Raw genomic sequence first — 57671 nt, 5'->3', positions numbered from 1 at the left:
GCGCCGGCCGCTGAACGGAGGCGCGCGGCGTGACGCCGTGCGCCTGCGGGGTCATTCGTCGCGCAACGCCTCCACCTGGATGCGCAACGCGACCTTCATGTCGAACCCGTAGTCCTTGCCCGCGTCGAGGCCGAACGCGGCGCGATCGAACGAGCCGCTCGCGTCGGCGCCGCACAACTCGCGCTTGTTGATCGGGTGCGGGATGCACTTGAAGCGGCCGATCGCGAGCGTGAGCGGCTTCTGCACGCCGTGCAGGTCGAGCGTGCCGACGACCTCGGTCGGCTTGCCGTCGACGAAATGACCCAGTTGCCCCTTGTAGGTCGCCTTCGGGTACTTCGCGACGTCGAAGAGGTCCTTGCCGCGCGCCCATTCATCGAGCTTGTCCATGCCGAAGTCGATGCTCGCCAGATCGATCGTGACGTCGACGCTGCCGCGCTTCGCTTCGCGGTCGAGCACGACCTTGCCCGAGCTCGCGTCGAGCTTGCCGCGCCAGTACGAGATGCCCATGTGGTCCGCTTCGAAGCTCGGGAAGGTGTGCATGGGGTCGAGCGTGTAGGTCGCCGGCGCCGCGGCAGCGGTGCTCGTCGCGCCGAGCGCAGCCAGCAGCAGGACGGTGCGGATCGTGGTGCGGTACATGGGGGCTCCTCGGTTCGTGGTCGGGCGGCGACGGCGGGGATTTCACCGTCGATGCAGGTACGACGAACAGGGAACGCGGGATTCGACACGTGAACGCCGCGGCTCACGTCGGAAGACGCGGGAGATCACGCGGCGCGCCGCTCAAGCGCTCCAGCGCAACGCGCGGCGCGCGAACAACACGCAGATCGTGCCGAACACCATGTGCGCGACGACGCTCAATGCGATCCAGTCCAGATGAGTGAACGACGGCGATCGTCCCACCCGCGAAAGCGGCATGACGACGAAGTTCATGCCGATGTAGAGCACGATGCCGTACAACGGCCCCTTGATCGCGATGCCGCGCAACAGGCCCGGCACCCGCCGCGCGACCAGCGTGTAGATGAGCACGAACACCGTCGCCATGAACAGGTGCAACGCGGCACCGAGCAGCGCAGTGGGCACGCCACCGTCGTAGCTCGCCCGGCCGAGCACGCCGACCGCGATCGACTGGAACACCTTGGTCAAGCCGCCTGCGTCCCAGCTGAACCAGACGGTGGTGGCGAATGCGGCGTCGCCGAGGGCGACCAGGAGGCCACCGAAGAAGACCTGCAGCCAGTCGACCGGGCGTTGCAGCGTGGCGGGGATCGCGGACATGGCGGGTTTCCTCGACGGTATCGAAATGCTCATGCGTCCGCAGTCTGCACGAATCGGCGTTACATCGGTTGCGCGATTGGGTGGCCACACGCGACGCGGCGCGAGGGCGCGCGCGGCCGCGGTCACGCATGGTGCCCGAGGAACGCATCGACGAGCGTGGCGATGCGCGGCGCTTCCTCCTCGAGGGCGAAATGGCCGGTGTCGAGCAGGTGCAGGCGTGCATCGGGGACATCGCGCAGGTACGCGCGTGCGCCGATAGTCGCGCGCGAGGTCGATCTGGATGCGCGCGCGCCCGGGCTGGTCGAGGAAATGCTGGTCGAGCAGCCAGCCGTCGGGCGCGACGTGTTCGACGTCGGCGGTCCGCCTTCGTACTGCGCACGCGTCATCGCGAGGGTGAGGAGGCCGGTAACCCTGTCCTCGGCGCCTTCGAGGCCCGCGCGCATCGCGACGACGTGTTCGACCTCGTCGCCGAACGCATCGACCTCGCCGTGCGCTTCGGCTGGCTGCGTGGTTCGTCGATGCGTGCGGCAAGGCTCGGCGAGTTCGCGCAATGGGTGGTCGGTTCACCCGCGTACTTCGCCGAGGCAGGGATACGAGCGGCCCGCCCCGGCGCCGCGCCCCGCCTGCCCGCGAATGCACGGGCGGAACCCGCTATACTTCGCGCGTCCACGGTTCGCGGTGGGAGAAGCGGCGCACGACGCCGCTGCCGAAGGCGCAACGCCCGTAATCGCTCAGGCCCTGCACCACCGCGAACGGACACTCTGGAGAGATCGGCCACCCGGCGACGGGCGAAGCGCCGGCGCCGAAGGGGCACGAAGCCGCCGCCCGCAAGGGCCGGCTTCCAAACTCTCAGGCAAAAGGACAGAGGGGCGCCCGGCGTGCGGCCTCGCACGTCACTGCGGACCCCTTTTGCCATGACCCAGACATCCAAGCCTTCCCTGCGCGAGCTGGAGCACCACGCCGCGTTCATCGAGCGCCACATCGGCCCGAACGACGCCGAGATCGCCCACATGCTGCGGACGATCGGCCACGCCTCGCTCGATGCGATGACCGACGCGATCGTCCCCGCCTCGATCAAGTCACCCGCCCCGCTCGCGCTGCCCGCGCCGCTCACCGAGGTCGAGGCGCTGGCGAAGATCCGCGCGATCGCCGACAGGAACCAGGTGTTCAAGTCGTGGATCGGCCAGGGTTATTACGGCACGCACACGCCGAACGTCATCCTGCGCAACATCCTCGAGAATCCGGCCTGGTACACGGCATATACGCCGTACCAGGCCGAGATCTCGCAGGGCCGCATGGAAGCCCTGATCAATTTCCAGACGATGTGCGCCGACCTCACCGGCATGGAGATCGCGAACGCGTCGCTGCTCGACGAGGCGACCGCGTGCGCCGAGGCGATGACGCTCGCCCGCCGCTCGTGCAAGTCGAAGTCGAACCGCTTCTTCGTCTCGGCCGGCGTGCACCCGCAGTCGATCGAGGTGGTGCGTACGCGCGCCGAGCCGCTCGGCATCGAAGTCGTCGTCGGCAAGGACGAGGACGCAGCCGGCACGGACGCGTTCGGCGTACTGCTGCAGTACCCGGACACGTTCGGCCACGTCGGCGACTACCAGGCGATCGCCGACGCGGTACACGCGCGCGGCGGCCTCGTCGCGGTCGCGACCGACCTGCTCGCGCTGACCCTGCTCGCCGCGCCGGGCGAATGGGGCGCCGACATCGTCGTCGGCAACTCGCAGCGCTTCGGCGTGCCGTTCGGCTACGGTGGTCCGCACGCGGCCTTCATGGCCTGCCGCGATGCCTACAAGCGCTCGATGCCGGGCCGCCTCATCGGCGTGTCGGTCGACGCCGAAGGCAAGCCCGCCTATCGGCTCACCCTGCAGACGCGCGAGCAGCACATCCGCCGCGAGAAGGCCACCTCGAACATCTGCACCGCGCAGGTACTGCTCGCGGTGATGGCGAGCATGTACGCGGTCTACCACGGCCCCGAGGGCCTCGTGCGCATCGCGCGCCGCGTGCATCGCTTCGCGGCGATCCTCGCCGCGGCGCTGCGCAAGGCCGGTGCGACGGTCGGCGGCGACCATTTCGACACGCTGCACGTGAGCGGCATCGACGCCGCCGCGGTGCACGCCAAGGCTGCAGCGGCGCGCATCAACCTGCGCCCGCTCGACGCCGCGAGCCTCACCCTCAGCCTCGACGAAACCACCACGCGCGAGGATGTCGTGCAGATCGCTTCACTGTTCGGCGCTCGCATCGACGACATCGACGCGCTCGACGCGGCGACGCCCGACGCGCTGCCGGCGGCACGGCAGCGCCGTTCGGCCTTCCTCACGCACCCGGTGTTCAACACGCACCACAGCGAGCACGAACTGCTGCGCTACATGCGCGCGCTCGCCGACAAGGACCTCGCGATGGATCGCACGATGATCCCGCTCGGCTCCTGCACGATGAAGCTGAACGCGACCGCCGAGATGATCCCGGTGACGTGGCCCGAGTTCTCGGCGATCCATCCGCTCGCACCGGCCGGGCAGGCCGAAGGCTACAAGGACCTCATCGAAGGCCTCGAGGCGATGCTGGTCGAATGCACCGGCTACGACGCGGTGAGCCTGCAGCCGAACTCCGGCGCGCAGGGCGAATACGCCGGCCTGCTCGCGATCCGCGCCTACCATCGTTCGCGCGGAGACCACCAGCGCGACATCTGCCTCATCCCGGAATCCGCGCACGGCACCAACCCCGCGTCGGCGCAGATGTGCGGCATGCAGGTGGTCGTGACGAAATGCGATGCGAACGGCAACGTCGACGTCGCCGACATCCGCCGAGCGGCCGAGAAATACAGCGACCGCCTGGCCGCGATCATGATGACCTACCCGTCCACGCACGGCGTGTTCGAGGAGGACGTGGTCGAGATCTGCCGCATCGTCCACGAGCACGGCGGCCAGGTTTATACGGACGGCGCCAACATGAACGCGCTCGTCGGCCTCGCCAAGCCGGGCAAGTGGGGCTCGGACGTGTCGCACCTCAACCTGCACAAGACGTTCTGCATCCCGCACGGCGGCGGCGGCCCCGGCGTCGGCCCCTGCGCCGTGAAGTCGCACCTCGCCCCGTTCCTGCCGAAGGCGTTCGGCGCCGGCGGCCTGCACACGGGTGGCACCGGCACGGGACCGATGGTCAGCGCGGCGAGCTACGGTTCGGCTTCGATCCTGCCGATCAGCTGGATGTACATCGCGATGATGGGCGCGCAGGGCCTGCGCAAGGCGACCCAGGTCGCGCTGCTCAACGCCAACTACATCGCCACGCGCCTCGCGCCGCACTACGAGACGCTCTACACCGGGCGCAACGGCCTGGTCGCGCACGAGTGCATCCTCGACCTGCGCCCGATCAAGGACGCGACCGGCATCAGTGCGGAGGACGTCGCCAAGCGCCTCATCGATTTCGGCTTCCATGCGCCGACCCTGAGCTTCCCCGTGGCCGGCACCTTGATGGTGGAGCCGACCGAAAGCGAATCCCTGCACGAACTCGACCGCTTCGTCGACGCGATGATCCAGATCCGCGAGGAGATCCGTGCGATCGAGGACCGCCGCCTCGACCGCGAGGACAATCCGCTCAAGCACGCGCCCCATACCGCGACCCAGGTATCGGCGTCGGAATGGACACACGCCTACCCGCGCGAACTCGCCGCATTCCCGCTGGCGGTGCTCAGGCAGCAGAAGTATTGGCCGCCCGTGGCGCGCGTCGACAACGTCTACGGCGACAAGAACGTGATGTGTGCATGCATCCCCGTCGAAGCGTTCAAGGGCGAGATCGAGGCGTTCAGCGAACCGAACGTCGCCTGAACCGCGCAGGCCGGCAGGCCCCGGAAGGCGGGGCCTGCCGCGCCAGGCGGCCGGCATCGGCCACGCCAGGGTGCGCTTGCCAGCACGGGGACCCTCGCCTAGGCTCTCCGCTCCGCCGTGCAACGGCCAATTGCCGCAAAGTGCACCATGCCCAACTCTCCCCAAGCTGCAACCATCTGGAAGGAACAGGAGGCCACGGCTTCCGACGGCACGCCCCTCGCCTGGCTCGGATCGTGGGTTGCGATCTCCGGAAAGACCGCTTTCGTGAGCGCGAAGAACGCGACCGTCGCCGGGCAGCCGTCGCAAGGCGCGGTGTACGTGTTCGACAAGTCCGGCAGCGGCTGGCAACAGCGGCAGAAGCTCGTCGGCAAGGGCAGCACGGCGGGTGACCAGTTTGGTGCCGCCGTCGCGCTGCACGGAAACATCGCGTTCGTCGCCGCGCCGAACGCGGCGGTCGGCAACAACATCTGGCAGGGCGTCGTGCACGTCTTCATGCGCGGCGGCACGACGGAACGGTCGGGCTGGTCCGAGACGCAAGTACTGGCCGCGAGTGACGGCACGCGCTTCGCCACCTTCGGTACGGCTGTCGCCTTCGACGGCGACTACGCCTTCGTCGGCGCCGGCGGGGCCAGCATCCATGGCGAGTACCAGCCGCGCAAGGTGTACGTATTCCGTCGCCCCAGCCACGCCGGCGACTGGGTGCAGACGCAGATCCTCGAGAACCCGGCGCCCGACGACGTGACCAATTCCTTCGGCGCGGCGCTCGCGGTCTCCGGCAACACCTTGCTGGTCGGCGCGCGCACGGCCACGCTGGGCGGGAACATCGGCCAAGGGATCGTGTACCCGTATCGCCTGGACGACGGCGTGTGGGTGCAGGATGGCAAGATTTCCGATGCGCAAGGCGCGGCGCGCGACAATTTCGGCGTTTCGATCGCGCTGCAGGGCCACACCGCCCTGATCGGCGCGCAAGGTGCGGTCGTCGACGGCAACCAGGGCACCGTGTACCGCTACGAGCGCGATCGCAGCGGATGGCGGCTCGTGCAGAAGATCGTGCCGACCGCCTCGGACAGCGCCAGGCCCGCGTTGTTCGGCGCCCTGGTGAGCATGTCGGGTGACACCGCGCTCGTCGGCGCGTACGCGGAGAAGGACTACCGCGGCGCCGCCTACCTGTTCAAGCTGAAGTCCGGGATGTACGCCCAGCACCAGCGACTTTCGGCCAGCGACGGCGTCCCCGGCGACGTCTTCGGCTATTACGGCGCGCTCGACGGCGCGTCGGCGGCGGTCGGCGCGTACACCAAGAAGGTCGGCAGCAATGCACAGGAGGGCGTGGTCTACTTCTACGACGCCCATTCGTTCGGTGCCTCACCGGCGGCGCACGAAGCCTGATCAGGGCGTGCCGGCGCAGCGGTCCTCGACCCACTCCGCGAACACGCCGAGCAGTTCGCCCAGCACGTCCGCGTCCGTGCGCCCGCTGCGCACGGGCACGTGGAAGGAATGGTCCGCGTGCTCGATCTCGTGCAGCGTCGCGGCGACGAGGCCGGCGACCACGGGGCGCAGCAGCGCCGGCACCGCCAGTTCGTCGCGCGTGCCCTGCAGGAACAGCATCGGCACGCCGACGTCGGACAGGTGCGACGCGCGATCGATCGACGGCTTGCCGGCCATGTGCAGCGGAAAGCCGAGGAACACGAGGCCGCGCACGCCAGCGAGCGGTTCGAGTGCCTGCGCCTGCGAGGTCATGCGGCCACCGAACGACTTGCCGCCGGCGAACAACGGCAGGTCCGGCCAGCGGCGCGCCGCCTCGGCCACGGCCGCGCGCACGGTCGCCTGCGCGATCTTCGGCGAGTCGGGCCGCTTCGAGCCGCGTTCCATGTACGGGAACAGGTAGCGCAGGCTCGCGATGCCGCGCGCGGCGAGACCGTCGGCAACCGCAGCCATGAACGGATGCGTCATGCCCGCGCCAGCGCCATGGGCGAACACGAACGCTGCATGCGCATGCGCCGGTGCCACGGCCAGCATGGAAACGGATTTACCGCCCGCCTCCGGCGGCAGCGCCATCGCGCCGATGTCCGCGCGCCGGTCAGCCACCGTGCCCCTCCTCCACGCCGTGCAGCAGCGTCGTCGCGTATGCGGGTGCCGTCGGTTCGTGCATGAAATACACGTACGCGTCGGTCCATGAGGTCGCGCGCAGGCGTTGCGCCCAGCGCCCGAGTTCGTCGTCCGGGTAGTCCTCGAGGCGCAGCCGCACGTAGCCCCAGGGCGCGGTCTCGACCAGCGGCGGCGGTGCATCGTCTTCGCGTTCGGACAGGCACAGCGCGGCGCCGACGCCCTGCAGCAACGCGTACACGCCATCGTCGAACCAGCTGGCGTGGCGGAATTCGAACGCGGCGCGATGATCGCCCGGCAGCACGGCGAGGAAATCGCGGAGCCGTGCGAGGTCCTTGCGGATGAACGGCGGCAGCTGGAACAGCACCGGTCCGCGCTTGGCGCCGAGCGATTCGAGCGTGCGGTACAGGTAGATGACCGAATCGGCCGCGGCGTCCGCCTCGAGGCGCGCATCGTGCGTGATGCGCCGCGGCGCCTTGATCGCGAAGCGGAATCCCTGCGGCGTCGTCGCGGCCCAGGTCTCCAGCACCGATGCCTTCGGCATCTGGTAGAAGGTATTGTTGATCTCGACCGTGGGCAGGCGCGCGGCGTACCAGGCAAGCATGCCGTCGGGCTTCATCGTCGTGGGGTAGAAGCTTCCCTTCCACTCCTTGAACGAGTAGCCGCTCGCTCCCGCCCACAGTCGTGCTGTCATGGCCCGGCCCTCGTCCGACGCGATACAGACATGGCGAAACTCGGCGAATATTCCGCGAAGCGCCGCTTCGAAACCACCCCCGAGCCCAAGCCCGGGGTGCGCGCGGACGCCGCCGGCCCGCTGCTGTTCGTCGTGCAGCAGCATTCGGCCCGCCACCTGCACTACGACTTCCGCCTCGAGTGCGACGGCGTCCTGCTGTCGTGGGCGGTGCCGCGCGGCCCTTCGCTCGACCCGAACGACAAGCGGCTCGCGGTGTTCGTCGAGGACCATCCGTACGACTACGCCTCGTTCGAAGGCGTGATCCCGCCGGGCCAGTACGGCGCGGGCGAAGTGATCGTGTGGGATTGCGGCGTGTACAGCCCCGACGAAGGCGGCACCGCCTTCGACGATCGCGCGCTGGCGCAGCGCCGCGTGCGCGAGGAACTCGCCGCGGGCAAGCTGAGCATCCAGTTGCGCGGCGAGAAGCTCAAGGGCTCGTTCGCACTCGTGCGCACGAAGGATGCGAAGACCTGGCTGCTGATCAAGCACAAGGACCGCTTCGCCGGCCCGCACGACCTCCACGCGCAGCCGCGCTCGGTGCTCTCCGGCGTCGAGGTGAAGGACCTCGAGGTCGTGCCCGTGCAGCGCATGCCCGCGTCCCGCCTCGTTCCGACCGGTAAGCACGCGGCGATGCCGGCGCCATTCGCACCGATGCAGGCCGAGACCGGCGCGAAGGTTTTCCGCGACCCGGCGTGGCTGTGGGAACCCAAGCTCGATGGCTACCGCATGCTCGTGTACGTCGACGAACCTGGCGTGCGCATGCGTTCGCGCCGCGGGCTGGAACTTGCACCGACGTTCCCGCGCCTCGCCGCGGAACTAAAGCAGCAGGGGCCGCATGGCGTGATCCTCGACGGCGAAATCGTCGCCTTCGACGCGAGCGGCAAGCCCTCGTTCAACGCGCTGCAGAACCGCTTCCAGCTCAAGAACGCGCGCGAGATCGCCGCGGCCGACAGGGCCTCGCCGACGCTGTTCTTCGCCTTCGACCTGCTGTATTTCGCCGGCATCGACCTGCGCCGCCTGCCGTACGCGGACCGCCGTCGCCATCTCGCCCAATGCCTGCTGCCCTCGCCACTCGTGCAGTGCGTGCACGCGGACGAGGACGGGCCTGCGCTCGAGCAGGCAGCACTCGCGAGCGGTTTCGAAGGCGTGATCGGCAAGCGCAAGGACAGCCGCTACGAGCCGGCCAAGCGGTCGCCGTCCTGGCTCAAGGTGAAGCCGGTGCAGAGCGCGGAGTTCGTCATCGGCGGTTACACACGCGGCAAGGGCTCGCGCGCAGCGCTCGGCTCGCTGCTGATCGGCTATCACGAGGGTGGCGAACTGCGCTTCGCCTCGCACGTCGGCTCCGGCCTCGACGGTCGCTCGCTCGGCGAACTCGAGGAGCGCCTGCAGGCCCTGCGCACGCGCAGCTGCCCGTTCGCGAGTCGGCCCCTCGTCAATGGCCCTGCCACCTGGGTGAAACCGGAACTCGTCGCCGAGGTGGAATACCAGAGCTGGACCGATGACGGATCCCTGCGCGCGCCGGTGTTCCTGCGCCTGCGCGACGACATCGATCCGAAATCCGTGCGGCGCAGCCGGGCGCGGGCGCCGGACCTTGCGAGCGACGCCGCGGGCGAAGTGAAGGCCGCGCCCTCCGCGCGCGGCCGCAGCCATGCCGAACCGGCCGAACCGCGCACGCGCGCGCGCAAGGGCGCTGGAGCAGCGGCGCCGGTGGATGCGCGCATCGGCGAAGTCCTCGCCCAGCTCGAACAGCCGAAGAACACGCTCGACCTCGCCGTCGGCGCCGAGCGCATCCGCCTCACCCATCTCGACCGCGTCTACTGGCCGGCCGATGCCGCGCTGAAACAACCCGCGCTGACCAAGCGCGACCTGCTGCGCTACTTCGCACAGGTGTCGCCGCTGATCCTGCCGCACCTCGCCGACCGGCCGCTGACGATGATCCGCATGCCGGATGGCATCGGCGGCCAGCGCTTCTTCCAGAAGCACTGGGAGCAGGCGCGTCCCGCCTTCACGCACACGATCACCGTGTTCTCCGAACACCGCGACGAGCAGCACGACTACCTCGTCTGCAATGATCTCCCGACCCTGCTCTGGCTCGCGCAGTCGGGCACGCTCGAGTTCCACGTCTGGCATTCGCGCGCGAAGGTCGGTCCGGATTCGGTGTCGAAGTCGACGGACTTTTCGAGTTCGCTCGAAGCGCTCGAGGCGTCGGTGCTGAACTACCCCGACTACGTCGTCTTCGACATCGACCCGTACATCTACTCGGGCAAGGAGGCCAAGGGTGCCGAACCCGAGCTCAACACGGTCGCGTTCGAGAAGGGCAAGGAGGTCGCCTTCGCGCTGCGCGAGCTGCTCGCCGAAATGAAGCTCGAGCCGATCGTGAAGACGTCCGGCAAGACCGGCCTGCACGTGTTCGTGCCGATCGAGCGCACGCTCGACTTCGACGACGCGCGCCGCGTGTCCGAACTCGTGAGCCGGCACCTGCTCAAGCGCCGGCCGAAGGACATCACGATGGAATGGAGCGTGCAGAAGCGCACCGGCAAGATCTTCATGGACCACAACATGAACGTGCGCGGCAAGACCCTCAACTCCGCCTACTCGCCGCGCGGGGTACCTGGCGCGCCCGTGTCGATGCCGCTGAGCTGGGCCGAACTCGAAAAGGCCCACCCCCTCGACTTTACCGTAACAAATGTGGTAAAGACGTTGATTCAAAAGGGAGATCGCTGGGCGGACATTCTCGAACGCAAGCAGGATCTGGCCCGCATACTCGGCTCGAAACGACGCTGAGCATGCGCGTCGTCCCGCTCGCGCCCGCGCCAGCTTCCGTACATGCGCGCATGCGCACCATCGACACGCCGTCCCGATGGCGAGGCGGCAGGCGCGGAACCGGAGACCATCATGGCTGCACGATCCATCGCGTCGCTAAGCATTTCCTTCGGCCTCGTCTCGATCCCGGTGAAGCTGTATTCCGCCACCGAGGCGAGCCACAAGATCTCCTTCAATCTGCTGCACAAGGGCTGCGGTTCGCGCCTCAAGCAGCAGATGATCTGCGCGCTCGAAGGCGTGCCGGTCGCGCGCGAGGACATGGTCAAGGGCTATGAATTCGCCAAGGACCAGTACGTCGAATTCACCTCCGAGGAGCTCAAGGCGCTCGAGGAAGCGGGCAGCCATGCGGCCGACATCTCCGAATTCGTGCCGATCTCCGCGGTCGACCCGGTCTACTTCGACAAGGCCTACTACCTCGCGCCGGACAAGGGCGGCGCCAAGCCCTATGCCTTGTTCGCCAAGGCGCTGCGCACGTCCAAGCGCTGCGCAATCGGCCGCTGGGCGACGCGCGGCAAGCAGTACATCGTGATGATCCGCCCGGTCGAGGACGGCCTGGTCATGCAGCAACTGCTGTACGCGAATGAAGTGCGGCCGATCAGCGAGATCGACATCGCGACGACCGACGTCAGGGACGCCGAGCTCAAGCTCGCCCAGCAGCTCATCGACCAGCAGAGTTCGAGCACCTGGGATCCGCGCGAATACAAGGACGAAGTCGGCGCGCGCATCGAGGCGGCCGTGCAGCAGAAGGTGGAGGGACACCAGATCACGCTCGCCGAGGAACCCGAACAGGGCGGCGCGCAGATCATCGACCTCATGGAAGCGCTGCGCGCGAGCCTCGAGCGCAAGGGCGGCGCGGCGGCCGCGAGAGGCGCGGCGGCGAAGACGGCGGCGAAACCCGCGCGCAAGCCGGCCAAGCGTGCCGAGGCCGAAGCCGCTCCGAAGCGCAAGGCCGCACGCAAGGCGAAGTAGGACGCGATGCATTCGTACGGCGTCCGCGACGTCGAGAAACTCCTCCGCCTGCCCCGCAGCACGATCCGTGCGCTCATCGCGGCGGGTTTTGTCGCGCCGGCGCGCGGCTCGCGCAATGCGTGGCAGTTCTCGTTCCAGGATCTCATCGTGCTGCGCACCGCGCAGGCGCTCGCCGCGGCGAACATTCCGCAGCGGCGCATCGTGCGGGCGCTGAAGGACCTGCGCGCACGCCTGCCCGAGGAGATGCCGCTGTCCGGCCTCAGCATCGGCGCGATCGCCGACGAGGTCGTCGTGCGCGAAGGCGGCGCGCGCTGGGCGGCCGGGTCGGGCCAGTACCTGCTCGCGTTCGAGAACGACCCCGATGCGGGCTCATTGCGCGTGATCGAGCCTGCGCCGGCGCGTGCGGCGGCACGCGAGGGTGCGGACGACGGCTCGCTCGAGCGCCGCGACAGCGCGGCAGCGCTCGCGGCCTACGACGCCGCGATCGCCGCCGACCCATCCCGCGTGGACGCGCGCATCAACAAGGGTCGGCTGCTGCACGAACTGGGCCGCTACGAGGAGGCCGTGCGCACCTATCTCGACGCGCTCGAGGCCGGCATACGCGACGCCCTGCTCCATTACAACCTCGGCGTGCTGCTCGACGACCTCGACCGCAAGCCGCAGGCGCGCAAGGCCTATGAAGCGGCGCTCAGCCTCGATCCGCAGATGGCCGATGCCCACTACAACCTCGCCCTGTTGTGCGAGGAACTCGACCAGCCGCGCGAGGCGATCCGCCACATGGCGCAGTACCGCCGGCTGCTCGCCCGCGGCTGAGGCGCCGTTCACCCGTCCGCGCAGAGCTTCTCGACCTGGCCGAGCTCGATCGGCTTGACGAAATGGAAGTCGAAGCCGGCCTCGCGCGTGCGTTCGCGATCGGCGGGCTGGCCCCATCCGGTCAATGCGACGAGCCGGATCGAGCGGCCGAAGCGCTCGCGGATCATGCCGGCGAGCTCGAGGCCGCCGAGTCGCGGCATGCCGAGGTCGACGAAGGCGAGGTGGGGACCGAAGGCAGCGATCGCGTCGAGCGCGAGCAGCGGGTCGTACACCGCGCGCGTCTCGTGGCCGAGCATCTGCAGGGTCAGGGCGAGCATGTCCGCTGCATCGCGATTGTCGTCGACGACGATGATCCTGCGCGAGGCACCGGCCACGCCGGCCTCGCCCGCCGACGGCGCCGCCAGCGACGGCTCCATCGCGCACGGCAGCTCGACCGTGAAGCGCGCGCCGCGGCCGCGCCCTTCGCTCTCGACCGAGACCGTGCCGCCGTGCATTTCCACCAGGCGCTTGACCAGGGTGAGGCCGATGCCGAGGCCGCCCTGCGCATGCTCGCGCGCGGCGTCGACCTGCACGAACAGGTCGAACACGTTGCGCAGGTCCTCGGCGGCGATGCCGATGCCATCGTCCGTCACGGTCACGCGCACGCGCTCGCCTTCGCCGCGCGCGCCGAGCGCGATCGTGCCGCCGGGCGGGGTGTACTTGCTCGCGTTGTTGAGCAGGTTGCCGATCACCTGGGTCAGGCGCTGCGGATCGCCGTCCACGTGCACGGGCAGCGGCGGCGGCTGCAGCGTGAGCGCCTGGCCACGCTGCTCGATCGACGGCAGGATCATGTCGCGCGCCGCGGCGAGCACCGCGCCGATCTCGACGCGCTCGCGCTTGAGCTCGATGCGATCGTAGGTGATGCGCGAGACGTCGAGCAGGTCGTCGACGAGGCGCACGAGCTGCTGCACCTGGCGGTCGATCACCTCGAGCGTGTGGCGCGCGGTCGCCTCGTCGAGCGCCGGGCCCTGCAGCACGGCCACCGCGCTGCGGATCGGCGCGAGCGGATTGCGCAATTCGTGGGCGAGCGTGGCGAGGAACTCGTCCTTGCGCCGGTCTAGCTTGCGCAGGCTCGACGCGAGCTGCAGCGAGACCTGCTCGGCATGGCGCCGCTCGGCCACTTCCGCCTCCAGCGCCGAGTTCGCCTCGGACAGCTTCGCATTGGCCGCCGCGAGCGTTTCCGACAGCGCCTGGAACTCGCGCGCGCGCTCGATCTGCAAGTCGAGGTTCGCCTGCGCGAGGCTCGCGTTCTCGCCGGCGAGGCTCTGGTTGAGCGCGCGCAATTCGCGCCGCCGGTGGTACAGTTCGACCAGTACCGCGACCTTGCTGCGCAGGATGTCGGGCACGAGCGGGATCTGCACGTAGTCGATCGCGCCGAGGCGGTAGCCCTCGAGGCGGTCGAGCTCGCCGACGTGCACGCCGGTGACGAAGATGATCGGCGTGTTCTCGAAACGCGGATGCGCATGGATGAGGCCGGCCGTTTCGAAGCCGTCCAGGCCCGGCATGCTCACGTCGAGCAGGATCACCGCGAACTCGACCTCCATGAGGCGCCGCAACGCCTCCTCGCCCGATTGCACCGCGACCAGTTCCTCGCCGAGCGGGGCGAGGATCGCCTCGTAGGTGAGCAGGCGCGCCGGCTGGTCGTCGACGAGCAGGATGCGCGCGCGGTCGGCCGGCGCGTCGACGGCGGCGCTCAGCGATGCAGCCATTGCCGCAGTACCGACAGCAGCTGGTCGGTGTTGACGGGTTTGGCCAGGTAGTCCGAGGCACCGGCCTCTAGGCATTTCTCGCGGTCGCCACGCATCGCCTTCGCAGTCAGCGCGACGATCGGCAACGAGCGGAAGCGCGCGTCGCCGCGAATCGCGCGCGTCGTTTCGTAGCCATCCATCTCCGGCATCATGATGTCCATCAGCACGAGCGCGACGTCGGGCGTCGCCTGCAGCAGCTCGATCGCCTCCTGCCCGGTCGACGCCGTCGACACGAGCATGCCGTGTCGCTCGAGCACGCTCGACAGCGCGAAGATGTTGCGCACGTCGTCGTCGACGACGAGCATGCGCTTGCCGGCGAGGACCTCGTCGGTTTCGTGCAGGCTCTGCAGCATGCGCTGCTGGTGCGGCGGCAGGTCGGCGATCACGCGATGCAGGAACAGCGCGGTCTCGTCCAGCAGGCGCTCGGGCGACTGCACGCCCTTGATGACGACGCTCTTGGCGACGCGCTTGAGCGCCTGGCTTTCCTCCTCGCTGAGTTCCTTGCCGGTGAACACCACCACCGGCACGTCGCGCAGCGCGGAATCGGCATGGATGCGATCGAGCAGCTCGAAGCCGGAGATGTCCGGCAGGCGCAGATCGAGCACGACGCAATCGAAGCGCTCGGCGCGGATCACCTCGAGTGCGGCCGAACCGCTCGACACGCTGGCGATCTCGACGTCGTCGTGGCGGATCAGCTCGACGATGCTCATGCGCTCGGCGTCGTCGTCCTCGACCACGAGCAGGCGCTTCGGCCGCGGCGCGACGAAATCCTTGATGCGCGTCAGAGCCTCGGTCAGGCCCTCGGTCGTCACCGGCTTGTTGATGAACGAGAACGCGCCGCGCTCGAGGCCCTGCTGGCGCTCGTCCTCGATCGTCACGACCTGCACCGGGATGTGGCGCGTCGCCGAATCCTGCTTGAGCCGGCTCAGCACGGTCCAGCCGAGCACGTCGGGCAGGAAGATGTCGAGCGAGATCGCGGTCGGCAGGTACTTGCGCGCGAGCGCGATCGCCTCGATGCCGCGCATTGCGACGATGCCCTTGAAGCCGTTCTCGCGCGCGAGGTCGAGCAGTACCTTCGCGTAGTGGGGGTCGTCTTCGACGATCAGCAACACCGGCTCGCCGGCGACGATCGCCTCGCGGTCGTCGTCGATCTCCTCGGTGCGCGGCGCCGGCAACGGCACCGGCGGCGCCGGCAACGGCACCGGCGGCGCCGGCCGTTCGGTCGCGAAACCATCGATGACCATGGCGGGCCCGACGTAACGCAAGGGCAGGTAGAGCGTGAACGTGCTGCCCTCGCCCACCGCGCTGCGCAGCTGGATCTCGCCGCCGAGCAGGTTGGCCAGTTCGCGGCTGATCGCGAGGCCGAGGCCGGTACCGCCGTACTTGCGCGACGTGCCCGCGTCCGCCTGCTGGAACGCCTCGAAGATGATGCGCTGCTTCTCGGCCGGGATGCCGATGCCCGAGTCGCGCACCGCGAACGCGACCACCACCGGCACGGTACTGAGCACCGCATGATCCGGCGTCCAACCCGAATGCGCGACGCTGACGTCGCAGGAAACAGTGCCGTGGTCGGTGAACTTGAACGCGTTGGAGAGCAGGTTCTTCAGTACCTGCAGCAGGCGTTTGGGGTCGGTCACCATCGATGAGCCGAGCGCGCCGTCGAAACGGGTGACGAAACGCAGCTTGCGGCGCTCCGCTTCGTGGGCGAAATTGCGCTCGATCATGTCGCGCAGTTGCGCGAATGCGAGCTCCTCGGTGTCGACGGTGACCGTGCCCGACTCGATCTTCGAGAGATTGAGGATGTCGCTGATGAGGTTGAGCAGGTCGGTGCCCGCGGCGTGGATCGTATGCGCGAACTCGACCTGCTTGCCGGTCAGGTTGCCTTCGACGTTGTCGGCGAGCTGCTGTCCGAGGATGAGGATGCTGTTGAGCGGCGTGCGCAGTTCGTGCGACATGTTGGCGAGGAACTCGGACTTGTAGCGCGAAGCCAGCGCGAGTTCGGCCGCCTTCTCCTCCAGCGCGCGGCGCGCCTGCTCGATCTCGCGATTCTTGCGCTCCACCTCGGCGTTCTGCTGCGCGAGCAGCTTCGCCTTGAGGGCGAGCTCGTCGTTGGTCTGCTGCAGTTCCTTCTGCTGCGCCTGCAGCTCGCCGGCGAGCTGCTGGGACTGGGACAGCAGGCCCTCGGTGCGCATCGTCGCCTCGATCGTGTTGAGCACGATGCCGATGCTGCCAGTGAGCTGCTCGAGGAACGCGAGGTGCGACGGCTTGAATTCGCCGAGGGTGGCGAGTTCGATGACCGCCTTGACCTCGTTCTCGAACAGCACCGGGATCACGATCACGCTGCGCGGCGTCGCCTCGACGAGCCCGCTGGCGATGCGGATGCGCTCGTCGGCGATCTCGGTCAGCAGGAGGCTGCGGCGCAGCTGAGCGCATTCGCCGACGAGGCCCTGGCCGAGGCGATAGCAGCGCGGCTCGCCACCCGGCGGGTCGTCGGCATAACCGTAGATCTGCTGCAGGAACGACGTGCCGCCCTCGTTCTCCATCACGTACATCACGCCCTGGTGCGCGTCGACGAGCGGAACGAGTTCGGACAGCAACGTGCGCACCACCTCGAGCAGGTCGCGCTGGCCCTGCATCATGCCGCTGAAGCGCGCCAGGTTGGTCTTGAGCCAGTCCTGCTCGGTGTTGCGCTCGGTGGTCGCGCGCAGGTTGCCGATCATCGCGTTGATGTTGTCCTTGAGGTCGGCCACTTCGCCGCGCGCTTCCACCTGGATCGAGCGCGTGAGGTTGCCCTGCGTCACCGCGGTCGCCACCTCGGCGATCGCACGCACCTGGTTGGTCAGGTTCTCGGCGAGCAGGTTCACGTTCGCGGTGAGGTCCTTCCAGGTTCCCGCGGTTCCCGGCACCTTCGCCTGGCCGCCGAGGCGGCCTTCGACGCCGACCTCGCGCGCGACCGTGGTCACCTGCTCGGCGAAGATCGCGAGCGTGTCGGTCATGCTGTTGATCGTGTCGGCGAGCGCGGCGACTTCGCCCTTCGCCTCCACCGTGAGCTTCTGGCCGAGGTCGCCGTTGGCGACCGCGGTGACGACCTTGACGATGCCGCGCACCTGGTTGGTCAGGTTCGCGGCCATCACGTTGACGTTGTCGGTGAGGTCCTTCCACGTACCGGCGACGCCGGGCACGGTCGCCTGGCCGCCGAGCTTGCCTTCGGTGCCGACCTCGCGCGCGACGCGCGTGACCTCCGCGGCGAAGCCGTTGAGCTGGTCGACCATCGTGTTGATCGTGTTCTTGAGCTCGAGGATCTCGCCCTGCGCGTTCACCGCGATCTTGCGCGACAGGTCGCCGCGCGCGACCGCGGTGGCAACTTCGGCGATGTTGCGCACCTGCGTGGTCAGGTTCGACGCCATCGAATTGACGTTGTCGGTGAGGTCCTTCCAGGTGCCGGCGACGCCGGGCACGGTGGCCTGTCCGCCGAGCTTGCCTTCGGTGCCGACCTCGCGCGCGACGCGCGTGACTTCCGCGGCGAAGCCGTTGAGCTGGTCGACCATCGTGTTGATCGTGTTCTTGAGCTCGAGGATTTCGCCGCGCACGTCCACTGCGATCTTGCGCGACAGGTCGCCGCGCGCGACCGCGGTGGTCACCTCGGCGATGTTGCGCACCTGCGTGGTCAGGTTCGACGCCATCGAATTGACGTTGTCGGTGAGGTCCTTCCAGACGCCGGACACGCCCTCGACCTGCGCCTGGCCACCGAGGTTGCCTTCCGTGCCCACCTCGCGAGCGACGCGCGTGACCTCCGCGGCGAAGCCGTTGAGCTGGTCGACCATCGTGTTGATCGTGTCCTTGAGCTCGAGGATCTCGCCCTTGACGTCGACGACGATCTTTCGCGACAGGTCACCGAGCGCGACCGCGGTCGTCACCTCGGCGATGTTGCGCACCTGGTCGGTGATGTTGGACGCCATCGAGTTGACGTTGTCGGTGAGGTCCTTCCAGGTGCCGGCGACGCCGGGCACCTGTGCCTGGCCACCGAGTTTTCCTTCCGTGCCGACCTCGCGCGCGACGCGGGTCACTTCGGCGGCGAAGCCGTTGAGCTGGTCGACCATCGTGTTGATGGTGTCCTTCAGCTCGAGGATCTCGCCCTTGACGTCGACGGTGATCTTGCGCGACAGGTCGCCGCGCGCGACCGCGGTGGTCACTTCGGCGATGTTGCGTACCTGCGCGGTCAGGTTCGATGCCATCGAATTGACGTTGTCGGTGAGGTCCTTCCACGTACCGGCGACGCCGGGTACCTGCGCCTGGCCGCCGAGCTTGCCTTCGGTGCCGACCTCGCGCGCGACGCGCGTCACTTCCGACGCGAACGAGCGCAGCTGCTCGATCATCGTGTTCAGCGTTTCCTTGAGGTCGAGCATCTCGCCGCGCACGTCCACGGTGATCTTGCGCGACAGGTCGCCGTTGGCGATCGCGGTCGCGACCTCGGCGATGTTGCGCACCTGGCCGGTGAGGTTCGACGCCATCGAATTGACGTTGTCGGTGAGGTCCTTCCAGGTACCCGCGACGCCGGGTACCGCGGCCTGGCCGCCGAGCTTGCCCTCGGTGCCGACTTCGCGCGCGACGCGCGTGACCTCGGCGGCGAAGCCGTTGAGCTGGTCGACCATCGTGTTGATCGTGTCCTTGAGCTCCAGGATCTCGCCCTTCACGTCGACGGTGATCTTGCGCGACAGGTCGCCGCGCGCGACCGCTGTGGTCACCTCGGCGATGTTGCGCACCTGCGAGGTGAGATTGGTCGCCATCGCGTTGACCGAATCGGTCAGGTCCTTCCACGTGCCGGCGACGCCCGGAACGATTGCCTGGCCACCGAGCTTGCCGTCGGTGCCGACCTCGCGCGCGACGCGCGTGACCTCCGAGGCGAAGCCGCGCAGCTGGTCCACCATCGTGTTGATGGCTTCCTTCAGCTGCAGGATCTCGCCGCGCACGTCGACGGTGATCTTGCGCGACAGGTCGCCGCTCGCGACCGCGATCGTGACCTCGGCGATGTTGCGCACCTGCGCGGTCAGGTTCGACGCCATCTGGTTGACCGAGTCGGTCAGGTCCTTCCACACGCCGTACACGCCCTTCACCTGCGCCTGGCCGCCGAGGCGGCCGGCGGTGCCGACCTCGAGCGCGACGCGCGTCACTTCGGCACTGAACACGCTGAGCTGCTCGATCATCGTGTTGACGATCGTCGCCGAACGGAGGAACTCGCCTTCGAGCGCGCGACCGTCGACCTGCAGGTCGATGAGGCGGGTGAGATCGCCGCGCGCGACGCCGGAAATCGCCAGCGTCATGCGCTCGGTCGGCCACAGCAGGTCGTCGATGAGGGTGTTGACCGAACGTTCCATCGCCTGCCACGCGCCACGCCGGCTCGCGCCGACCACGCGTTCGCTGGTGCGCCCGCGCTTGCCGACCGCGGCGCCGACGCGCTCGAGCTCGTCGGCCATGCGGCGGTTGTTCATGACGATTTCGTTGAGCGTGTCGGCGAGCTTGCCTTCGATGCCCGACCAGTCGCCCGGCATCGTCACGCCGAAGTTGCCGTCGCGCACCGCCTGCATCACGCGCAGCAGTTCACGCAGCATGTCGTCCGTGCCCGCTGGGCGCGCCGTCGCCCGCGCCTCGTCGGTCACTTCGGGCAACGTCGCGACAGTCGCTGCCATCTTGCGTCGAGTCGCCATGCCACCCCCTGTACGACGTCGATGAAAGCGTCCCCGCGTGCGCTGCGCGCACGCATGCGCAACGGAGACACCGCGCTAGCTTACCGATTCGACGCGCGGTGCACATCGCGAAAAAAGGTTCACGCACCGTGTAGAAATTTCCCACTCGCGAAAGACCATCGCACGCGCTCGAAGCGTCAGCGCCGTTCATTCAACGTATTCCCGTCGACCGGCACGCTTTGGCACGCCGCGTGCTTTCCCTTCTGCGAGGGCGGCTTCATCCGTCCGATGGAGAGGGACATGGGGATGTGGACCACGACCGCGCAACGCTTGCCGGGCGAGGATGAAGCCGTCCAGTTCATGATCGATGCGCGTTGCGTGCCCCTGCGCGGCTGCTACCGGCGCGGCGAGTTCGCGACGCGCTGGTGGCGCTACCCGGCCTGGAGCGTCGAGCGCTGGAGCGTGATCGAGCGCGACGCCGCCGTCGCGCATGCCCCGTCGGCGCACGCGTTCGATGAACGCGCGGCGGCCGTCGTCTGAAATTGTTTCTGGAGTACCCGAGGTTCCTCCCTCCCCCCCCCCCCGATGCCCGGGCCGCCCTTCCCGCGCGCGCCCCGCGTCCGAACCTCGGTCCCCGAGACTGCCTCCTGGCAGTCTTTTTTTGCCAACGAAACATGAACGCGCCCTCGCGAGCGCGCGTCGCCGCGGCGGAATGCGGTATGTTCTCCCGGTGTCGCGGGGAGGCATCGCGTCGCGACGCATCGTCCTGCAGAGGTTCATCGATGGATCAATCGAACGCCGCGCGCGTGCTCGTCGTCGACGACAATGATGCCTTCCGCGACATCGTCGCCGAGGTCGCGCGCCTCGAGCAGTGCGAGCTGACGCAGGCCGCGACACTGGCGGAAGCGCGGTGTTGCGTCGAGGAAGCGCGTTTCGACCTGCTGCTGGTCGACCTCTCGCTTCCCGACGGCAACGGGCTCGACCTCGTCGACGAGATCGATCTGACCGAACACGGCCGCATCGCCATCGCGACCGGATTCCCGTCGATCGAGAGCGCGGTGCGCGCGGTGCGCAAGCCCGTGGTCGAGTACCTGGTCAAGCCGGTCGCCGTGGACGCGCTCGCCAAGCTGATGCGCGATGCGCGCGAACGCGCGGCGACGCGCCTGCCGCGCGCGGCCGCGCCGGTCGGCGGCATGGTGGGGCAAAGCGCGCCGATGCGCGCGCTGTTCGAGCAGATACGCCGCGTCGCGCCGCTCGACGTCGCCGTGTTCGTGCACGGCGAAAGCGGCACCGGCAAGGAACTCGTCGCCCAGGCGCTGCACGAGCTGAGCGGCCGCAGTGGGCGCTTCATCGCGGTGAACTGCGGCGCAATCGCCCACGACCTGCTCAGCAGCCAGTTGTTCGGCCACGAGCGCGGCGCATTCACGGGCGCAGCACAGGCGCACGGCGGCTTCTTCGAACAGGCGCAGGGCGGCACGCTGTTCCTCGACGAAGTGACCGAGATGCCGCTCGCGCTGCAGGTGTACCTGCTGCGCGTGCTGGAGACGCGCACCCTCACGCGCGTCGGTGGCGCGCGCGAGATCCCCGTCGACGTGCGCATCGTCGCCGCGTCCAATCGCGATCCGCAGCTCGCGGTCGCCAACGGCCACCTGCGTGCCGACCTCTACTACCGCCTCGGCGAGTTCCCGTTGACGATCCCGCCGCTGCGCGCGCGGCGCGAGGACATCCCGCTGCTCGCGCGCCACTTCCTCGAACGCCTCAACCGCCGCTACGCCACCACGCGGGTGTTCGATGCGGACAGCCTGCGCCGCCTCGGCGACCGCAACTGGCCCGGCAACGTGCGCGAGCTGCGCCATGCCGTGCAGCGCGCGTACATCCTGGCCGACCAGGACACGGTGACGATCGCGGAGGACACCTCTCCACGCGCGATCACCGAGCACGACGGCTCGATCCGCTTCGCCGTCGGCATGAGCTTCGACGACGTCGAACGCGAGATGCTGCTGAAGACGCTCGCCGCGAGCAGCAACAACAAGCGGCGCGCCGCGCGCGCCCTCGGCATCACCACCAAGACGATCTACAACCGCCTGCTGCGCTACCGCGAACAGGGACTGATCGGCGACGACCTCGTCGGCAGCGGGCCGGACGACGACAAGCCGGACTGAGGCACGCTCAACCCGCCACGGCGAAGGCCGCCAGCGGCAGCTCGATGCGCAGGCCGAAGACCTCGCCCGGCAACGCCTGGAAATCGGCCCGGCCACCGGTGCGGCGCACCGTGTCGTGGATCTGCGCGAGGCCGAGTCCGCCACCGTCCGCTCCACCGAACGGTGCGAATGCGCGCTCGGGGCCGCGGTCCGGTGGCGCCATCGGCGCGACCACCAGCACGAGCGATGCGGCGCCATCGAGGCGCGAGGCGGGGTCGTTGCTCGTCTCGATCGTGAGCGCGTCCCCTGAGGCTGAATGGGCAAGCAGGTGCGCGAGCGCATCGCACAGGAACGCGCGGTCGCAGACCACGGTGGCATCGGCGGCACTGCGCTTGAGCACGAAGCGCGACGGCAATCGCGTACCCACGTCTTCCAGCAATGCGTGCACGTCGCAGGCTTCGGGGCGCGCACAGGCGGCGGATGCGTTCGCCATCGCCTCGAGCAGGGCGCGCTGGCGCTCGATTGCATCGATCGCGCGGCTCAGCAGCTGCCGCACCTTGTCGCGATCGTCGAGCCGGGATGCGAGTTCGACGCTCGCGAGCGCGATCGCGAGCTGGTTGTTGAGGTCGTGGGCGAACTGCCCGACGAGCTGCCCCAGCGTCTCGACACGCGGCACGTTCGTCATCGGCGATGTGGATTGCATGGCGTGCCTCGCTGTGGACTGGCGGCACTGCGCCGGGGGCGGTGAGCCACGCAGATGTCGCGGCTCGCGTGCGGCGATGCCACGACCTCAGGACGCATGCATGTCGATCGTGCAATAGCGCGTCACCAAGCCGCCGGCCTCGTCGTCGGCCCGATGATAGACCATTGCGCCGTCCGGCAGGTCGAACGCGCCGATCGACTCGTAGGTCGATGCACGCAGCGAGGCGAGCCCCGGCAGGTCACGGAACGCGAGCATCGCCGCGACCTCCGCCGGACTCTCGGCCGAGCAGCTCCAGAGCGGGCCGCGCACGCCCATGCGCACTTCACCGTGCGCGTTGCGCCCGCGCACGACGTCGTAGCTGCGTCGAGAAGCGAACGATGGCCGGTAGGCGTGGGCGAGCGCGGCATCGTAGTGCGCCGCCTTCAGCACCGCGGCGCGGCTCTCGGCATCGAGGCCGACGCCGTCGAGCGCGGCGAAGTCACCCTGCACGACGACGAGGTCGCAGCCCGCGTGCACCGCCCGCCCCTGCTCGATGCGCGGCGCGCGCCGCGTGCCGATGTAGCTGATCGCTTGCGCGCCGACCTGCGCGCTGCCGACCACGTGCACGGTCTCCTCGGCCAGTGCATGCTCGACCACCACGCCGCGCACGGCGAGATCGACGAGGGGGATCGCCTCGAGCGCCTCCAGGCACTCGTCGACGTCGTGCAGGACCGCGCTCGCCTCGGCCGGCTCGGCGTCGCCTCGATGGATGCGCACGGGTCCGCTGCGCAGCAGCCGTTTCGCCGCCGCGCACGCATCCATGAGCGAAAACGCGGAGTAGCCACGCAGGACGCTCGTCGCGAGCATGCGCGCGAGCGCGTATGACCAGCGCTGCGGCACGATCGCGTCCGCCGAGACCGGCGCGTGCGTCGCTGCGCGCGTGCCGACGAACGCGTACGGCACGACACCGCCGTACAGGTCGCGCTCGGACCGGATGCCGAGGCGTGCGGCCTCGCCGAGGGTGAGCGTGTGGTCGGGCACGAAGTAGATGCGCTGGCGCCCGTCACGCACGCCGCCGTATTCGTACTGCAGCAGGCGGGCGATGCGCTCGGCGGTGTGGTCCAGGCATTCGCGTCCGGCGCCGTCCGCCGGCTCCTCGCGCGTGACGGCTTCGACCCGGCCTGCGCCGCGGAACTGCGCCTCTTCGATGCTCATCGATGCGACCTTCTCGTGGGGAGCCGGGGCATCGAAGCAGGTGCCGTGCCAGCGGTGCAGGCGCGCCACGACACGCTGTCGCGCGGCGCGCTGCGAAATTATTTCGCCGTGTGCGAAACCGTTGCCGTCGCGGTGGTCGAGTGCCGCGCCGGCGGCGGCATGGCGCAGGATCTGGCGGCGCGAACCGCGCCTTCGGCCGCGCCGTGCACGACGCACGCGTGCGGCGTGCACCTGCGCCGATGGCGCCAATCGCACTCAGCCGTCGGTGACGATGCGATCGCGACCCTGCTGCTTCGCCAGATACAGGCGGCGATCGACGCATTCCATGAACGGCATGAGCCCCTGAGCGTCGTCCGGCACGCATGAACCGACGCCGAGGCTGATCGTGAGACAGTCACCGATCGCCGACGCGGCATGGACGATCCGCGCGCGCGAGATCGCATCACGGCAGCGCGTCGCGATCTTGCGCGCGGCTTCGGCCTTCGTCTCGGGCAGCACGAGCGCGAACTCCTCGCCGCCGAAGCGCGCGAGGAAATTGCGCCCGCCCTGTGCCGCGCCGAACAGCAGGTCGGCCACCTGCTTGAGGCAGGCGTCCCCGCGCAGATGGCCGTAGTGGTCGTTGTATTGCTTGAAGTAGTCGATGTCGATCATGACCAGCGACAGCGGTCGGGCGCCGGATCCCGCCTCCGCCCATTCGCGCTCGATGACCTGGTCGAAGCGGCGGCGGTTGGCGAGGCCGGTGAGCGCATCCTTGAACGACAGGTCCTGCAGTTCGGCCTGCAGGCCGAGCAGCTGCTCCTCGGTGCGCTTGCGCTCGCTGATGTCGAACATGAAGCCGACCAGCGCTTCGACCGAGCCATCCGCGTCGCGCACGACGTGCACGACGTCGCGGATCCAGACGTAGTCGCCGGCGGCCGTCAGCGCACGGTAATCCGCTTCGTGGTCGACGCCGGCCTGCGATTGCGCGACGCAGAACTGCACGACCCGCTCGCGATCGTCCGGATGGATGCGTTCGGCCCAGTCCTGCGCCGACGCCCAGCTGTCTTGCGTCCAGCCGAGCAACGCTTCGATCTGCGGGCCGATGTAGGCGAACGCCTTCGTGCCCCAGTCGATCTTCCAAGGGATCGCACGCGTCGACTCGAGCAGGGTCTTGTAGACTGCAGGGTCGACGCCCGTGGATGGGTTGCCGTCTTCGGTCATCGTTCGCTCCTGCAGGCAACGTTCCCGCCGTGCCCCGGCATGGCCGCGCAGGACATGCGATGGATGCATGCGCCGGCCATCCGGCGGCCTCGTGCGACCGTCCACGCACCTGAACGTCGTCCCGTGGCCGCCGTCACAGTCCGTTGCGCCGATGTCCGACAGATTGTCGCCATGCCGCCGAGGATCGCGGCGAAACGTCGTGACTGCAAGCGAGGAAACCCCGATGACGGCCAAGTTCGATGCACGCGACTGGAACACGGCTCTGCGCCAGCTCAAGGGCGCCGGACCGGTCGCGGCGACGCCGAGCCCGGTCGAGCGTGACGAGTTCAAGGTCAAGGTCATCGAAGCGCGCGTGAAGCTCAAGCTCATGCGCGACCGCACCGACGCGCTGAAGGCCGCGCTCGATCGCTTCCGTTCGCAGCGCGCCGCGAAGAGCGCCTGACGGGCCACGTCGCCCGCCTCCGCCGCGGTCGGCGCCGCGCCTTGAGCCGCAATGAACAGGCCGACCCGACGCCGCCCGACCGGCGGGACCGGATGCGTCAATGCGCACGCGCCAACGAGCGCATCCACGAATGATGCGCTCCGTGGCGATCGACCAGGGTCAGGCGAACGGATCGCGCAGAACGATGTTCGCGTCGCGGTCGGGGCCGGTCGAGACGATCGCGAGCGGGCAGCCCGCCAGTTCCTCGAGCGCGCGCAGGTAGGCACGCGCCGCCGGCGGCAACCGGTCCCATTCGGTGATGCCGTGGGTTGATTCCTGCCAGCCGGGGAATTCGAGGTAGACCGGCGTGCATTCGTCCCAGCCTGCCGCGTCGAGCGGCGCGTACTCGGTGCGCTTGCCGCGGTATTCATAGGCGATGCAGATCTTGAGCTTGTCCATCCCGTCGAGGATGTCGAGCTTGGTGATGCACAGGCCGGTGATGCCATTGATCGCGACCGCACGCTTGAGCGCGACGATGTCCATCCAGCCGCAGCGGCGCGGGCGGCCGGTCGAGGCGCCGTACTCCTGGCCGCGGTCGCGGATGCCCTGGCCGATCTCGTCGTCGAGCTCGGTCGGGAACGGACCGCCGCCGACGCGCGTCGCATAGGCCTTGGCGATGCCGAGCACGTAGTCGATGTAGTCGGCGCCGACGCCCGCGCCGGCGAGCGCGCCGCCGATCGTCGTGTTCGACGAGGTCACGTACGGATACGTGCCATGGTCGATGTCGAGCAACGCGCCCTGCGCGCCCTCGAACAATACCTTGCGCCCCTGCTTGTGCAGGTCGTGCAGGATCCCGGCGACGTCGGACTTCATCGGCTCGACGTACTCGCCGAACGCGAGCGCTTCGTCGAACGTCTTCTGGTAGTCGACCGGATCGACGCCGAGGTACTTGGTCAGCACGAAATTGTGATAGTCGAGCGCTGTGCGCAGCAGTTCGCCTAGCTGCTGCGGGTAGTGCAGGTCGGCGACACGGATGCCGCGGCGCGCGACCTTGTCCTCGTACGCGGGCCCGATGCCGCGGCCCGTCGTGCCGATCGCCTTGCCGCCCGCGGCCTTCTCGCGCGCCTGGTCGAGCGCGATGTGGTACGGCATGATCAGCGGCGTCGCCGGGCTGATCTTCAGGCGCGAGCGCACCTCGACGCCGTTGCCCTCGAGCTCGGCGATCTCCTTCTGCAGCGCCGCCGGCGACAACACGACGCCGTTGCCGATCAGGCACAGCGCGCCGTCGCGCAGGATGCCCGACGGGATCAGGTGCAGTACCGTCTTCTTGCCATTGATGACGAGCGTATGGCCGGCATTGTGGCCGCCCTGGAAGCGCACCACCGCGCCGATGTCCTGGGTGAGCAGGTCGACGATCTTGCCCTTGCCTTCGTCGCCCCATTGCGCGCCGAGAATGACGACTGACTTGCCCATGCGATTGTTCCTGATGCGAGTATGAGTGCGATGGTGCGCGACCGGGACGGCTGGCCCCGGCGACCGCCGTGGCCGGGCCGTGGCGGAGGCGATGGAGACGGTACGACGCGGGCGGCGCCGGACCCGCCGGATCGCCGCGGTTGACCCGCGAATTGTAGTGCCTGTGGCCGCCGCGCACACCGTGCCGACGGCCGGGAGGCTATCAGTGGACGATCCTGAGCAGGATCAGGCCGATCACGACCATGCCGCCACCGAACAGGCGCAGGCGGCGCGGTTCGATCTGTTGCAATTGCTCGGCCATGCGCTTCCAGGCGGCGGGCGCCGCGAACAGGAACAGCCCCTCGAGCACGAGCACGAGACAGAGCGCGCTGGCGAGCGCCTCGCCCACGCGCCTACTTGCTGTCCTGCAGGTAGTGCAGGAACTCGGATTTCGAGTCGAGCACGAGCGTGCCGTTGGAGCCGCCGAGCGCTTCCTTGTACGCCTCGAGGCTGCGGTAGAACGCGTAGAACTCCGGATCGCGCCCGTACGCGGCGGCATAGATCTGCGCGGCCGCCGCATCGCCCTCGCCGCGCGTCTTCTGCGCGTCGCGATAGGCTTCGGCATTGATCACCTGCACCTGGCGCGCCGCGTCGGCCTTGATCGCGCGCGCGGCTTCCTCGCCCTCGGCGCGCAACTGGCTGGCGACCTTCTTGCGTTCCGAGCGCATGCGTTCGTAGACCGAGCCGATCACCGTGCCGTCCTCGGGCAGGTCGATGCGCTTGATGCGCAGGTCGAGCACGTCGATGCCCAGGCCCTGCGTCTTGCCGTTGGCATCGGCGACGAGGTGCTGGGTGACGTCGGCGCGCCCGCCCGAGACGAGTTCCTGCAGCGTGCGCGAGTTGACCGCGGTACGCAGGCCCTCCTTGACGATCGGCACGACCAGGCGCTGCGCATTGCTCTCGTCGCCGGCGACCGCGACGAAGAACTTCGCCGGGTCGGAGATGCGCCACTTCACGAAGAAATCGATGTTGACGTCCTTCTTCTCGGAGGTGAGGTAGCGTTCGGGCGCGGAATCGAGCGTGAGCACGCGCTGGTCGAAATGCTGCACCTGCTGCACGAGCGGTATGCGGAAATGCAGGCCCGGCTCGTAGCCGGTGTGGGCGATGCGCCCGAACTGCAGCAGGATCGCGGTCTGCCCTTCCCTGACAACGAACATCGAATTGGCGGCGACGAGCAGCGCGACGAGCAACGCGACGACTGGTGCGGTACGCATCAGCGGCCTCCCTTGCCCGGATCGGGCGTGACGATGGTCGCCGCGGGCACGCGCACGTCGGCTGCGCCGGGCAGGTTGAGGATGTTCTTGCCGGACGAAAGGTCGATCACCTTCGGCGTATTGCCGACGACCTGCTCCATCGCCTCGATGTAGAGGCGCTTGCGCGTGACTTCGGGCGCGGCCTTGTACTGCGATTCGACCAGGTTGAAGCGCTGCGCATCGCCTTCGGCGCGCGCCGTGACCTTGCTCTTGTAGCCTTCCGCTTCCGCACGCACCGCGGCGGCGTCGCCGCGCGCCTCCGGCACGACCTGGCTCGCGTACGCCTTCGCTTCCTCTTCGGCGCGCTGCTTGTCCTGCAGGGCGCGGTTGGCATCGTCGAATGCGTCCTTGACGTCCTGCGGCGGGCGCACGTTCTGGAAGTTCAGCTCGCTGATCGACAGGCCGGCCTTGTACTGGTCGAGGTTGGCCTGCAACAGCTGCTTGGCCTGCACCATGAGTTCGCTGCGCTGGCCGGAGAGGATCGTGTCCATGTCGCTGCCGCCGATCACGGTGCGCACCGCGCTTTCCGCGGCCTGGCCGAGCGTGCCGTCCGGGTCGCGCACGCCGAACAGGAACAACCGCGGGTCGCTGATGCGGTACTGCACGTTGAAATCGACCAGCACGATGTTCTCGTCCTTGGTCAGCATGCGCACCTGGTCGTTGGTTTGCAGCGTCTTGCCGATCGGCACCGGCACCACGCTCTCGACCGGGCGCGGGAACTTGAAGTTGATGCCCGGCGTCATCAGGCGCGAGAAGCGCCCGAAGCGCAGCACGACGCCGGTGTCGCTCGCGTTGACGCGCACCATGCTGTCCCACGCGCACCAGGCGATGAGCGCGCCGACCAGCGCGATCGCGACGCCGCCGCCACCGCCGCCGAACAGGCGATTGAAGAAGTCACGCAGGCGCCGCGCGAGGGCATCGAAATCCGGCGACGGGCCGCTGTTGCCGCCATCCTTCCATGGATCGCGCTGCTTGCCGCTGCCGGGTTCGTTCCATGCCATCGCTATTTACCTCGCTGCGGGACGCAAGCGCCAGGATCTTCGTGGAAGCGCGGCCGGAGGCGGCCGCTGCGGATGCGTTCGACCGGACCGCGCGGGATCGACGTCGCGAACCGGAACGCGATCGCCGACGTCGAACGTCATGGACGATCGCGCAGGTCGGCCCGTGCCGTCGTTCGATTGTAGGTAGGGCCTTCCGCGGCGGCAAGCAAGCGCGCGCGCAGCCAGTCGCCATCGCCGCCGGGCAGGCCGAACAGCGGTTCGACCAGCGCGCGCGGCGCGTCGATGCGGATGTGCCAACCGCTCTCGTCGACGCGTTCCGCCGCGACGAGGCCTTGCGCATGCAGGCGCGCGCGCAGGCGGCCCGCGTCGCTCGGCAGCAGGAGCTCGGCACGCACGCGCTCGTCGCCGAGGCGCATGCCGATCGCCCGCAGCAGGCCGTTGATGCCCGAGCCTTCGACCGCGGACACCCATGCGCGCGGCAATTCGCCGCCGTCGAGGTAGTCGACGCGCCCCGGCGCGACCACCGGCGCGGCGCGCGCATCTTCGCCGTCGGCGCCGTGCGCTCCGCCGTCGGCGGCGCCGTCCAGCAGGTCGATCTTGTTGTAGACGAGGATCTGCGGCAGTTCGTCGGCGCCGATTTCCTGCAGCACCCGCTCGACGTCGAGGATGCGCTCGTCGCGCTCCGGATCGGACGCGTCGACGACGTGCAGCAACAGGTCGGCGTCGCGCGCCTCGGCCAGCGTCGAGCGGAACGCCGCGACCAGGTCGTGCGGAAGGTCGCGGATGAAGCCGACGGTGTCGGCGAGCACGACCGGGCCGCAGTCGAGGCCGTCGAGGCGGCGCAGGGTCGGGTCGAGCGTCGCGAACAGCTGGTTGGCCGCATACACCGACGAACCCGTGAGCGCATTGAACAGGGTCGACTTGCCCGCGTTGGTGTAGCCGACCAGCGCGACCACCGGCAGTTCGTTGCGCTGGCGCGAGCGGCGCGCGGTCGCGCGCTGCGTCTCGACCTTTTCCATGCGCTTCTGCAGCTGCTTGACGCGCTCGCCGAGCAGGCGGCGGTCGAGTTCGAGCTGCGTTTCACCCGGGCCGCGCAAGCCGATCGCGCCGCCGCGCTGGCGCTCGAGATGGGTCCAGCCGCGCACGAGGCGTGTCGACATGTGCTTGAGCTGGGCGAGCTCGACCTGCAGCTTGCCTTCGTGCGAGCGCGCGCGCTGGGCGAAAATGTCGAGGATGAGGCCGGTCCGGTCGACCACGCGGCACTCGGTGAGCTTCTCGAGGTTGCGCTCCTGTACCGGGCTCAACGCATGATTGACGAGGATGAGATCCGCGTCGAGCGCGCGCCGGTGGTCGCGCAGCTCCTCGGCCTTGCCGGTGCCGACGAAGTAGCGCGGATTGGGCCGCTCGACGCGCGCGGTCAGGCTGCCGACGACGGTGGCGCCGGCGGAGCGTGCGAGTTCGGAGAACTCATCGAGCGCGAGCGGATCGGCGCGCCCGGGTGCCTGCGGCTGCAGCAGCAGCGCGCGCTCACCTTTCCTGGATCGTTCGAACAGCGGAGTGGCCTCGCGACAGGGCGTTGGGAAATTCCAGCGGCACGATCCACGACGGATCGCGCGCGGCGGCGCGAGCGCCCTCCGCGTACGACGGTTCCGCAAGCCGGAGCCGCCGCCGTGCCGCAACGGGCGGATCGCCGTTTCGTGCAGATCCCGCCCGGAGAGCCCTTGGTGTGGCCGCGGGCACGGCGCTTCAAGGGCCCGGGCTCAGGCGCCTTCGTTCTCCTCGTGCGCTTCCGGCGCGGGTGCCGCATGCGGCGCGTGCCCTTCCGCGCCGCCCACGCGCACGTTGCGCGAGGGCACGACGGTCGAGATCGCGTGCTTGTAGACCATCTGGCTCACCGTGTTGCGCAGCAGGACGACGAACTGGTCGAACGACTCGACCGTGCCCTGCAGCTTGATGCCGTTGACCAGATAGATGGATACGGGGATGCGCTCGCGGCGCAACGCGTTCAAAAACGGATCCTGCAAGGACTGCCCCTTGGACATGGTCTTCTTCTCCTGCACCGAGAACCCCGAACCGGCAAAAGGTCGTGTGACCGCTACCCAGCCGCGCGTCACGTCCGATTCAACCCGCATTCAGTTTCGTCATCTTAACGATTTGTTCCCACAAAAGAAAACGACGCCGTCCACAGTTATGACGACGGATCGCCGCCAAGGCCGAACAACGCCAACGCGCGCGACGCATCGTCGGCCAACGTGCCTCGATCCGGGTCGAACCAGCGTGCATCGAGCTCGCTGCGCAGCCACGTAATTTGACGTTTGGCGAGCTGGCGCGTGGCGAAGACGGCGCGGTCGCGGAATGTCGCGACGTCGATTTCGCCATCGAGGCAGGGCCACGCCTGGCGATAACCGACTGCCCGCATGGCCGGCAGGTCCGGGTGCCAGGCGGGGTCGGCGCGCAGGCGGCGCGCCTCGTCGAGGAAACCTTCGGCGAGCATCGCGTCGAAGCGCCGCGCGATGCGCTCGTGCAGCAGCGAACGTTCGGCCGGCACGAGGGCGAGCTTGAGCACTCGCCACGGCAGTCGCGAGCGCGGGCCGTCCTGTTGCGCCGACAGCGGCCGACCGCTGAGCTCGATCACCTCGAGGGCACGCTGGATGCGCTGCGCGTCGCCGGGGCGGATCCGTTCGGCGGCCAGCGGGTCGAGGCGGCGCAGGCGCTCGTGCAACGTGGCCCAGCCCGCTTCCCGCGCCTCGTCGGCCAGGCGGCGGCGCACATCGGGATCTGCATCCGGCAACGCCGACAGGCCGTGCTCGAGTGCACGGAAGTAGAGGCCGGTGCCACCGACGAGCAGCGGCACGCGCCCTGCGCGCGTGATCTCGTCCATGGCGGCGAGCGCGTCGGCACGGAAGTCGGCCGCGGAGTACGCCTGCGCCGGGTCGCGGATGTCGACGAGGCGATGCGGATGGCGCGCGAGCGTCGCCGCATCGGGCTTGGCGGCACCGATGTCGAGGCCGCGATAGACGAGCGCCGAATCGACGCTCACGAGGTCGAGCCCGAAACGCTCGGCGAGCAAGCACGCAAGCGCGGTCTTGCCGCTCGCGGTCGGGCCCATCAGGAAGATCGCGCGCGGGCGCTGGTCGGTCCGGTTCATGCGGCGCGTAGGGTGCCATCCCGGGCGCACGCGTGCGCGCGGTTCACGGGAATGGCGACGACTCCGGCGCGGCGCCCTGCGCGGAAGCGTGCATGTAGTGGCGGCGCGGCAGCAGCGAGACGTCGAGCAGGTTCTCGATGCGCATGAATACTTCCGAGCGCGAGAACGGCTTCTTCATGAAGTCGTCCGCACCGATGCGCTGCGCATAGAATTGTTCGGTCGCCTGCTCGTTGCCGCTCATCATGATGATCGGGATGTCGCGCGTGGCCGGCTGCCGGCGCAACTGGCGCAGCGCGGCGAAGCCGCTCATGCCCGGCAACACGATGTCGAGGAAGACCAGGTCGGGCCGCTCGGCGAGCGCGAGCTCGACGCCCTTCTCCGCATCGAATGCCTCGAGCACGACGTAACCGTTCTGCCGCAGCATGCGGCCGAGCAGGGTCACGACCGTGGTCGAATCGTCGACCACGAGCACGCGCATGCCGCCGCGCGCATTCAGGCGCGGTCCGGCACGACGCTGCGGCGGCGCGCGCTCGCTGCCGCCCGCACCGAAAAGACGCTTGAAAAAACCGAGAATATCCATCGACCCCCCGTCGATTCCCCCCTATGCCACTTGCATGACACAGGGCTTTAGTGTCCGCGCAATGCCGCAGGCGCACAAGCCGACCCGTTCTCATTTGCCACCGGGGCGAGGTGTTCGACCCGGAACCTGGCCCGCGGTTTACCCTCCCATGCATGAACACCCGCCATCGCGCGTCCCTGAGCATCGGCCGGCTGGCGGCCGATCGCGGCATCGGCATCGACGCGCTGCGCCACTAAGAGCTCGAAGGGCCTGCTGCGCAATGAAAGCGGTTACAGACGCGGTGAGCGTGACGGGGCGATCGTCGCCGGCGGTCGCGCGGCGCAGGCCGGTGTTCCGCGATGCGCCGCATCGACGGGCTCGTCGTCGACAGACCGGCACGCTCACCGAAGGCCGGCCGCGTTCGCGAGGTCATGCCCGCACCCGGCTGGGTGGCCGACGAGGTGCTGCTCATCGCCGCGGGCCACGACCAGGCTAGCGAACGCGTGCCGAGCGGGTGTCGGACTTCGCATCGACGACCGGCATCGATGCGCGGTCGGGTCGGCGGGCGCGCCGTCGCGCCCGGCCATGCCGGTTTCCCGCGCGGGCACGGCATCGACGCCTCTTCACTGCGGCGCGTGCGCGCAGACGGCGCGAGCGTGATGCACCTCGTCGTCGACGGTCGCCTCGCTGGCCGCTCGATGCGTTGCGCGAAGGCGTGCGCATCGTCATGGCGGCTCGCGACGACCACGGCGATCGCACGCCGGCTCGGTATCGGTGAGGCGCAGCGCGATCTCGCGCGCGCGCCGACAAGGTCGCGCTCGTGCACCTGCTGCGACGACAGGGGCGCCGCGCCACGATGGCCGGCGACGGCATCGATGACGCGCGGCGCCCGGGCCAAGCCTGCGATTCGTGCGCGAGCGCTGCGCCGCGCCCGCGTGGGCGGCGTATAATCCCCGGGTTTTCCCACCCGCATCGAGCCCGTCCATGTCGCAGATGATGAAGGCCCTGGTCAAGCGCGAAGCCGCGCGTGGAATCTGGATGGAGGAAGTCCCGGTTCCGGAGATCGGCCCCAACGACGTGCTCATCAAGCTCGAGAAGACCGCGATCTGCGGCACCGACCTGCACATCTACAAGTGGGACGAGTGGTCGCAGCGCGTCATCAAGCCGGGCCTGGTGATCGGCCACGAGTTCGTCGGCCGCATCGTCGACATGGGCCCGGGCGTGCGCGGCTACAGCCTCGGCCAGCGCGTCTCGGCGGAAGGCCACATCGTCTGCGGCGTCTGCCGCAACTGCCGCGCAGGCAAGCAGCACCTGTGCCCGAACACGGTCGGCATCGGCGTCAACCGCAATGGCGCGTTCGCCGAGTTCGTGGCGGTGCCGGCGTCGAACCTGTGGCCGATTCCCGACCAGATCCCGAGCGAACTCGCCGCGTTCTTCGATCCTTACGGCAACGCCGCGCACTGCGCGCTCGAGTTCGACGTCATTGGCGAAGACGTGCTCATCACCGGCGCGGGCCCGATCGGCATCATCGCCGCGGGCATCTGCAAGCACGTCGGCGCGCGCAACGTCGTCGTCACCGACGTCAACGACTACCGCCTCAAGCTCGCCGCCGACATGGGTGCGACGCGCGTCGTCAACGTGTCCAAGCAGTCGCTCAAGGACGTCGTGAAGGACCTGCACATGGAAGGCTTCGACGTGGCGCTCGAGATGAGCGGCAACCCGCGCGCCTTCAGCGACATGCTCGATTGCATGTACCACGGCGGCAAGGTCGCCCTGCTCGGGATCCTGCCGAACGGCGCCGGCATCGACTGGGACAAGGTCATCTTCAAGGGGCTCACCCTGCACGGCATCTACGGCCGGCGCATGTACGAGACCTGGTACAAGATGACGCAGATGGTGCTGACCGGTTTCCCGCTGCAGAAGGTGCTCACGCACCAGATCCACATCGACGATTTCCAGAAGGGTTTCGACCTCATGGATTCGGGCAACTGCGGCAAGGTGGTCTGTTCCTGGGCCTGATGCGAAGACCGCCGGCATGACTCCGGGCCGCCGCGTCCGCGACATCATCGAATCGGCGCTCGCCGAGTTGCCGCAGACGCCGATCCTCGCCGCATTCAGTGGCGGCCTCGACTCGATGGTGCTGCTGCACGCGCTGGCGCAATCGGAGGCGGTGCGTGCACGCGGCCTGCGCGCGGTGCACGTCGACCATGGCCTGCACGAGGAGAGCGAGGCGTGGGCACGCCGCTGCCGCGAGTTCGCCGATGCACTCGGCGTGGAGCTCGTCGTCCGTGCGGTCGACGTCGTGCGCAGCCCCGGGCTCGGCCTCGAGGCGAGCGCACGCCGCGCGCGCTACGCGGCGATCGAGACCCTGCTCTCGCCCGGCGAAATCGTCGCCCTCGCCCATCATCGCGACGACCAGGCCGAAACCGTGCTGCTGAAACTGCTGCGCGGCTCCGGCCCCGAAGGCATCGGCGCGATGCGTCCGCTGCGCCGCCTCGGCCGCGGCTTCGCCTGGCGCCCGCTGCTGCTGCTGCCGCGCGCGGCCCTGCGCGAGTACGCCGACCAGCATCGACTGGGCTGGATCGCCGACCCGAGCAATGCGGACCAGACCATCGACCGCAACTACCTGCGCATGCAGGTGATGCCACGCATCAGCGCGCGCTGGCCCGAAGCCGAGAGCAGCATCGCGCAGAGCGCCGCCTGGGCGCGCGCGGCGGCCGAATTCATCGACGTCGAAGCCGAACGCGCGCTCGCGCGCATCCAGGGCCTGGATCCTTCGACATTGCAGTTCCGCGAGTGGCTCGCCCTGCCCGCCGCGCTGCGCGATCCCGTGTTGCGCCGGTGGCTGCGCGCACTCGACCTGCCCGAACCCACGCATTACCAGGCGGCCGAACTCGTGCGCCAGCTCGGCGAGGCCGGCGAGGACCGCCAGCCCTGCGTGCGCTGGCCGGGGACCGAGGTACGCCGCTATCGCGACCTGCTGCACGCACTCGCGCCGCTGCAGTTCCCGCCGCTCGAATGGGTCGGCTCGTTCGACGGAAGCCCGCTCACCCTGCCGCTCGACCTCGGCGTGCTGCGCCTGTGCGGCCCGGACGGCGCCGTGCGCCTGCCGACGGCGCTGCAGGTACGCTTTCGCCGCGGCGGCGAGAGCCTGCGCCTGTCCAGTGGCGGGCGCACGCGCGAGCTGCGTGACCTCTTCCAGGAAGCGGGCGTGCCGCCGTGGAAGCGCGGCCGGCTGCCGCTCGTGTTCGATGCCGAGGGCACCCTCGTCGCGGTCGCCGACATCTGGCTCAGCGAGAGCGGCACCGCCCTGCTCGCCCCCCTCGGCGCGCGCGTCGAATGGACATCCGCCGAAGGCGGCCCGCACCGCGGTGGCGACCGCCTCGCGATTGATCTTGCCGACGCCCTGAGCTAGTTTTCGCGCCCATGCCAAAGCCCGCCACCGATACCTCGCACGTCGCCGACTTCGAGAAGTCCCTCGACGAACTCGAACAGCTCGTCGGCCGCATGGAACAGGGCGACCTCAGCCTCGACGAATCGCTGCAATCCTTCGAGCGCGGCATCGCCCTCTACCGCAACTGCCAGGGCGCGCTCGACCAGGCGAAGCTGCGCGTGAGCCAGTTGCTGGATCCGGCGGCGCCGGAAAATGCGCAGCCCTTCGACCCCGACGTGCCGTAGCTTGTGCGATCAGGGGACCTTTGCGATCGTCCATGATCGCGGCTTCGACGATGAGTCGACATTCGAGTGGAAGGCTGCGCATCCCTGAATCCCGGAGCGCCCATCCATGGCCGCACTCTTCATCAAGAGCATCTTTCCCGCGTAAGTGGCCCGCTATGCGGCTCGCCACATACTTCATCGAGAGCATCTTTCCCGCGTGAACGAGCTGACACCTGAACTTGTGGCGCTGTCGGCGCGTGCGGACGAGGCGTTGGCGCGCGTGCTGCCGGATGAGGCGCAGCCGCCGGTCGAGTTGCATCGCGCGATGCGCTACGCGGTGCTCGGCGGGGGCAAGCGCTTGCGGCCGTTGCTCGTCTACTCGACTGGGCTCGCGTTTGGCGCGGCGCCTGAGCGACTGGATGCATCGGCCGCCGCGGTCGAGATCATTCACGCCTACTCGCTCGTGCACGACGACCTCCCGGCGATGGACGACGACGACCTGCGTCGTGGCCGGCCGACCTGCCACATCGTGTTCGGCGAGGCGATGGCGATCCTCGCCGGCGACGCGCTGCAGGCACTCGCGTTCGAGGTGCTGGCGAACGATCCCGCCCTGGTGACGGATCCCGTGAACCATCTCGCGATGCTGCGCACGCTCGCCGGCGCCTGCGGCTCCCACGGCATGGCGGGCGGACAGGCCTTCGACCTCGCGGCGGTCGGGCACGTCCTCGACGCCAGCGAACTCGAGCGCATGCACGTACACAAGACCGGCGCCTTGATCCGCGCGTCGGTGCGCCTCGGCGCACTCGCGGCGGGCGTGCGCGACGCCGACACGCTCGACGCGCTCGAAACCTACGGCCACTCGATCGGCCTCGCGTTCCAGATCCGCGACGACCTGCTCGACATCGAGGCCGACACCGCGCAGCTCGGCAAGACCGCAGGCAAGGACGTCGCGGCGAACAAGCCGACCTACCCGGCGATCCTCGGCGTCGACGCGTCACGCGCGGAACTGGCGACGCTCACCGCGCGCGCCCTCGCTGCAATCGCCCCGCTCGAGGCGGGTACCGACGCCCTGCGTGACCTCGCCCTCTTCGTCTCCGCCCGTACCAGTTGAGTCCGGCATGGACTCATCCCGCGCCAGCCAGGGGGTCGTCCACAGGGATCCAATGTCGCAATGACTCATCCCGTGCCGCGAAGGATGCCGGCCGCGCGTGACGCATGGCCGGCACGAGCCTTCACTTCACGAGGCGCAGCGCGAACGGATAGCGGTACGCCACGCCTTCGTTCGCCTTGATCGCGGCGACGATCGTCAGCACGAACCAGGCCACGAACAGCAGCAGGCCGATCGGTACCGTGAGCAGCGCGCCGATGAAGAACGTGCCGATCGTGACGACCCACAATGCCGCCGCGACGATGAGCGCGGTGATGTTGAAGTTCAGTGCCTCCTTCGCCTGGTCGGCCGCGAACGGCAAGGTGTCGCGCTTCACCAGCCAGACGATCAGCGGCCCGATCACGCAGCCGATGCCCGTGATGAACGCACTGAATGCGGACAGGTGGCCGATCAGCGCCCAGGTGCGATCGTCGTTCGACGTCGCGGCCGGCAGGACGCCGGATGCTGCGTTCGTGGTGCTGCTACCCGTGCCGTTCTCGCTCTCGTTCATGCACGCTCTCCGCTGTGGGGGCAGTACCGATCTGGGCGCCGCCGTGCGGGGTCACAATAGCGCGGAAGTCATGGGGAGGTGCCGGGGCGAGGCCTGCAGGCTGGATCAAGCCGCGGAGCGGCGTATCCGGCGCTGTCGCGCCCTGATCCGCCCACCGCGTCTCATCGGAGCAACCCTCTGCCGCGAACTCGTCGCCGTGGGTCGTATGCCGGGGCGTGGAGCCGCAATGCTGTTCAGCCCCCGGCCTCATTCGCCCGCAACCGTCATCCGTTCCAGCAGGATCGAGCCGGTCAGTATGTGCGAGCGCGGGTCGACGTCGCGGCCGACCGCGACGACGTTCGCGTACATGTCGCGCAGGTTCCCGGCGATCGTGATCTCTTCGACCGGGTAGGCGATCTCGCCGTTCTCGACCCAGAACCCGGTCGCGCCGCGCGAATAGTCGCCGGTCACCAGCGATACGCCCTGCCCCATGAGTTCGGTCACGAGCAGGCCCGTGCCCATGCGCCGCAACAGCGCGGGCAAGTCGTCGCTGCCGGGCTGCACGACGATGTTCTGCACGCCGCCCGCGTTGCCGGTCGACTGCAGGCCGAGCTTGCGCGCCGAATAGCTGCCGAGGATGTAGCGCGCGAGCACGCCGTCGCGGACGAGGTCCGAGTCGCGCGTGGCGACGCCCTCGGAATCGAATGCGGTCGAGCCGTGGCCGCGCGGGATGTGGGGTCGCTCGACGATCTGCATCCATCGCGGGAACAGGGCCTTGCCGACGTGGTCGACCAGGAAGCTCGCGCGCCGGTACAGCGCGCCACCGCTCGCCGCGGAGAGGAAATGGCCCACGAGGCTGCGCGCGACTTCCGGCACGAACAACACCGGGCAATCACGCGTCGACAGCCGTCGCGCGCCGAGGCGCGCGACCGTGCGCTCGGCCGCCTTGCGCCCGATCGAGGCCGCGCTGGCGAAATCGCTCGCGCGACGCACGCTGTCGTACCAGTAGTCGCGCTGCATGCCCGCCGCGTCTTCGGCGATCAGCGCGACCGACAGCGTGTGGCTGGTGCCGCGCTCGGTGCCGACGAAACCGAGCGTGTTCGCATACGCGGTAAGCGACGCGCCGACCTGCACGGATGCGCCATCGGAATTGTCGATGCGCGGATCATGCGAACGCCCGGCCTCCTCGATCTCGATGCCGAGGCGGATCGCCTCCTCGGGCGTGATGTCCCACGGATGCCAGAGGTCGAGTTCCGGGATGGTCGTGGCGAGCAGGGCCGGATCGGCGAGCCCGTTCGCCGGGTCTTCCTCGGTATGGCGCGCGATCGCGCAGGCGTGCTCGACCGTCTGCTCGATCGACTTCGGGTCGAGGTCGGCGGTGCTCGCCGAACCCTTGCGCTTGCCGAAATAGACGGTCACCGAAACGCCGCGGTCGCGCGTGCGCTCGACCGTCTCGACTTCGCCGAGGCGCACGCCGACGGCGAGGCCCAGATCGACGCTCGCCGCCGCATCGGCTTCGCTCGCCCCCTTCGCGCGCGCGAGGCGCACGACGTCTTCGGCGATCGCGGCGAGGCGGTCGAGGTCGGCGGAGCTGGTATCTTTGTCGGTCACGATGGCATTCATTGCTGCATTATCCTGGAAACCGTGATGCACGACCTGCACGACGACGAATCGCCGGAGGCCCTTGGGCCGAGCCGCAGCCAGTTGCGGCGCGAGGCGCTCGACATCCTCAAGCTGGCCGAGACGCTCGCCAACCTCAGCGAAGCCGAGCTCGCGCGCGTGCCGCTCGACGACGACCTGCGCCAGGAAGTGCGGCGCACGCGCGCGGTGACGTCGCACATCGCCCGCAAGCGCCAGAACCAGTACCTCGCCAAGCAGATGCGCAAGCTCGACGAGGAGTCGATCGAGGCCATCCGCTATGCGCTCGGCGTTGACCGCGAGAAGGCGCATCGCGAAACCGCGGCGATGCACCGCCTCGAAGCCTGGCGCGAGCGCCTGCTCGGCGAAGGCGACGACGCCCTCGGTGAATTCATCGACCAGCATCCTTCCGCCGATCGCCAGCGGCTGCGCCAGCTCGTGCGCAATGCGCTCGCCGAACGCAAGGCCGACAAGCCGCCACACGCGTACCGCGAACTGTTCCGCGTGCTGCGCGAGGCGAGCGAGTCCGACGCCGGCACCGCGGAATGACGGCGGCCGTCAACGCGCGGCGACATGGGGGTTCGTAGCGGTCGCCGCCAATGCGATCCACGCGGTCGCGCCGAGGTGCGGACAGCGGAAGTAGTACGCATCGCCCGCCAATCCGGTCGTGATGCGCGGTTCGCGCGTCGCGCAGGCATAACCGCCCGGAGCGAATTCGCGCGCGACACGGGACAGGCGCTTCATCGCCGCCGCCTCGTCGCCTCGCACGTGATGGGCGAGCGCCGCCTGCGCGGTGCCCTCGATCCATACGCCGTCGCGATCCGCGTTGAAATCGAATCCACTGCGCAGGAACAGCGGTGCGTCGCCGACTGCCGCATCGACGCGATGCTGCAATGTCGCGCAGGCGCGCGTCGCGAGCGCGGATGTCGGCACGGGCGCGCGGATCGGTTTCGCCTGCGCGAATGCTCCGGGCGATGCAGCGGCGAAGACGAAGAGCCAGCGCGCCGGCGACGAACGCGCCCAGCTCACGCCGCGGTGCCCCCGACCGTCATGCCGTCGATCTTCAACGTCGGCTGGCCGACGCCGACCGGTACGCTCTGGCCGTCCTTGCCGCAGACGCCGACGCCTTCGTCGAGCTTGAGGTCGTTGCCGATCATCGACACGCGCTTGAGCACGTCCGCACCCGAACCGATGAGTGTCGCCCCCTTCACCGGACGCGTGACCTTGCCGTCCTCGATGAGGTACGCCTCGCTCGCCGAAAAGGTGAACTTGCCGTTCGTGATGTCGACCTGGCCGCCGCCGAAATTGACCGCGTAGAGGCCGCGCTTCACCGACGCGATGATCTCGCCGGGATCGCGCTCGCCCGGCAGCATGTAGGTGTTGGTCATGCGCGGCATCGGCAGGTGCGCGAACGATTCGCGCCGGCCGTTGCCAGTGGAACGCTGTCCCATCAGGCGCGCGTTGAGCTTGTCCTGCATGTAGCCCTTCATGACGCCGTTCTCGACCAGCACCGTGCAGTTCGTCGGCGTGCCTTCGTCGTCGATGCTGAGCGAGCCGCGCCGCGCCGCGAGCGTGCCGTCGTCGACCACGGTGACGCCATCGGCGGCGACCTTCTCGCCGAGCATGCCGGCGAATGCGGAGGTTTCCTTGCGGTTGAAGTCGCCCTCGAAACCGTGGCCGATCGCCTCGTGCAACAGCACGCCGGGCCAGCCGGGGCCGAGCACGACCGGCATGTTGCCGGCCGGCGCGGGCACCGCGTCGAGGTTGACCAGCGCCGTGCGCACGGCCTCGCGCGCGAACGCGTGCGCGCGACCGTTCTCGAGCAGTTCGGGGAAGGTGTAGCGGCCGCCGCCTCCGCTGCTGCCCGACTCGCGCCGGCCGTTCGCCTCGGCGATCACTTGCACGTTCATGCGCACGAGCGGGCGCACGTCGGCGGCGAGCGTGCCGTCCGAATGCGCGATGAGCACGGTGTCGACCGCGGCGGCGAGGCTCACGATGACCTGCTTCACGCGCGGATCGGCCGCACGACAGGCGGCGTCGACCTCGCGCAGCACGGCGATCTTCGCCTCGTTCGACAGGCTGTCGATGGGGTCGACCGGTGCATACAGCGCACGCGCGCTCGCGATCGCGAGCGGCTTGCCGACGCCGTTCGAGCCGGCCCGTGCGATCGCCCGCGCCGAAGTCGCGGCTTCCACCAGTGCCGGCAGCACGATCTCGTCGGAATAGGCGAAGCCGGCCTTTTCGCCGGACAGTGCGCGCACGCCGACGCCCTGCTCGATCGAATGCGAGCCGTCCTTGACGATGCCGTCCTCGAGTACCCACGACTCGGATCGAGAATGCTGGAAATAAAGGTCCGCCGCGTCGATCGAGGGCCCCATGAGCCGCGCGAATACCCCGTCGAGATCGCGGGTGGCGAGCCCGCCCGGACTCAGCAATTGGCGTTCGGCGACGGCGATGAGATCGGACATGAAGGCAACCAGGCAGGAAAAACGAAAGGGTTCGCACCGCTGCGCGGCGGGCGGAACCAGCCGGAAAGATGGGGCCGCGCATGCTGGACCACAACGGGGCCTGTTGCAATGCGCCGCTAGGGCCGGTTGCCGCCCTCGCCGCCGCCGGGCACGACCTGCCACGGCGGCACGAGCTCTTCCACCGGCTCGGGTTCAGGCAGCTGCGGCGCATCGGGGCGCTTTCCCGCCTTGGTGCGCGAAAGCAGGGTGATCTGCGGCTTGTCCCACGAACCGGACACCTTGTAACGGCGCGCGACGGCCTTGCCGATCGGCTTGTTGAAGATGCCCTGCATGACCAGGCCCGCCGCCGCGCCGACCGGGCCCGCGGCGAGCGCGCCGACGATCGGCAAGGTCGCGCCAGCGCGCGCGCGCACGTCCATGAGCTGGTCGTAGTCCTTCGTGCGCAGGCCGGTGCGTCCGCTGACGATGATCTCGGCGGCCGGGCTGTCGATGCGCAACCCGTCGGTGTAGGCGTTGCCGCCGGCGAGGCGGAACGTGCCCTTGATCGAATTGAAGCCGAGGCCGGACCGGAAGAAGTCGCTGAAGTCGAGGCTGAGGCGACGCGGGATCTCGGTCAGCGAGAACAGGCCGAAGATGCGTCCTGCGCCGGGGTCGACGTCGAGGATGCGTCCTTCGGCGACGTCGATCGCGAGCGTGCCGTCGAGCTTGGGCAGCGCGAACGCCGACGGCGGGCCGAACCAGCTCGCGTCGATCGTCGCCTTCGTGCTGCCGCCGTCGATGAGCCCGGCGAAACCGAGCGCATCCATCATGCGCCCGAGATTCTGCGCGCTGAGCTGGATCGACATGCGCGAGCGGTTCTCGATCGCGCCGCCCGTCCAGTCGCCGCTGCCCACCATCGTCACGTTCGGCGAATGCGATTGCAGCGTGTCGATCTGCATGCCACCGGGGATGGGGTGGCTCTCGAAACGCGCGCTGCCGAAGCTCGCCTTGCCGAGCTGGAAGTCCTCCACGCTCAGGTGGAGCGGCGGCAGCGAACCCGGCGCGACGTCGGCGAGCGCGCCGGCATCGGGTGCGTCGGGCGGCGCCTCCGGCCAGTGCACGCGCGCGAATGTGGCCGTGATCCCGCCCGCAGCGAGGTCGCCGCGGGGCACGTCGAGCGTGCCCGCGAGCGCCGCGCCGTCGATGCGGATCGTGGTCTTCGCCGGCGTGTTCTCGATCGCGAGGCCGGTGTCGTCGAACTCGCGCCCGCCGAAGACGAAATCATCCGCGCGCAGGTCCAGCGAATTGACGATCGAGGCGCCGCCGCTGCCGTTCTCGACGAGGTCGAGCCACGCGCCCGCGTCGAGGCGCGCCACGCGCCCGCCTATCGCGATGCCTTGCGCGGGCGGCGCGCCGACCGCGCCTTCGCCGAAGTCGACGCGCGCGCCGAATGCGCGGCCGTTGCCCGGCGCGCGCCCGCGCAGGCCGGCGATCGCGCCGAGCCGCGCGCTGAATTCCTCGCCTGCGTACGGCAAGCCGAGGTCGAGGTGGAACGGCACGCTCGCGTCGGCCGCCTTGGCGAGCGGCGGCGGCAACCCGATCGCGGTACCGACGAGGTCACTGTCGAGCGCGAGCACGGCGCGCGCATTGCCGTCGACGGCATGGTCGATGCCGACGCGCGCGGTCCACGCCGATTCGCCCTGCACGCTGCCGAGCATCGGCAGCAACGGCGGCACGTCGGCGAACACGCTCGTCGCCGGCCACGTCCCGGCGACGCTCGCCTCGAACACATGGCGCGGATCGGCGACGTAGCCGCCGATCGCCACCGTGAGCTTGGCCTTGCGCTCGCGGAACGTCGCGTCGAGCGCGTCGGCGAGGAAGCCCTTCTGGTTGAAGCGCAACACGCCGTGCGCATCGTTGAAATGCAGGTCCCAGGCCTCGTGGTCGATGCGCGCGCCGGCGAGGTCGACCTTGCCCTCCAGCGCCAGCGCTTCGGCCTCCTTGATCGGCAGCTTCAACGTGAAGGCAACCGCTCCGCGGCCGCCGACCGCGACGTCCCTGAGCTGGTCCTGGTAACGCTTGCCGATCGGCGTCGCGCGCAGGAACGCGAGCAGGTTCGGCCCGCTGCCCTCGCCCTTCGCAGACAGGTCGAGCACGAGCGGACCGAAGTCCTCGATCGTCGCGCTCGCCGTGGTCACCTTGTTGCCCATCGTGCTGACCGCGTCCGCTTCGACGTTCATGCCGTCGTTGACGAACGTCGCGATGCCGTGGATGTGCTCGGCCGGCGGCCAGTCCTCGTGATAGGCGAGCGTCGCGTCATCCACGGTGCCGACGGCGATGAAGCGCCCGGCGCGATCGTGGAACGGCCAGTCGGCGAGATCGCCGTGGATCGCGACGCGCCCCTGCTCGAGGCGGCCGCCGACCAGCGCGCGGTCGAGCCAGGCGACCGCCTGCGGCGGCATCGTATTGGTCGGCCAGAACAGCTTCGCCGCGACGACGTCGCCGTGCGTGGCGATCGCGTACAGGTCCACGCTCGGCCGCCGCCCGGCCGCGACGTCGACGCGGCCACGCAGCTCGCCGCCATAGCCCTCGCCCTCGAAGCCGATGCGATCGGTTTCGATGCGCCAGCCGTCGTCGATCCGGCGCGCGACCACGTCGCCGCCGAGGCGGGAGAACGCGAACGGCTTGCGGAACACGCGTGGCAGGTTCACGCGCAGGGGCTTGTCCGGCAACTGCGCGAGCAGCGCCGCTTCGTCACCGACGACGTCGACGTCGAGGCCCTCGATGCCGGGGATCGCGCCGACGCTCGCGACTTCACCACCACGCAGGTCCGCCCGCACCGCGTACGTCGTACCGTCGAGCTCGAGCTGCGCCTGCCCGAGCTGGCCGCGCGGATGGCCGAGGTAGAGCCAGCGGCGCAGTTCCGCCGGCACGCGCGCGGACAGCATCGCGAGATCGGCGATGGGCTCGAGCGCGACCGCGCTCGCGCCGGCGCGCCAGCGCGGCGACGCGGCGACGCCGCGGCGTTCGAGGCTGAAGCGCGCCGGCGTGGCGTCCGCGGCCGCGACGAAATCGGCGACGTCGAGCGTCCAGCCGTCCGCGTCGCGCATCCAGCGCGCGACCAGGGCGAGCCGGTCGAACGCGGCACGCGGCTCCACCAGCGCGCCGTCGCCGACCGCGACCGGCTCGGCCGAGGCGAAACGCGCATCCTTGAGGTCGATGCGCGCACGCGCGTCGTCGATGCGCCCCGCGGCGAAGTGCAGCCAGAATTGCACTGCGCCGCGTCCGCCGAGTGGGCGCACGCCGGCGGGTGAAGTGCCCGCGAACGCGGCGAGGTCGAGATCGCGTCCGCCGACGTAGACATCGCCCGAACGCTCGGCCGGGTCGAGATCGGCGACGAACTCGACCGGTGGCGCGTCGTCGGCCGCGTTACGCACGCGGCCGACGACGTGCATGACCGGATCGCGGTTGAGCACGCGGACCACCGGCGCGGCGAGCTTGAGGTGCAGGTCGTGCGCGGGGTCGTCGATGGCGAGCTTGAGGCGCGTGATTTCGAGCGCACCGAGTGCACCCATCGACATCGGCTCGTCGTGTGGCGACGAAGCGCCGAGGTCGAAATCGCGCAGCTTCCACTCGCCGCCCTCGTGGACCAGGCGCAGCTCGACGTCGGCGATGCGGAATTCGCTGAACGCCTTGTTGCGTTGCACGGCGGCGAGCAGGTCGAATGCGAGTTCCGCGTGCGGGACCACCATGGGCGCGGCACCGGCGCGGCCGGCGATGCGCACGTCGTCGAGCGCGAGCAGCGGTCCGCCGCCGACCCAGCGCCCATCGAGGCGGCCGATGGTGACCTCGCGACCGAGCCGGTCCGACAGCCAGCGTTCTATCTGCCCTGGATGCTGGGTCAGCCACGGCATCGCCAGCTGGGTGATGCCGGCGAGCACGCCGAGCAGGATCACGCAGGTCGCCGCCACCGCCAGCAGCGCGAAGCGCAACCGGCGCAGGCACACCCGCAGCATCGTCGTCACACGACCTCCGCCGCGGCGCTACAGCAGCACGACATCGTACTGCTCCTGCGAATAGTGCTCCTCGGGCTGGAAACGGATCGTCTTGCCGATGAACTCCTCGAGCTCGGCCACCGCGACCGACTCCTCCTCGAGGATGCGATTCACCACCTTCGGCGCGGCCAGCACGAGCAGTTGCTGCGCGTCGAACTGGCGCACCGCGCGGGTGATCTCGCGGAAGATCTCGTAGGTGATCGTCTCGGCGGTCTTGACGCTGCCGCGTCCGCTGCAGGCAGGGCACGGCTCGCACAGCTGACGCTCGAGGCTTTCGGTAGTGCGCTTGCGCGTCATCTCGACCAGGCCCAGCGGCGACATGTCGTAGACGGTCGCCTTGGCGTGGTCGCGCGCCATCGACTTCTGCAGCTGGCGCAGCACCTGGCGCTGGTGCTCCTCGTCGGTCATGTCGATGAAGTCGATGATGATGATGCCGCCGAGGTTGCGCAGGCGCAGCTGACGCGCCGCCGCCTGCGCGGCCTCGAGGTTGGTGCGGAACACCGTCTCCTCGAGGTTGCGCGTGCCGAGGAAGCCGCCCGTGTTGACGTCGATGGTCGTCATTGCCTCGGTCTGGTCGACGATCAGGTAGCCGCCCGACTTCAACGGCACGTCCTTCTTGAGCGCGTTCTGGATCTCGTCCTCGACGCCGTACAGGTCGAAGATCGGCCGCTCGCCCGGGTAATGCTCCACCCGCTCGGCCAACTCGGGCATGAACTGCGAAACGAAGCGCTGCGCCCGCTCGAGCGTCTCGCGCGAATCGATGCGCACCTTCTCGATCGATGGCCGCATGAGGTCGCGCAGTGCACGCAGCGGCAGGCTGAGGTCTTCGTAGATGCGCTCGCCGACGCGCGTGCGCGCCATCTGTTCCTGGATGTTCGCCCACAGCTTGCCGAGGTAGTCGATGTCCTCGGCGAGCGCTTCGCGCGACTGGCCCTCCGCGTTCGTGCGCACGATGTAGCCGAGGCGCGGGACGGCAGGCGTGGCGGGCGTGGCCGGCACGGCCGCGGGCCCCGGATCGATCGCGGTCGCCAGCGCGGCGAGCATGTCCTTGAGACGCTGGCGTTCGGCCTCGTCCTCGATGCGCACCGAGACACCGAGCACCTTGCTGTACGGCAGCAGCACGAGGTAACGCGACGGGATCGAGAGGTGGGTCGTCAGGCGCGCGCCCTTGGTGCCGATCGGGTCCTTGACCACCTGGACCACGATGTCCTGCCCGTCGCGCACGAGTTCGGTGATCGGCGGCGACGGTGCCGCCGCGGCCTCGCCATTCTCGCCGGTCACGGTCGCGTGCGGTCGCACGATGTCGGACGCATGCAGGAAGGCGGCGCGATCGAGGCCGATTTCGACGAAGGCGGCCTGCATGCCCGGCATGACCCGGCTGACCTTGCCCTTGTAGATGTTGCCGACGTAGCCCCGACGACTCGCCCGCTCGACGTGGACCTCCTGCAGCATGCCGTTCTCGACCAGGGCGACGCGCGTTTCCCGCGGGGTCACGTTGATCAGGATTTCTTCGGACATGTAAGGACTTGGAGGCGTAAGTTGAAGCGACTTATAGCTTCACGGCGGCCTTCTTGTCGAATGCACCGGTCGCATGTCGGGCAATGTTTGCAAAGCTACCTTTCGGGGCACCGTCAAAACCGGCCCCGTGCCGCCGGGCCGGGCGGTCGCGGCCATGCGCCCGTGTAGACTTGCGCGGCTCGCCCCCTCCCGATCCCTGGTTGCACGTTTGCGTTACCGAACCGGCGACATCCTGATCGACCTCGACGCGCGCGAGATCCTGCACGGCGGCACGCCGGTGGAAGTCGAGGCCAAGGTGTTCGACCTCATCGCGCTGCTGCTGCGCGAGCGCCGTCGCGCACTCGACAAGCGCGAACTCAACGCCGCACTGTGGGGCGAGCGCCCGGTCACCGACGCGGCGCTGTCGCAGCAGCTGCGCAAGGCGCGGCGTGCGCTCGGCGACGACGGCGACGCGCAACGCGTGATCCGCACGGTGCACGGGCGCGGATTGCGCTGGGTCGCCGACGTGGTCGAACTCACCGATGCGCAGCCCGCGACCCCGCCGCCCGCCGTGGCGCCGGCGGCCCCGGCCGCGCGTGCGGTCGAACTGCCCGCACCGGGACGACGCCCGCGACGCTTCGCCTGGGCAGTGCTCTGCGCCTGCGTGCTCCTGCTCGCCGGCATCTTCGGTTACCGCTCCTTCCCGCCCCCGGTCGACACGTCTTCCGCGACCGGGACGCGCATCGCGATCCTGCCGATCGAGGATCGCAGCGGCGACGATGGCCTCGCCTGGACGCGCAGTGGCCTCATGGGCCTCATGGCCGGCCTGTTCGGCGAGGACGCTCGCATCGACGTGGTGCCGGCGAAGGACGTGCTCGCCAGCGACAAGGCGGCGCGCGTGCTCGACGCCGATGGCGTCGCCGCGCTGCGTGCGGCGTTCGGCGCGACCCACCTCGTCGCGACGCGCCTGCGCCGCGTCGGATCGCTGTACGAACTCGACCTGCGCCTGGTCGGCGCCGGCGCGGCCGAGCGCAGCGAGACCTTGCACGGCAGCGCGCCTGCCCCGCTCGCAGTCGACGCGGTCGCGCAGGTACGCCGCTGGCTCGGCCTCGCCGCCTTGCCGGACGTGCGCCACAAGGGCATCGAAAGCGCGTTCCTCGCCGAAGCCTATGCGCGCGGCCTCGACGCGCAGTTGCATGGCGATACCGCGGGCGCACGCAGGTACTTCGAGATCTGCCTGGACCAGGACCCGGCCCTCGCCTGGCCACGCCTCGGCCTCGCGATCGCGCAGGGCACGGCCGGCGACGCGCAGGCGAGCGCCGACAACGCGGCGAAAGTTGCCGCCGCCGCGCGCGAGCAGGGTGATGAGGAACTGCTGGTCGCGGCGGAACGGCAGCTCGGTTCACTCGCGTTCCGCCGCGGCGACCTCGAAGGCGCCGCGCGGCACCTGCAGGCGGCGCTCGCCGACGTCTCCGAAAGCCGCCCGTTCGTGCTCACCGACCTGCTCGTCGCGCAGGCGTCGGTCGAGGACGAGCGCGGCCGCTTCGACGAGGCGCGAGCGCTGTTCGAGCGCGCGCTCGCCCTCGCGCGCGGCACGGGCAACCGGCGCGGCGAGGCGCTCGTGCTGGTCAACCTCGCCGCCGTCGACAACGGCGCCGGCGACGCGGCCGCGGCGGGCGCGAAGTTGCGCGAGGGGCTGGACGCCGCGCGCGTGGCCGGGGACGCCACGCTCGAAGGCCACACGCTCGCCAGCCTCGGCGCGACCGAGGCCAACCAGGGACGCCTGCTCGATGCGGCGACGCTGCTGCAGCAGGCGCTCGCGCTCGCCCGACGGCGCGGCGACGTGCAGCTCGAGATGCTGGCCAGCCTGCAGTTGCTCGGCGTGCTCGCGCCGTTCGATCGCGATGCGGACATCGCGATCCTCGCCGGGCGCGTACGCAACGCCGCCGAGCGCCAGCACAACCCGTACTGGCAGGCCGAACTCGACTGGGCGCTCGGCCTGCATGCGGCGCGGCGCGGCGACCTCGCGGACGCCTTGCGTCGCTACGCCGCCGCGCGCGCGACCTACGCCGAAGCCGGCATCGCACGCAGCCTCGCCCCGGTACTCACCGACATCGTCGCGGCGGCCGCCGCGAACGGCGACGCGAAGACCGCGCACGAAGCCGCCGACGCCTTCCGCGCGATCGCGCAGGCCGACGCGCGTTCATGGGCGGCCTGGCTGCCGCTACTCGACGCGCAGGTGCGCTTCGTCGACGGCGATGCCGCGGGCGCCCGCGACGAACTCGCGGCCCGACTCGATCGCGCGCCGGCGGCGACCGGCCCCGCCGCGCAGGCGAGCCTGTTCCAGCTCGGTCGCTGGCAGGTCGCCGCCGGTGCGCCCGACGACCTGCTGCTGCGCGACGCATGGAAGCCCTGGCTCGGACAGCACCCCGAGGCGATCGCCCTGCACGTGCGCGCCCTGCGCAGCGCACACCGCGACGAAGAAGCCGACGCCGAGCAGGCGCGGCTCGACCGCCTCCAGCGCGCGCCGCAGCTCGCGGTATCCGAACCCGCGCCCGCGACGCCTTGAATCGCGTACGCCAAGGCTGGCGCGGCGGCAGGCGCGACCGCTACGCCATGCGCGACGATGTCGGCAGGATCGCCGACGGCATCGGCCGCGACCGGCTGCACGACCGCTACGATGACCGATGGGCGCAGGAATCCCCGAGGTGGCCCCCTGCCGCTATTGCTTCGCCGACGTCGTGATCGAGCCGCAAGGCCGTCGCGTGTTCGTCGGCGCGCGCGAGCGCGCGGTGTCGCGGCGCGCGTTCGACCTGCTGCTGGCGCTGTGCGAGACCCCCGGCCGCGTGCTCTCGCGCGACGAACTCAGCGCGCGACTGTGGCCGGGCGGGCAGATCGTTTCCGACGAAGCGCTGACTCAGGCGATCTTCCGCGCGCGCGCCGTACTCGGCGCGCATGGCGAGCGCATCGTCACCGTGCGCGGCGTCGGCATCCGCTTCGATGCACAGGTGCAACGCGAGTCCACCGCGGCGGTCGACACGCCATCGCCTGCGATCGCCACCCGCATCGACGCGACGGCAACCCACGTCGCGAACGACGCGTCGTCGATGGCCGTCGCGGCCGTTCCACCGCCACCCGCGGCGGTCGAGCCCGGGCGAGCGGGCGATCGTGGTCGTGCACGCTGGTACGGCGCTGCCCTGGTCGCGCTCACCGTGATCGTGCTCGCGCTCGTTCTGCGCGCCTGGCCACCCGGCGGCGGTGCGTGGGTCGACGAGAGCTATGGCATCCGCGACGCCGACGTGCACGCCGCACACGACGACGGCACGCGCCTGCTCGGCGAGGCGTTGCGGCACGACAACGGCGGCGAGCGCGCGCGTGCCCGCGCGCTGCTCGAAACGCTCGACGACAGCGACGCGCGCACGCCATGGCCGGCGCTGCTGGTCGGCCTGTGGGCGGTCGGCGCCGGCGACGCCACCGAGGCCGATCGCTGGCTCGCGCGTGCGCGCGAGCGCGCACGGCCGTTGCGCGACGCCTACGCCCGAAAGCGCCTGCCTCAACGCGCTGGTCGGATTGGAGACCAACGAACTGCTGCTCGAACGGCTCGACATCCGCGGCTGCCACGCGCCGAACAACGGCAACGCCGCAGGCTTGATCCGCAACATCGGCGCGACGCTCACGATGCGCAACATCTCGGCCCGGCAGTCCAGCGCGCTCGGCAATGCCGGCCTCATGGTGAAAAGCGAGCAGGACGGCGTGTCACTCCTGTCGCAGATCAGCGTCACGGGCATGGACACCAATCCCGCGTGCCAGGACCCCAGGACATCGAACACGTTGTTCTACCTCGATTACGTCTCCGGGCTGGAACCGCGCGCGACCGAAGGCGGCGTGATCCGCATCGGCAACAGCGTCTCGTGGGGCAACAAGCGCTGCGCGAGCCCGGCCGAACACGACATCCGGCTGATGATGGGCATCCTGGACGACGGAACCCGAACACCGCCAGCGACAATGTCTGGATCGAGGGCAGCGGCGGCGACGTCTGGCTCGATCACGTGCACACCGGCCACATCGACGTGTGGACGCCGTTCCAGCTGCCGCACCCGACCAACATCACTCACGGCGATCCCGGCTTCGTCGCGCCCGGCAACCCGACGCCACGCGCCGACTCGCCGCTCGTCGACGCGGGCAACGCGAACCCGGCGGCCGGCACCGGCAGTCGCGACGCCGCCGGCCGCACGCGCGTGGTCGGCAGCCGGGTCGACATAGGCGCCTACGAATCGCGGCCGAACCAGGCGCCGACGCTCGTGCTCGCCGCGCAGTACACGGTGGCTCCCGCCGCGCCGGCAGGTACGCTCGTGTTCACGGCCGCGGCCAGCGACGACGGCGTGCCCGCCGCGATCGCCTATGGCCTGTCCAGCCAATGCCCGGGGCTGTTCACGATCGACTCGGTGACGGGTGCCGTGCGGCTCGCTGCCGCCAACCCGCAGTCCGGCGGCGAGTGCGACGTGACCGTGGCTGCCAGCGACGGCGAGCTGTCGGCCAACGCGACGACGCACGTCGTGCTGCTGGTGGTACCCGCGGATGCGATCTTCGCCTACGGTTTCGATGCGACGCCTTGAGCCACCCGTCGATGGGCCTGCGTGGCGTGTCCACCGCGACGCAGGCCGGGGCGGCCGCCGCTTCAGCCGTGCTCGAAGCGACGCAGCAGCTGCGACGTTTCGTGCAGCGGCAGCCCCATGACCGCCGAGTGGCTGCCGTCGAGACGGCTGATGTAGGCCGCAGCATGCCCCTGGATCGCATAGGCCCCCGCCTTGCCGAATGCCTCGCCAGTCGCGATGTAGGCGGCGATGTCCGCCTCCGACATCGGTGCGAATTCCACCGTCGAAATACTGAGCGCATGCTCTTCGCGCCCGGCGCTGATGCACCAGACCGCCGACAGCACGCGATGGCGGCGCCCGGACAGGCGCCGCAGCATCGCCGCCGCATCCGCCGCATCGGCCGGCTTGCCGAACACATGGTCATCGAGCACGACTTCGGTGTCCGCGCCGATCACGACCGCATCGTGCACCGCGGCGACCTGCATCAAGCCCGCGCCGGCCTTCTCGCGCGCGACGCGACTGACGTAGTCCTCGGGCGATTCATCCGGCTCACGCCGTTCGGGCACGTCGACGTCGACCACGTCGAAAGACCGGCCGATCTGGCGCAGCAGTTCGCGTCGGCGCGGCGATCGGGAGGCGAGGAAAAGATGGATGGGCATGCGTGTCCGTTCGCTCGGGCCGTCGGCGACGGCGCGGCCGGACTATACCGGTTGCGGCAGCCATTGCACCCGCACGCCGGACGCGGAAACGTACGTAAAGCGTCTCAGCCGACGATCGTTTCCGGGTGATCGCCCGCGTCGCGACGCGGTTCTTCCTTCTGCAGGCTCTGGAACGCTTCGCGCTGCATGCGCTCGAGCGTCTTGACGAAATCGGGCGAACTCGCGTCGAGGTGATCGAGCCCGAGGCTCTTGAGGATGTCGTAGCTCATGGAGTCCCCCTGAGACTCGCCGGAGTGTTTCGAAACAGATTCAGCAAGTTTCATGCCGCGCGCGATGCGCGGCAATCGGCCGTGGCCGGAGGGAAGGCATGCGCCGTACCTGACGCGCTGCGCGCGAATCTGACACTCACCGGGTCGGATCGCCTCAGCGGATCGCGATGCGACGTTCAGGCTTGCAGTACGTGCTCGTGCACGCGCCGAGCCCGGGGATCGCCTTCGCGATGCAGTCGCCGCCTGCGCGCGTCGCGACGAGCGCACCGAGCAGCGGGAACAGCGCATGCAGGCTGGCGAACGACGAATGGCACAAATGGGCAAGGCGGCTCATGACGGGCTCTGGATCCGGTGACGGATGAGTCGAAGCAAGGGTCGGGCCAACCCCGTTCCGCGAAACCCATGCGAAAGACGCTCACGCGATGCTTGCCTCATCGGCGCCCGATGGGTGCCCGCGTCGTCGTCGAGCGAGATGATCAAGCCTTCCGAATTCCACCTCCGCGGCGGTCGCTCCGGCGTGCTGCTGATCCACGGCCTCACCGGCACGCCGACCGAAATGCGCTTCGTCGGCAATGGCCTGCATCGTGCCGGCTTCAGCGTGCTCGGCATGCAGCTCGCCGGCCATTGCGGCGACGACGCCGACCTGCTCGCGACCGGTTGGCGCGACTGGTACGCGAGCGTCGTCGAGGCGGCGCAGCGCCTGCGCGAGGAGGTCGATCATCTGTTCGTCGCCGGCCTGTCGATGGGGGCGATCCTCGCCCTCGAGCTCGCGATCGATCGCCCGCATGACGTCGACGGCCTCGGCCTGTACGGCACGACCTTCTTCCACGACGGCTGGGCCACGCCGCCAATCGGCCGCCTCGCGTTCCTGCTGCCCTTGCTGACCTCGCTCGGCCTCGGCCGCCGGAAGGTTTCGGCCGAAGTCGAACCGTATGGCATCAAGGACGAGCGCATCCGCAACCGCGTCGTCGGCGCGATGCTGTCCGGTGACAGCCAGGCGGCAGGCCTCGCCGGCTTCCCATGGCCTTCACTCGCCGAGTTCCAGCGTCTCTCGCGCCGCGTGCGGCGCCGGCTCGGGCGCGTGCGCGCACCCTGCTTCGTCGCGCATTCGTCCAACGATGACGTCGCCTCGTTGCGCAACGTGCGCGCGATCCAGCGCGGCATCGGTGCGCCGGTGGAAACCTTGTTGCTGGACGACAGCTACCACATGGTCACCGTCGACCGCGAGCGCGGCAAGCTCGTCGAGCATTCGGCCACGTTCTTCCGGCGCATCGCCGAACAACGCCAACCCATGCCCGCGTCGATCCCGCGCCTCGCAACCGTGGCCGAATGATGAAGAGCGCGTGCGGCGCGTCCGCCACCGGATTCCGCAACCTGCTCGAGCCGCCCGCGCTGGTCGGCCATTTCCTCGCGCACCCGCCGGACGGCTTCGCCGCGTTCGAGATGCGCTCCGGCACGCCCGCCTTCGTCGCGCCGTTCGACCTCCTCACGACCGCCGATGACGATCTGCGCAGGCGCGTGACCGGGTTGCCGCTGTATCGCTGGTGGGGGCGCCTGCTGCGGCCGCGCACGTGCTTCGTCGGCACGACCGTGTCCGAGTACGCATTGTTCCCCGCCGGCGCCGAGGCCGGCGCACTCGTCGACGAATGGCTCGCCGAGCCTGCAGCGCGCCAGCCCTTCCTCATCGTCAAGGACATTCCACAGGAATCACCGCTGCTCGACCAGGCGAGCAATGCGCAGGCACGCGCGATCGCCGCCGCGTGCGAGCGCGCCGGCTTCGTGCTGCTCGAAGGCCAGGCGCTGGCCTGGGTGCCGATCGACTTCGAATCGGCCGACGACTACCTCTCGCGCCTGTCGCCGGCCCGGCGCAAGGACATCCGGCGCAAGCTGCGTGCGCGCGCCGCACTCGGGATCGAGGAGATCCCGACCGGGTCCGCGTTCGCCGACGCCGCGCTGCGCGAGGCCTGTTATGCGCTGTACCTCGAGGTGTACGCCCAGAGCGAGATCCATTTCGACCGGCTCAGCCGCGCGTTCTTCGACGCGTTGCTGCAGGACGCCGGCAGCGGCGGCATCATGGTCGTTTATCGCCATGCCGGGCGCATGATCGGCTGGAACCTCTGCTTCCGCGTCGGCGAAGCGCTCGTCGACAAGTACGTCGGCTTCTCCTATCCGGCGGCGCGCGAGCACAATCTCTATTTCGTCAGCTGGATGCACAACCTCGAATACGCGCGCCGGCACGAACTGTGCTGCTACATCGCCGGCTGGACCGATCCGGAGATCAAGGCCTATCTCGGCGCGCGCTTCACCTTCACCCGCCACGCGGTGCGGCCACGCAGCCGCATGCTGCGCGCGCTGCTGCGTCGTGTCGCATCGCGTTTCGAAAGCGATCGCGCCTGGGCCGACGCGAAGGCCGACGAGGGGGCCGCACTTGGCCGCGCCGCTCGTCCTTGACTTCGATCATTCGGTCGGCGCCCTGCCCGGCGCCACCGTGGTCGATTTTGCCGACCGCCAGGAGGCGATCCGCTTCGGCTGTTCGCTACGCACGCTGCGCGCATTCGCGGCGGAGCTCGACGCGCGCCTGCCGCGCGAGCACGGCACGGTGTTCCTCGGCAGCGGCGATTACCACCACCTCAGCTGGCCGTTGATCGAACGATGCGCCGCGCGTGCGCCGTTCGACGTCGTCGTGTTCGACAACCACCCTGACAACATGCGCTTCCCGTTCGGCGTGCATTGCGGCTCGTGGGTGCGCAAGGTCGCGTTGCTGCCGTACGTGGGCCACGTGCACGTGCTCGGCATCGGTTCGGCCGACGTGTCGCGTGCCCACGCGTGGGAGAACTACCTCGCGCCGCTGCACCGGCGCAAGCTCACCTATTGGACGATCGGCGTCGACACGCGCTGGGCCGCGCGCTGGGGCCTCGCGACGGCGTTTCGCGCATTCGACTCGCGCGCGTCCCTGCTCGACCGCTTCGTCGAAGAACAGCGCGGCGCGACACGCGCCGTCTACCTGTCGATCGACAAGGACGTGCTCGATCCGGCGATCGCGCGCACGAACTGGGACCAGGGCTGCCTGCTCGACACCGATCTGTTCAGCGCGATCGACGCCCTGCGTGGCCGTCTCGTTGCCAGCGACGTCACGGGCGAGGTTTCCGCGTATCGGTACTCCACGTGGTGGAAACGCAGGCTCAGCGCGCTCGACGAGCAGCCGACGATCGATCCCGTGCAGCTCGCCGCCTGGCAGGCGCAGCAGCACGCATTGAACCTGCGCCTGCTCGCACGGGTCGACGCCGCGCGCTGAGGCTGCACGCGGAGCGATAGCGCACCCTGTGCGCGCCAAGCATCGCAATGCTGCGGTCGCCCACAGGGCGCTCCTGCATGGCGCACGCGGCGACGGCGAAGCACGCGCCCCGCAACCGGGGTTTCGTGGCGAAGCACAGAAAAGGGGGCCTCCCGAAGAAGGCCCCCTTTTCGCTTGCAGGCGCGACGCGATCAGTGCGCGATCGGCGTCGGCGTGCGGTCGATCGTGACGTCGTCGATGAGCGTGTCGCCGTCCGTCGAACCGGTGTCGTCGTAGTGGTACTCGAAGCGGATGACGTGGCTGCCGCCGTCGGCGTATGCGCTGATGTCGATCGACTGCAGCACGTAGTCGTCGTCGAGCTGCGTGCTCAGGTCGGTCGTCTGCACCGCGACGCCGTCCACCGAGACCACCAGGTTCGACGGCACGTCCGGCCCGTCGACGACGAAGCGCCAGTAGTTGAGGTAAAGCGGACCTCCATCCGGCAGCGGCACGCTCTGCGCGAAGTGCTGTGTTTCCACGCCGCCGCCCCAGCCGCCGAACCACGCGGCGAACCCGCCACTGTGCGTCGGTATGTCGAAGTTCTCTTCGCTGTAGAAGGTCGTGCCGCCGTCGGCGTCCGGGTTGCCATCGAGGCTCTCCCACTCCGGATTGACGCCCGCGTCGTCGGTCGTCTCCTCGAAGCTCGGGTCCTGGATCGGCTGCGTGAACGGACCTGCCGCCGGGTCGAACCCGTCACAGAAGATCGTGTCCGCGGCCGAGCACGGCACCACCGGCGCCGGCGT

At 69.5% G+C, this 57671-nt stretch carries 47 protein-coding genes and 2 riboswitches (1 of these 49 running past the window's edge); of the genes, 19 read left to right on the top strand and 28 right to left on the bottom strand.

Annotated elements, in window-relative coordinates; genetic code table 11:
- Positions 1 to 14 carry the 3' end of an NADPH-dependent FMN reductase gene (locus EV148_RS17170; RefSeq protein ID WP_132000081.1) on the top strand. 553 nt of this gene lie to the left of the window's left edge, so the window shows 14 of its 567 coding nt (coding positions 554-567); the start codon falls outside the window, past its left edge; its stop codon occupies positions 12 to 14.
- A gap of 37 nt (positions 15 to 51) precedes the next feature.
- On the opposite strand, the gene EV148_RS17165 is transcribed toward EV148_RS17170, so the two are convergent.
- The 3 genes from EV148_RS17165 to EV148_RS17155 form a co-directional block, all read right to left on the bottom strand.
- The gene (locus EV148_RS17165) at positions 52 to 636 is read right to left on the bottom strand and encodes a YceI family protein (RefSeq protein ID WP_132000080.1); all 585 of its coding nucleotides are present in this window, start codon (positions 634 to 636) and stop codon (positions 52 to 54) included.
- 141 nt (positions 637 to 777) lie between these two features.
- A complete protein-coding gene (locus tag EV148_RS17160; protein ID WP_132000079.1) occupies positions 778 to 1269 on the bottom strand; it encodes a hypothetical protein in 492 nt (163 codons plus the stop codon).
- A 122-nt stretch (positions 1270 to 1391) separates the two neighbouring features.
- Entirely contained in the window at positions 1392 to 1820 is a 429-nt protein-coding gene (locus tag EV148_RS17155) for an alpha/beta fold hydrolase (RefSeq protein WP_132000078.1), read from the bottom strand.
- Between the two features lie 118 nt (positions 1821 to 1938).
- Positions 1939 to 2025, top strand: a riboswitch (glycine riboswitch).
- A gap of 3 nt (positions 2026 to 2028) precedes the next feature.
- Positions 2029 to 2136, top strand: a riboswitch (glycine riboswitch).
- Positions 2137 to 2183: 47 nt separating this feature from the next.
- On the opposite strand from EV148_RS17155, the gene gcvP reads away from it, so the two are divergent.
- Positions 2184 to 5096: an aminomethyl-transferring glycine dehydrogenase gene (gcvP, locus tag EV148_RS17150; protein WP_132000077.1), complete on the top strand. Its 2913-nt coding sequence runs from the start codon at positions 2184 to 2186 to the stop codon at positions 5094 to 5096.
- Between the two features lie 147 nt (positions 5097 to 5243).
- Positions 5244 to 6482 (top strand): hypothetical protein, encoded by a 1239-nt coding sequence (locus EV148_RS17145; protein ID WP_132000076.1) that lies wholly within the window; start codon positions 5244 to 5246, stop codon positions 6480 to 6482.
- On the opposite strand, the gene EV148_RS17140 is transcribed toward EV148_RS17145, so the two are convergent.
- Positions 6483 to 7181, bottom strand: coding sequence for an alpha/beta hydrolase family protein (locus EV148_RS17140; RefSeq protein WP_199222815.1), 699 nt, complete (start codon positions 7179 to 7181; stop codon positions 6483 to 6485).
- Positions 7174 to 7893 (bottom strand): DUF72 domain-containing protein, encoded by a 720-nt coding sequence (locus EV148_RS17135; protein ID WP_132000075.1) that lies wholly within the window; start codon positions 7891 to 7893, stop codon positions 7174 to 7176. Before EV148_RS17135 ends, EV148_RS17140 begins: the two co-directional genes overlap by 8 nt.
- Before the next feature lie 30 nt (positions 7894 to 7923).
- Here EV148_RS17135 and ligD point away from each other — a divergent pair, with 30 nt between their 5' ends.
- From ligD to EV148_RS17120, 3 genes are all read left to right on the top strand, one after another.
- Positions 7924 to 10716, top strand: coding sequence for a non-homologous end-joining DNA ligase (gene ligD / locus EV148_RS17130; RefSeq protein WP_132000074.1), 2793 nt, complete (start codon positions 7924 to 7926; stop codon positions 10714 to 10716).
- Positions 10717 to 10827: 111 nt separating this feature from the next.
- Entirely contained in the window at positions 10828 to 11724 is an 897-nt protein-coding gene (ku, locus tag EV148_RS17125) for a non-homologous end joining protein Ku (protein WP_132000073.1), read from the top strand.
- A 6-nt stretch (positions 11725 to 11730) separates the two neighbouring features.
- Entirely contained in the window at positions 11731 to 12537 is an 807-nt protein-coding gene (locus EV148_RS17120) for a tetratricopeptide repeat protein (protein WP_132000072.1), read from the top strand.
- 8 nt (positions 12538 to 12545) lie between these two features.
- On the opposite strand, the gene EV148_RS17115 is transcribed toward EV148_RS17120, so the two are convergent.
- Complete coding sequence (locus EV148_RS17115; RefSeq protein WP_158287525.1) at positions 12546 to 14285, bottom strand: ATP-binding response regulator; 1740 nt, start codon at positions 14283 to 14285, stop codon at positions 12546 to 12548.
- Positions 14270 to 20011 carry a HAMP domain-containing protein gene (locus EV148_RS17110; protein ID WP_132000070.1) on the bottom strand — a complete coding sequence of 1914 codons (5742 nt, stop codon included), beginning with the start codon at positions 20009 to 20011 and terminating at the stop codon, positions 14270 to 14272. The genes EV148_RS17115 and EV148_RS17110 overlap by 16 nt, the downstream gene beginning before the upstream one ends.
- 297 nt (positions 20012 to 20308) lie before the next feature.
- Between EV148_RS17110 and EV148_RS17105 the strand changes: the two genes are divergently transcribed.
- Positions 20309 to 20548, top strand: a complete 240-nt coding sequence (locus EV148_RS17105; protein WP_132000069.1) for a hypothetical protein — start codon at positions 20309 to 20311, stop codon at positions 20546 to 20548.
- Positions 20549 to 20790: 242 nt separating this feature from the next.
- Positions 20791 to 22170 carry a sigma-54-dependent transcriptional regulator gene (locus EV148_RS17100; RefSeq protein ID WP_132000068.1) on the top strand — a complete coding sequence of 460 codons (1380 nt, stop codon included), beginning with the start codon at positions 20791 to 20793 and terminating at the stop codon, positions 22168 to 22170.
- 7 nt (positions 22171 to 22177) lie between these two features.
- Here EV148_RS17100 and EV148_RS17095 read toward each other — a convergent pair whose 3' ends face one another.
- The 3 genes from EV148_RS17095 to EV148_RS17085 form a co-directional block, all read right to left on the bottom strand.
- A complete protein-coding gene (locus EV148_RS17095; protein WP_132000067.1) occupies positions 22178 to 22852 on the bottom strand; it encodes a nitrogen regulation protein NR(II) in 675 nt (224 codons plus the stop codon).
- 87 nt (positions 22853 to 22939) lie between these two features.
- The gene (locus EV148_RS17090; RefSeq protein ID WP_132000066.1) at positions 22940 to 24301 is read right to left on the bottom strand and encodes a DUF3182 family protein; all 1362 of its coding nucleotides are present in this window, start codon (positions 24299 to 24301) and stop codon (positions 22940 to 22942) included.
- Positions 24302 to 25246: a GGDEF domain-containing protein gene (locus EV148_RS17085; RefSeq protein ID WP_132000065.1), complete on the bottom strand. Its 945-nt coding sequence runs from the start codon at positions 25244 to 25246 to the stop codon at positions 24302 to 24304.
- A gap of 223 nt (positions 25247 to 25469) precedes the next feature.
- On the opposite strand from EV148_RS17085, the gene EV148_RS17080 reads away from it, so the two are divergent.
- The gene (locus EV148_RS17080) at positions 25470 to 25688 is read left to right on the top strand and encodes a hypothetical protein (protein ID WP_132000064.1); all 219 of its coding nucleotides are present in this window, start codon (positions 25470 to 25472) and stop codon (positions 25686 to 25688) included.
- Between the two features lie 159 nt (positions 25689 to 25847).
- On the opposite strand, the gene EV148_RS17075 is transcribed toward EV148_RS17080, so the two are convergent.
- From EV148_RS17075 to EV148_RS17040, 8 genes are all read right to left on the bottom strand, one after another.
- Positions 25848 to 27140 (bottom strand): adenylosuccinate synthase, encoded by a 1293-nt coding sequence (locus EV148_RS17075; protein ID WP_132000063.1) that lies wholly within the window; start codon positions 27138 to 27140, stop codon positions 25848 to 25850.
- 202 nt (positions 27141 to 27342) lie between these two features.
- On the bottom strand, positions 27343 to 27528 hold the full coding sequence (locus EV148_RS17070) for a DUF2065 domain-containing protein (protein WP_132000062.1): 186 nt from the start codon (positions 27526 to 27528) through the stop codon (positions 27343 to 27345).
- 4 nt (positions 27529 to 27532) lie between these two features.
- Positions 27533 to 28393: a protease modulator HflC gene (gene hflC / locus EV148_RS17065; RefSeq protein ID WP_132000061.1), complete on the bottom strand. Its 861-nt coding sequence runs from the start codon at positions 28391 to 28393 to the stop codon at positions 27533 to 27535.
- A complete protein-coding gene (hflK, locus tag EV148_RS17060) occupies positions 28393 to 29433 on the bottom strand; it encodes an FtsH protease activity modulator HflK (RefSeq protein ID WP_132000060.1) in 1041 nt (346 codons plus the stop codon). The genes hflC and hflK overlap by 1 nt, the downstream gene beginning before the upstream one ends.
- Positions 29434 to 29570: 137 nt before the next feature.
- Positions 29571 to 30986 carry a ribosome rescue GTPase HflX gene (hflX, locus tag EV148_RS17055; protein WP_132000102.1) on the bottom strand — a complete coding sequence of 472 codons (1416 nt, stop codon included), beginning with the start codon at positions 30984 to 30986 and terminating at the stop codon, positions 29571 to 29573.
- A gap of 207 nt (positions 30987 to 31193) precedes the next feature.
- Positions 31194 to 31475: an RNA chaperone Hfq gene (gene hfq / locus EV148_RS17050; protein ID WP_132000059.1), complete on the bottom strand. Its 282-nt coding sequence runs from the start codon at positions 31473 to 31475 to the stop codon at positions 31194 to 31196.
- 146 nt (positions 31476 to 31621) lie between these two features.
- Positions 31622 to 32581: a tRNA (adenosine(37)-N6)-dimethylallyltransferase MiaA gene (miaA, locus tag EV148_RS17045; protein WP_132000058.1), complete on the bottom strand. Its 960-nt coding sequence runs from the start codon at positions 32579 to 32581 to the stop codon at positions 31622 to 31624.
- A gap of 43 nt (positions 32582 to 32624) precedes the next feature.
- A complete protein-coding gene (locus EV148_RS17040; protein ID WP_182518719.1) occupies positions 32625 to 33161 on the bottom strand; it encodes a response regulator in 537 nt (178 codons plus the stop codon).
- A 975-nt stretch (positions 33162 to 34136) separates the two neighbouring features.
- Between EV148_RS17040 and tdh the strand changes: the two genes are divergently transcribed.
- The 4 genes from tdh (at position 34137) to ispA (ending at position 37908) form a co-directional block, all read left to right on the top strand.
- Complete coding sequence (tdh, locus tag EV148_RS17035; RefSeq protein ID WP_132000101.1) at positions 34137 to 35159, top strand: L-threonine 3-dehydrogenase; 1023 nt, start codon at positions 34137 to 34139, stop codon at positions 35157 to 35159.
- Positions 35160 to 35175: 16 nt separating this feature from the next.
- Positions 35176 to 36555: a tRNA lysidine(34) synthetase TilS gene (gene tilS, locus EV148_RS17030; protein ID WP_241988136.1), complete on the top strand. Its 1380-nt coding sequence runs from the start codon at positions 35176 to 35178 to the stop codon at positions 36553 to 36555.
- 11 nt (positions 36556 to 36566) lie between these two features.
- Entirely contained in the window at positions 36567 to 36818 is a 252-nt protein-coding gene (locus tag EV148_RS17025) for an exodeoxyribonuclease VII small subunit (protein WP_132000056.1), read from the top strand.
- A 205-nt stretch (positions 36819 to 37023) separates the two neighbouring features.
- Entirely contained in the window at positions 37024 to 37908 is an 885-nt protein-coding gene (gene ispA / locus EV148_RS17020; RefSeq protein ID WP_132000099.1) for a (2E,6E)-farnesyl diphosphate synthase, read from the top strand.
- A 121-nt stretch (positions 37909 to 38029) separates the two neighbouring features.
- Here the strand turns inward: ispA and EV148_RS17015 are convergent, their stop codons facing one another.
- Complete coding sequence (locus EV148_RS17015; protein ID WP_132000055.1) at positions 38030 to 38455, bottom strand: DUF4870 domain-containing protein; 426 nt, start codon at positions 38453 to 38455, stop codon at positions 38030 to 38032.
- Positions 38456 to 38701: 246 nt separating this feature from the next.
- A complete protein-coding gene (pmbA, locus tag EV148_RS17010) occupies positions 38702 to 40057 on the bottom strand; it encodes a metalloprotease PmbA (protein ID WP_132000054.1) in 1356 nt (451 codons plus the stop codon).
- A 24-nt stretch (positions 40058 to 40081) separates the two neighbouring features.
- Between pmbA and yjgA the strand changes: the two genes are divergently transcribed.
- Complete coding sequence (yjgA, locus tag EV148_RS17005; RefSeq protein WP_132000053.1) at positions 40082 to 40621, top strand: ribosome biogenesis factor YjgA; 540 nt, start codon at positions 40082 to 40084, stop codon at positions 40619 to 40621.
- A 9-nt stretch (positions 40622 to 40630) separates the two neighbouring features.
- On the opposite strand, the gene EV148_RS17000 is transcribed toward yjgA, so the two are convergent.
- The 4 genes from EV148_RS17000 to rng form a co-directional block, all read right to left on the bottom strand.
- A complete protein-coding gene (locus tag EV148_RS17000; RefSeq protein WP_132000052.1) occupies positions 40631 to 41101 on the bottom strand; it encodes a hypothetical protein in 471 nt (156 codons plus the stop codon).
- On the bottom strand, positions 41098 to 42540 hold the full coding sequence (gene tldD / locus EV148_RS16995; protein WP_132000051.1) for a metalloprotease TldD: 1443 nt from the start codon (positions 42538 to 42540) through the stop codon (positions 41098 to 41100). The genes EV148_RS17000 and tldD overlap by 4 nt, the downstream gene beginning before the upstream one ends.
- 116 nt (positions 42541 to 42656) lie before the next feature.
- Complete coding sequence (locus tag EV148_RS16990; RefSeq protein ID WP_241988137.1) at positions 42657 to 46535, bottom strand: YhdP family protein; 3879 nt, start codon at positions 46533 to 46535, stop codon at positions 42657 to 42659.
- A gap of 27 nt (positions 46536 to 46562) precedes the next feature.
- Entirely contained in the window at positions 46563 to 48092 is a 1530-nt protein-coding gene (rng, locus tag EV148_RS16985) for a ribonuclease G (RefSeq protein WP_132000049.1), read from the bottom strand.
- 208 nt (positions 48093 to 48300) lie between these two features.
- On the opposite strand from rng, the gene EV148_RS16980 reads away from it, so the two are divergent.
- On the top strand, positions 48301 to 50640 hold the full coding sequence (locus tag EV148_RS16980; RefSeq protein WP_158287524.1) for a winged helix-turn-helix domain-containing protein: 2340 nt from the start codon (positions 48301 to 48303) through the stop codon (positions 50638 to 50640).
- 118 nt (positions 50641 to 50758) lie between these two features.
- The gene (locus EV148_RS16975; RefSeq protein ID WP_132000047.1) at positions 50759 to 52687 is read left to right on the top strand and encodes a winged helix-turn-helix domain-containing protein; all 1929 of its coding nucleotides are present in this window, start codon (positions 50759 to 50761) and stop codon (positions 52685 to 52687) included.
- Positions 52688 to 52749: 62 nt separating this feature from the next.
- On the opposite strand, the gene EV148_RS16970 is transcribed toward EV148_RS16975, so the two are convergent.
- The 3 genes from EV148_RS16970 to EV148_RS16965 all read right to left on the bottom strand — a co-directional run bounded on the left by EV148_RS16970 (position 52750) and on the right by EV148_RS16965 (position 53928).
- Entirely contained in the window at positions 52750 to 53325 is a 576-nt protein-coding gene (locus EV148_RS16970) for a Maf family protein (protein ID WP_132000046.1), read from the bottom strand.
- Between the two features lie 104 nt (positions 53326 to 53429).
- A complete protein-coding gene (locus EV148_RS18575; RefSeq protein WP_158287523.1) occupies positions 53430 to 53594 on the bottom strand; it encodes a hypothetical protein in 165 nt (54 codons plus the stop codon).
- A 154-nt stretch (positions 53595 to 53748) separates the two neighbouring features.
- Complete coding sequence (locus EV148_RS16965; protein WP_132000045.1) at positions 53749 to 53928, bottom strand: hypothetical protein; 180 nt, start codon at positions 53926 to 53928, stop codon at positions 53749 to 53751.
- 138 nt (positions 53929 to 54066) lie between these two features.
- Between EV148_RS16965 and EV148_RS16960 the strand changes: the two genes are divergently transcribed.
- From EV148_RS16960 to EV148_RS16950, 3 genes are read left to right on the top strand one after another with little or no spacing between them, the layout of a single operon-like run.
- Positions 54067 to 54927 carry an alpha/beta hydrolase gene (locus EV148_RS16960; protein ID WP_132000044.1) on the top strand — a complete coding sequence of 287 codons (861 nt, stop codon included), beginning with the start codon at positions 54067 to 54069 and terminating at the stop codon, positions 54925 to 54927.
- On the top strand, positions 54927 to 56045 hold the full coding sequence (locus EV148_RS16955; RefSeq protein WP_132000098.1) for a GNAT family N-acetyltransferase: 1119 nt from the start codon (positions 54927 to 54929) through the stop codon (positions 56043 to 56045). Before EV148_RS16960 ends, EV148_RS16955 begins: the two co-directional genes overlap by 1 nt.
- Positions 56023 to 56889, top strand: a complete 867-nt coding sequence (locus tag EV148_RS16950; protein ID WP_132000043.1) for an arginase family protein — start codon at positions 56023 to 56025, stop codon at positions 56887 to 56889. The genes EV148_RS16955 and EV148_RS16950 overlap by 23 nt, the downstream gene beginning before the upstream one ends.
- 191 nt (positions 56890 to 57080) lie before the next feature.
- Here EV148_RS16950 and EV148_RS18570 read toward each other — a convergent pair.
- Positions 57081 to 57671, bottom strand: a 591-nt coding sequence (locus EV148_RS18570; RefSeq protein ID WP_158287522.1) for a hypothetical protein, incomplete at its 5' end; no start/stop codon positions are given.

The organism is Dokdonella fugitiva, assembly GCF_004342425.1.
Taxonomy (GTDB): domain Bacteria; phylum Pseudomonadota; class Gammaproteobacteria; order Xanthomonadales; family Rhodanobacteraceae; genus Dokdonella_A; species Dokdonella_A fugitiva.
The sequence above is the reverse complement of the archived record's forward strand: the minus strand, read 5'-3'. Positions and strand labels throughout refer to the sequence as shown.

What these genes read in the sequence shown, in the direction of transcription:
- EV148_RS17165 (WP_132000080.1), bottom strand. Translation starts at nt 636, where the DNA reads ATGTACCGCACCACGATCCGCACCGTCCTGCTGCTGGCTGCGCTCGGC.
- EV148_RS17160 (WP_132000079.1), bottom strand. Translation starts at nt 1,269, where the DNA reads ATGTCCGCGATCCCCGCCACGCTGCAACGCCCGGTCGACTGGCTGCAG.
- gcvP (WP_132000077.1), top strand. Translation starts at nt 2,184, where the DNA reads ATGACCCAGACATCCAAGCCTTCCCTGCGCGAGCTGGAGCACCACGCC.
- EV148_RS17145 (WP_132000076.1), top strand. Translation starts at nt 5,244, where the DNA reads ATGCCCAACTCTCCCCAAGCTGCAACCATCTGGAAGGAACAGGAGGCC.
- EV148_RS17135 (WP_132000075.1), bottom strand. Translation starts at nt 7,893, where the DNA reads ATGACAGCACGACTGTGGGCGGGAGCGAGCGGCTACTCGTTCAAGGAG.
- ligD (WP_132000074.1), top strand. Translation starts at nt 7,924, where the DNA reads ATGGCGAAACTCGGCGAATATTCCGCGAAGCGCCGCTTCGAAACCACC.
- ku (WP_132000073.1), top strand. Translation starts at nt 10,828, where the DNA reads ATGGCTGCACGATCCATCGCGTCGCTAAGCATTTCCTTCGGCCTCGTC.
- EV148_RS17120 (WP_132000072.1), top strand. Translation starts at nt 11,731, where the DNA reads ATGCATTCGTACGGCGTCCGCGACGTCGAGAAACTCCTCCGCCTGCCC.
- EV148_RS17115 (WP_158287525.1), bottom strand. Translation starts at nt 14,285, where the DNA reads ATGGCTGCATCGCTGAGCGCCGCCGTCGACGCGCCGGCCGACCGCGCG.
- EV148_RS17110 (WP_132000070.1), bottom strand. Translation starts at nt 20,011, where the DNA reads ATGGCAGCGACTGTCGCGACGTTGCCCGAAGTGACCGACGAGGCGCGG.
- EV148_RS17105 (WP_132000069.1), top strand. Translation starts at nt 20,309, where the DNA reads ATGGGGATGTGGACCACGACCGCGCAACGCTTGCCGGGCGAGGATGAA.
- EV148_RS17100 (WP_132000068.1), top strand. Translation starts at nt 20,791, where the DNA reads ATGGATCAATCGAACGCCGCGCGCGTGCTCGTCGTCGACGACAATGAT.
- EV148_RS17095 (WP_132000067.1), bottom strand. Translation starts at nt 22,852, where the DNA reads ATGCAATCCACATCGCCGATGACGAACGTGCCGCGTGTCGAGACGCTG.
- EV148_RS17085 (WP_132000065.1), bottom strand. Translation starts at nt 25,246, where the DNA reads ATGACCGAAGACGGCAACCCATCCACGGGCGTCGACCCTGCAGTCTAC.
- EV148_RS17080 (WP_132000064.1), top strand. Translation starts at nt 25,470, where the DNA reads ATGACGGCCAAGTTCGATGCACGCGACTGGAACACGGCTCTGCGCCAG.
- EV148_RS17075 (WP_132000063.1), bottom strand. Translation starts at nt 27,140, where the DNA reads ATGGGCAAGTCAGTCGTCATTCTCGGCGCGCAATGGGGCGACGAAGGC.
- hflC (WP_132000061.1), bottom strand. Translation starts at nt 28,393, where the DNA reads ATGCGTACCGCACCAGTCGTCGCGTTGCTCGTCGCGCTGCTCGTCGCC.
- hflK (WP_132000060.1), bottom strand. Translation starts at nt 29,433, where the DNA reads ATGGCATGGAACGAACCCGGCAGCGGCAAGCAGCGCGATCCATGGAAG.
- hfq (WP_132000059.1), bottom strand. Translation starts at nt 31,475, where the DNA reads ATGTCCAAGGGGCAGTCCTTGCAGGATCCGTTTTTGAACGCGTTGCGC.
- miaA (WP_132000058.1), bottom strand. Translation starts at nt 32,581, where the DNA reads ATGAACCGGACCGACCAGCGCCCGCGCGCGATCTTCCTGATGGGCCCG.
- EV148_RS17040 (WP_182518719.1), bottom strand. Translation starts at nt 33,161, where the DNA reads ATGGATATTCTCGGTTTTTTCAAGCGTCTTTTCGGTGCGGGCGGCAGC.
- tdh (WP_132000101.1), top strand. Translation starts at nt 34,137, where the DNA reads ATGAAGGCCCTGGTCAAGCGCGAAGCCGCGCGTGGAATCTGGATGGAG.
- tilS (WP_241988136.1), top strand. Translation starts at nt 35,176, where the DNA reads ATGACTCCGGGCCGCCGCGTCCGCGACATCATCGAATCGGCGCTCGCC.
- EV148_RS17025 (WP_132000056.1), top strand. Translation starts at nt 36,567, where the DNA reads ATGCCAAAGCCCGCCACCGATACCTCGCACGTCGCCGACTTCGAGAAG.
- EV148_RS17015 (WP_132000055.1), bottom strand. Translation starts at nt 38,455, where the DNA reads ATGAACGAGAGCGAGAACGGCACGGGTAGCAGCACCACGAACGCAGCA.
- pmbA (WP_132000054.1), bottom strand. Translation starts at nt 40,057, where the DNA reads ATGAATGCCATCGTGACCGACAAAGATACCAGCTCCGCCGACCTCGAC.
- yjgA (WP_132000053.1), top strand. Translation starts at nt 40,082, where the DNA reads ATGCACGACCTGCACGACGACGAATCGCCGGAGGCCCTTGGGCCGAGC.
- tldD (WP_132000051.1), bottom strand. Translation starts at nt 42,540, where the DNA reads ATGTCCGATCTCATCGCCGTCGCCGAACGCCAATTGCTGAGTCCGGGC.
- EV148_RS16990 (WP_241988137.1), bottom strand. Translation starts at nt 46,535, where the DNA reads ATGCTGCGGGTGTGCCTGCGCCGGTTGCGCTTCGCGCTGCTGGCGGTG.
- rng (WP_132000049.1), bottom strand. Translation starts at nt 48,092, where the DNA reads ATGTCCGAAGAAATCCTGATCAACGTGACCCCGCGGGAAACGCGCGTC.
- EV148_RS16975 (WP_132000047.1), top strand. Translation starts at nt 50,759, where the DNA reads ATGGGCGCAGGAATCCCCGAGGTGGCCCCCTGCCGCTATTGCTTCGCC.
- EV148_RS16970 (WP_132000046.1), bottom strand. Translation starts at nt 53,325, where the DNA reads ATGCCCATCCATCTTTTCCTCGCCTCCCGATCGCCGCGCCGACGCGAA.
- EV148_RS18575 (WP_158287523.1), bottom strand. Translation starts at nt 53,594, where the DNA reads ATGAGCTACGACATCCTCAAGAGCCTCGGGCTCGATCACCTCGACGCG.
- EV148_RS16965 (WP_132000045.1), bottom strand. Translation starts at nt 53,928, where the DNA reads ATGAGCCGCCTTGCCCATTTGTGCCATTCGTCGTTCGCCAGCCTGCAT.
- EV148_RS16960 (WP_132000044.1), top strand. Translation starts at nt 54,067, where the DNA reads ATGATCAAGCCTTCCGAATTCCACCTCCGCGGCGGTCGCTCCGGCGTG.
- EV148_RS16955 (WP_132000098.1), top strand. Translation starts at nt 54,927, where the DNA reads ATGAAGAGCGCGTGCGGCGCGTCCGCCACCGGATTCCGCAACCTGCTC.